This window comes from Thiothrix nivea DSM 5205, assembly GCF_000260135.1.
Lineage (GTDB): Bacteria > Pseudomonadota > Gammaproteobacteria > Thiotrichales > Thiotrichaceae > Thiothrix > Thiothrix nivea.
Window position 1 is genome coordinate 693096 of the sequence record NZ_JH651384.1, and the last position, 54812, is coordinate 747907.

A 54812-nucleotide genomic window follows, 5' to 3' on the forward strand; every position below is an offset into this window, starting at 1 on the left:
CCGCCATGGCGCAACCCTCACCACCAAGAAAGGCGGCAAGCAGGTCTATTCCGCCACCAGTATGGGCTGGAGCCAACTGGATGCGGCGCTGTCCGAACTCAAGGCCAAGGGCTTCCAGTTCAAGGCCAAGCCACGCAATGCGGAAGACTGGCGCTTGCCGCGCATTAACCTGGTCCGCCAGCTGTGGCGCTGGCTGCATGAGCATGGACAGGTGCGCAATGCCGACGATGACGCCCTGCAAGCGTTTTGCAGCCAGCACATGCAGGCCGAGCGGTTGGAGTGGGCGACCAGCCCGGAACTCAACAAGTGCGTGGAAGCCCTCAAATCCTGGAAGAGGAGAACCCAATAATGAGCAGTTACGACCACCTGCCGGAAGTCGCCCGCGAACTGATCGGGCTGATTGGTTACGACAACACCATCTTGATCATGCGGCGCTGGGGAGGGACATATCTTGACGTACCCAAAGACCCTGAACGGGCGATGGTGCTGCAAGAGGTGCTGCCCTATCCGGCGGTGGTCGCGCTCTGCGCCTATTACAACGGCGAGCGCATCAGGTACATTCCCAAGATGGATGGCGTGCTGCGCAAGATGCGCAACGACGAAATCCGCCGCGACTTCGGCAAGGTCGGGGTGCGCCACCTGGCAACACAACACCGGCTATCCTGCCGGGCCATCTACAATATTATTGCCGAGACCGAGCAGGAGCGCCAAGCCTCGCTTTTCTTGTGATTTTGCAGAGTCGAATTATAAACACTCTCAAAATCATGGAACGGCCTGCCGCTAACCTGTCGATGCTGACGGGTCACGCGGGGAGTAGGTCGTTAATGGCGATGTGCTATCCCGTGATCCGTCGTCGAGCTGGTCGTTATGCCTTTATTTTCATTTAATTCTTTTCTGCATTTAATGATAAAAACACGGTTAAATGTTATAATAAGCCGTTGTCTTTATTGCAACTACTAATATTTTCTTTTTCTGTATTTGATAGGATTTTGACATGAAAGACAGTGAAATTGAACAAGAAATCATTGAAAAAGGTTTGACCGCGCCACGGGTAACGACCCAGACAATTGATGAATTGGTTGGCTCTTTGAAATATCACTCTTGGCAAGTACCAGAAACCACCACGACACTGGTTGCTGCTGAACTGGATGATGGTTTTATCGTGGCTATCGGAAAAGCGGCAAGCGTCAGCAAGGAAAACTTTAATGCCGAAATCGGCTACAAAATCGCTCGTGATGACGCAGAACGCAAAGCACGGGATAAACTCTGGGAACTCAAGGGCTGGGAACTCAAGCAGAATTTGAAACAGGGGATGGCTGCATAACGCTATGCTATACGGAACGATTTTACATAGCCGTCCGTATAACCCTCTATCAAGCTGACAACAGAGCCTTTGCCTATTGCGCCATCACTTGACAGTGACTCCAATACGCCGCAGTATACCGAACCATAGCCGAACATCATAAAAATAACACCCACATCCTACCGGCGAACAAAACACATTCTATTGATCAAAGCCCGCCCTGTTGCGGGCTTTCCTTTGTCCGGCTGACCCGGTTCAAACGGCAGTTTGCCGGTGCAGCAACGCACAATCAGGTTTCCATAAACACATTCGCAAACTGACGGAGACATTGATGTGATCAAAGCATTCCTTCCCTGGCTGATCCGCGCCATCCCTATGGGCGGCTACCGCACTTACATCATCAGCATCCTGCTGGTGCTGGTTGGCGCTGGCATGATTGCCGCTGCGTTCGTGGGTATCCTGCCGTTTGACATTGCCGGTTCCGTTGCCGCAACCACTATCCTGCTAGGGCTGCAAGGCTTCTTCGGGCGCGCGGCTACAGCTGAGCTGGAAGACCAGCTATCCCTGGCGCTGGCGGTTATTGTGGACACCCGTGACAAGGTTAAAGCCTGGCCGGAAGTGCCGCTACCTGACCCGATCCCCGAACCCCATCTGCCAACCGAAAAACCCCCTGGCGTTGCGCATCCCGGCTTTGACGATGCAGGATGGCGCTAATGGCCAGCGTCAAGGAAGTGCAGGAAGCCCTGGCAGCACTAGGTCTTTACCTCGGGGCAATTGATGATGTATGGGGGGAGATGACGGAACAAGCCGTCATTGCCTTCCAGCGCATCAACCGCCTGACCATGAACGGCAAGATCAGCACCAAACTGCTGGATATGCTGTTTTCAGATGACATGGAAGACCGCGCCGCACCGCCTGAACGCGACGACGGCAGACCGGAAGCACCCGGCAACCCGGCGCGCTGGCCATCCGGCAACCCGGATTCACTGGAGTGTTACTTTGGCGCGGTTGGCACTGATCAGGTGCGCATCAAAACCGCCTACCCGCTGCGTCTGGCGTGGGATCTGAACACCATCATGGATGGATTCAGTTGCCACCGCCTGGTGGCCGATCCGATGGAATACATTTTCCGTGAAACGCTGGCGCATTACGGCCAGGACAAGGTTCACGACCTGCGCCTTGACCGCTTCGGCGGCTGCCTGAACGTGCGCAAGATTCGCGGTGGCAATTACTACAGCACCCATGCCTGGGGCATTGCGGTCGACATCGACCCAGCCAACAACCGGCTTGACTGGGGAAAATCTAAAGCCAGTCTCGCCAAGCCGGAGTACAACGCATGGTGGGAGATCATCGAGAGCACCGGCGCACAATCGCTGGGGCGGCGCAAAAACTACGACTGGATGCACTTCCAGTTTGCGAAGGTATAGCCATGCGTGCGCAAGACAAATGGCTATTCCAGTTCATTATGACACTGATTGCCATCATTGCCACCTTTTGGATGGGAGCGAAGCTCACCCATAATCTGATAGCAACCAGTTGCAATGAGCGTGGCCGAGCCGTCATTAATGACATTCCACATACCTGCCAACCACAACAAGGGTACAAATGGACGACCTAGACCGTGCGCAAGCCATTGAAGAAATGCAGCGCGAACAAGCATTGCAGCAAGTTCGACGCCCTGCTGAAGAGCCAGAAACGGACGCCAGCGGCAACCGCGTTTGCCTGGAGTGCGGGGACATCATCCCCGTGCTGCGCTTTTCCCTGATTAACGCCGTGCGCTGCGTGGATTGCCAGTCAGCACTGGAAAAGCACAACAAGGGGTACAACAGCCATGTCGGATGAAATGATTCGCGCTATCGGCAAGCTGGAGGGCAGGCTGGATTCCATGCATGAAACCAGCAAGGCCAATAGCGACAAGCTGGATGCCATTGATAAGCGTCTACGCGCCGTCGAAACCCGTTCAGCCACCTACGGCACGGTAGGTGGGGCGCTCGCAGGCGTCGGCATCAGCCTGCTGGTGGCGAAGCTGAAAGGCATCACCGGCACAGGCCCGTAAAGGACAGGTCATGGCATACCCGCAAGAAACCAGACTGAAGGGGCGCAATGCGTATGTGCGGGGGCGTATGTCCATGCCAGATGCCGCAGTGCACGCTGGTGTCTCCGAAGCCACCCTGAAACTGTGGAAAGCCAGGGACAAAGAGCAGGGCGACGACTGGGATCAGGCGCGGGCAGCGGCACGGCTGGCCATGGGCGGGCTGGGTGACATGACCGCAGAAGTGCTGGAAGACTTTATTCTCCAGTTTAAGCGCGCCATGCAAGACCTGAATAATGACACGTCTATCCCGGCGATTGACCGGGCTGAGGTGCTGGCAAAGCTTTCCGACAGCTATATCAAGACCATGAAGGCAGCCACCAGCAGCAACAGCAACCTGGCGCGGCTGAGTGTGGCGTTGGAAGTGCTGGAGGTATTGAGCAAGTTCATTCAGGGCCGGTTCCCGCATCATGTTCCCATCCTCGTTGAAATTCTGGATACCTTCGGCCCAGAGTTGAGCAAGCACTATGGCGCGTGACCTGACCACCAAAGCCTTCCTTGATGAGTTACTGGGCATTACCAGCCATCTGCGCAAACAGATGGAGGCATTACGCCAGGGTGTGGATGACTCCCCCGCGGCCATCCGGGATCGCCGCCGCCGCGTGCTGGTGGATAATGACTTTGCCTTTTTCGCCTGGCACTACTTCCCGCATCATGTGCGCGGGGAGAAAAGCCGGTTTCAAGACCACTTCACAGCCCGTTTCCCGCAGCTATTGAACCATACTCAAGGCTGCCGTGAATGGTGGGTTGCGCCACGCGGCGAAACAAAGTCCACCTTGCTGACCAAGATAGGCCCGGTATACATCGCCATCCGTGGTGCTTTGCAGGATGCCGGGGTACGCGCTGAACTCAATGCCGGACTGCCCGCCAAATTCCTGGACTACGTGCTGTTGCTGGGCGCAGAAACCAGCCTTCCCACCAAGTTGTTGGCAGTGGTCAAAACCGAGCTGGAGTCAAACTACCGCTTGCTGATGGATTTTCCGGAAGCTGCCGGACGTGGCCCAGTATGGAAAATGGGTGAAATCGTCACCAAGGCCAATGTCAAGATTGAGCCTTTCGGTGCTGAACAGGCCATTCGCGGTACGTTCCACGGCGCTTCCCGCCCCAAGGTGCTGTTCGGTGATGACCTGATTACCGACAAAGAAGCCAAGTCCCTGACCGAGCGCGACAACCGCTGGAACTGGGTGGAAAAGGCTATTGACTACCTTGGCGACCCCGATGGCACTGTCAAATTCCTGGCGGTCGGTACGATCCTGAATCAGGATGACCCGATTTCCCGCGCCAAAAAATCACTGGGGCATATCGTCCACCACTTCAAGGCATTGGAACGCTTCCCTGTCAACATGGATTTATGGGAGCGCTGCGAAGAGATCATGCGCAACCTTGACCGGGTGATGATTGACGAAGCCCGGCGCAACAACCTGATCCTGGATAACAGGGAACTGCCGTCCTATCAGTTTTACCTCGCCAACCAGACTGAAATGGACATGGGTGCTATGGTGTCATGGCCCAGTGTGCGCAGCCTGTATACCCTGATGCGCCAGCGCGTCACCCAGCCGTCGGCGTTCCGCACCGAAATGCAGGGCGAAGCCCGTAATGAGGATGAGCGCGTATTTGGCAATGTGCAATTTTGGGTGCAGCGCCTGCCCAACTGGCTGTTTTACGCTGCCTGCGACCCATCCATGGGCAAAAATGAGAAGTCTGACCCATCTGCATTGGTAGTGGGTGGTTATGACCCACTTAACAAACGCCTGCATGTGGTTGAAGCTGAGGTAAAACGCCGGGTGGAAAGCAAGCTGCTGGCCGACATGATCAGCCTGCAACGCGAATTCAACCCGGCTGTATGGGGATTCGAGAACAATAACGCCTACGAATTCATGCGCACCACGTTCATCCGGAACGCTATGGCGCAGCAGGTGGTGCTGAATCTGGTTGGCGTCACAGCCACTGTCGCCCCCGAAGTCCGCATTGACTCGCTAGAGCCACATATTAATGACATCCCTGCCCGCATCCTGCTCCATGCCAACCAGGTGCACCTACTGGACGAACTCGACACTTGGCCTGAAAAGCAGCCGCACCACCACTATGACGGCCTGACCGCACTGCATATCCTGTGGATGATTGCGGTGTCGCGGGCTGGTGGCATCCCACAAATCGCCACTACCACGCCAAGCTGGCGCAAGGGCAATAATGTCGCCTGGGACAACTATTAATGATCAAGCAAATCACCGCCATCGCCAAACGCGCTCTAAGAATCCCGGATGAGATCGTTACCCGCGCCAACGACCCCAACTTCTATCAGGCGCTGGACATCCTGCCAAACCCTGACCCAATCCTGGCGAAACTGGGCAAGGATACTGACGTGTACAACGCCATCCAGTACGATGCCCACGTCATGGGGGAATTACGCAGCTTGCGGGCGGGGTTACTCGGATACGACTGGCGCATTGTGCCGGGCGGCGAGGATGCAGCCAGCCAGAAGGCATTCCAGGCCATCATGCAGCGCATGGAATATTATCCTGCTTCTGGCTCACGCTGGGATGACTGGATATGGACTATCTATAAAGCGGTGCTGATGGGGCAAAGTATCCATGAAATCGGCTGGGAATACGACGGCACATTCATGTTTCCGCGTTTCATCAAGGACAGGCCAGCTCGGCGGTTTGCCTATTCCGCCGAAAATAACCTGAAAGTATTGACCCGTTCAAATCCGTTGTATGGTGAAACCATTGATGGTGATTATCGTCTGCTGACAACGCGCCACATGCCCAGCCATGACAACCCGTATGGGGTGGCGGTGCTGTCGGCCTGTTTCTGGCCGTACACGTTCAAACACGCTGGCTGGAAATGGTTCGCCAAGTTTGCCGAGAAGTACGGCATACCATGGGCTGTCGGTACGTATCCAGCAGGGAGCGACCAGAAATTTCAGCGGGAACTGGCGGAGCGCCTCGCAGCAATGATTGAGGATGCTGTGGCAGCAATCCCGGAGGGAGCGTCCGTTGAACTGAAAACGCCCAGCACTAGCGGAGACCCAATCCAGGAGCGCCTGATAAACCTCGCTAACCGCGAAATGTCGAAAGCCCTGACCAGCCAGACGCTGGCGACAGAGATTCAGGGCAACGGCAGTCGTGCGGCAGCCGATACCCATAGCAACCGGCAGGCAGGTATTGCCAGTTCCGACCGCAAAATGATCAGCGAAACCGTTTCACAACTGCTGTCATGGATTACTGAGATCAACTTCCCTGGTGCAAAAGCCTCATGGCATGAGTTCTACGAAGAGTCTGACCCCCGTGAAGGCTGGGCAAACACCCTGAATACTGCCCGCAAGTTCCTGCCAGTTTCGCGTGAATTTGCCTATGAGCGCCTACAAATCACCCCGCCCAAAGCGGGCGATGAGCTACTGGATGCAGTTGACCCAGCACCCGCAGCGGCAAACTTCCGCCATGGCGGGGATTTCGTGGATTTCACCACTACAGGTGGCAATGCCGTCGATCCTATTGCCATGATGCTGCCAGAAATCAAAAAAATACTGGGCAAGCATGACAATCTGACGGACGCACAAACAGCGCTGGATACGGCATTCCCAGGCCTGGATGACAGTGTGCTACGGGCGCAACTCGAATTGACCATGCTTTACGAGTACCTGCGGGGCATGGAGGCAGCAACCAGTGACTCCTGAAGTTCAATTCGGCAATCTGCCATCGCTGGAAGCCATCAATTTCCTGCGCAACAAGCTAGACATCACCACTGCGCACTGGGATGACATGCTGAAGGAGATTCATGTCAAGGCGTTCACGGTGGCTGGCGCTACCCGCCTGGCTTTGCTGCAAGACCTACGCGGAGCAGTCGATAAGGCGCTGGCAGATGGCGAGAGTATTGGGCAATTTCACAACCGTTTCGATGAGATTGTAAAGCAGCACGGCTGGCAGTTTCGCGGTAAGTACGCCTGGCGTACCCGTGTCATTTATGACACCAACATGCGCAGCGCCCACATGGCGGGCAAGTGGGAGCAGATTCAGCGCAGTAAAAAGACATTCCCTTACCTGCAATACCGTACTGCTGGCGATAGCCGGGTGAGGCCAGAACATGCCCGGTGGGATAATTTGATCCTGCCCGTTGATGACCCATTCTGGGATACGCACTACCCACCCAATGGCTGGGGATGCCGCTGCACAGTGCGGTCATTATCAGCAAGAGAGATGGAGCGCAAGGGGCTGAAGGTCGGTGAGCGCCCGGAAATTATCTCTCCCGATACGCCCGACAGGGTTAACACGCGCACTGGCGAGGTCTATGGGAAGGTTCCAGACGGCATTGATACCGGATGGGATTATAATGTTGGCAAGGCATGGCTTGCGCCGGAAGATGATTTTGGGCGCATCCTTGTCCAGCAGCAACCGGCCATTCGCGCCCAAATTGACAGTTACATTGACGAGGTTTCAAGGCCGTTTCAGGCCGCGTTTGAGGGATGGGCAAAGCAGGTCATTAATAAGGAGTACCCGTTCCGCAGGCATCAGGTGGTAGTTGGCTACGTCAAAAGCGCGGTCATCACCCATGCACTGGAGAAAGGCGTTAAGCTGGAGACTGCCACGATTGCAATTGATGCAAATCAGCTTCAGCACATGCGCCGGGATGCCAAGGCAGAATGGGAAAAATCCATCCCTGATGAGTTCATCCTCAATCTTCCCACTGAGATTGCCAGCCCAACAGCGATACTGTGGGAATCATCGACCAATAACATCCTTTATATCTTCGGAACCGCCCAGGATGGGCGCGACATGAAAGTATTCGTTGCGCTGAATTTTAAACGGAAGGGCGATGTAACCAACAGTATCAGGTCTGGCGGACTCATCCCGAGAATCTCACTGCAAAATGCAGGGGAGTATCAGGTGATATGGGGGAAAATTTGATATTTGCACCCCGGATGGACACCACTCCATCATGCCAGTTCACTGCTGCCAAGGCAGGACACCGGGCAGGCCGCGTTTTTCCTGTCGTCGGGGTGCGTACAAGTTATTTTATCAAAAAATGGTGCATGACTAAAGCCATTTAAAAGGAGCGACGGGGCGGCGTTACAGCGCAGCCCCGCCATCCACGCAGATGATCACTCCACTGCGTAAACCTAGGCTCCCATGCCGTGCGCATGGCATGAGGAATCTATCATTGCGCAAAATTGCTGGCATTTTTTGCCGACAAGAGGAGTGATTATGATGCATTCACCTGTTCGTAGCCCATTAGCTGGCTGGTTTGGTGGTAAGTACCAACTTTCCAGACACATTATATCCCGTATTCCAAGCCATGATTGTTATGCCGAGCCATTTGCTGGAGCAGCTTGGGTTCTGTTCCGCAAGGAGCCAAGCAAGGCTGAGATTATCAATGACATAAACAGGGAAATAGTGACATTGTACCGCTGTGTCCAGAATCATTTGGAAGAGTTCTGCCGTCATTTCCGCTATCAGTTGACCGCCAGGGATGAGTCCAGGCGCAAGCTAGATGAGAATCCTGAAACGATGACTGATATACAACGGGCAGCAAGGTTTTTCTATATACACCAGAATGCATTCGCGGGAAGAATTGGAAGAAGCCCGTCATTTGGCACAGCAACTGAGCGGGAACCCAAGCTTAACCTGTTGCGGGTAGAGGAAACATTGTCTGCGGCACATCTTCGGCTGGCGAATGTCTACATAGAAAACCTTCCCTATACTGGACTGATAAGCCGTTATGACAGGCCAAGGACATTCTTTTACATCGACCCGCCCTATTGGGATTGTGAAGATGACTACGGTAAGAACATTTTCAGCAAGGAGGATTTCGGAAAGCTTGCCGATCAACTTCACCAAGTCAAAGGTAAGTTCCTTTTGAGTCTGAATGACACAGATGGCGTGAGAAAAGCATTTACTGGATTCAACATGGAAGAGGTAACCGTGACGTACTCAAGCTCAAGGACAAGTCGGCCAAAAGCCCGTGAGCTGTTCATAACAAATTATTAAATATATAGAAATGATACTCAGATAGAGATGCTGTCTGGGTATTTTATGGGTTATTTCTGCCTAAATTAGTAAAAAATACTAACATTTAAAACGCAAATTATCGGAACAATAGTTTTATATAAGTGTATGTTTATAATGTATTTTATACAATTCTACACAAAGTTGATCTTTAACATTTCTAACATGTCCCCACAGTAAATGTGCCGGTGTCGCCTTGGATGATGGTGGCGGTGTCTTCCGGCTTTTCCAGGCGGATGAATTCGCCGATGTCGCCTAAAGCTGGCATGGCAGGCTTGCCGCCGCTGGTGGCGGTGTGGGTGGTGGTGGTCATGTTCATAGCGTTGGTTCCTTTTCGCCGCTGCTTCCCAGCAGTGACATAAGATCATTGAAATCGGAGAGTTCAAGCGGTGCGCTTGCGGGGAATTCGGGAATCATCAGGCTAACACCGGGCAAGGTTGCGCATACCTTGCGGGCTTCCAGTTCGCCGCCCCTGTATCCCTTGCTGTCGGGGTCGCGGTCATTGTCCGCGCAAAGGGTCAGGGGGATGTGTGGGAAGCGTTCCCGGTAGGCTTGCGCCACGGGCAACAGGTTGTGTTTTGCAAAACAGGACAACACGGGCAAACCGTAAACTTCATGCAGGCTGGCCGCCGTTGCGTAGCCTTCGCACAAGTACACGCCTTGCGGATGGGTCAGCGCTTGCCCTACCAGGCAGAACTTGCCGGTGGGCTGCGTGCCGGTCAGGTAGGGTTTGTTCCCGTCTGGTGCGATGAATTGCAGGCCATGCAGGACGCCATCCAGGTCACAGACGGGAACCAGCAGCATTTCACCACGCTGGCGGATGCCGTATGCCCCTACCCGCTTTTTGAGCAAGTAAGGGTGTGACGGGTCAGCCGGTGTTGAAGATCGCCATAAGTTAACGGCTTTGTTTTGGGCAGTTTCCGCCCGTGCCTGCCGTTCGGCTTTCTGTTTGGCGGCAAGTTCACGTTGCCTGCTTTCAATCCGCGCCTTCTCTTCGCGGGAAAGTTCAAAGTATTGGCTGAAACTGTTCCACTTGAACTTGGCTTCCCCAAATTGCCGCCAGTCGCCATACACGCCCACAAGCCCCCAATGCGGCGCGGTTTCGCCGGTTTGCTTGTCGGTCATCAGGATGGTGTATTCATGGCAGACGTACCAACCGGCCTTATCCTGCTTTTCCCCATTGCTGGAAAACTTTTCTATTTTCCCGCTTGCCTCTATTTCACTTGGGGCATTGCCAATATTTTCTATTATGGCTTGTCGGAAATTTGTAAAAACTTCATGGGTTGTTGGTGGCAACTTTTGCACGTTTGGCCTATAATCTGGGCTTAGATCGTTGAAATTTGCGCCTCTAATGTTTGCAGCATTAGGGGCTTTTCTTTGTCCGTTGATCATACCTTATCCTTTGCGGTCTTCCACCACAGATCAATCTCGTTTTCACTCCAGCGTTTTGTTTTGCCGCGCTTGAAGTGTGGCTCTGGCAGGAAGCCTTCCTTTTGCCATCGGTAGGTGGTGCTGATGCCTACGCCCAATTTACCGGCAAGTGTGCTACGGCTTATCAGTTTGTCTGACAGTTCCGAAGATTCAAGCCGTTGGCGGATTTTGCGTTTCATGGCTTCAAAATCAAAATTCATGATATTGGCGGTTCGTTGCATGGTTTATTCTCCATGATGATTTAAAGGTGGGCAGAGGGTTTTAATCCCCTGCCCGGTTTAATCAGGCTGCCAGCAAGTATTTAGCTTTCCGGTTGCCTTCTACAAAGTCAGGGTTCTGCATGAGTACGCTTTCAGATTCAGCACGTAAACAAAATTGATCCCACAGCGCTTTTAACTGCCGATTCTGTACACCGTCAAAATCAGCATGTTCCCGCACCAGCAGCGTGAAAGGACGTTCAGCCGGACTGATCGCGCCGCCCTTCACTGCATCACGCCAGACGATATACAAGCGGTCGATGCTGGCCTGTGTTGGCGCTGCATCACTGCCCTTTTGGTAGTCTGGAGTAGTGCCTGAAGTAGCGGACTGCTTCGCTGCATCACTGCCCTTTTGGTAGTCTGGAGTAGCGCCTGAAGTAGCGGACTGCTTCGCTGCATCACTGCCCTTTTGGTAGTCTGGAGTAGCGCCTGAAGTAGCGGACTGCTTCGCTGCATCACTGCCCTTTTGGTAGTCTGGAGTAGCGCCTGAAGTAGTGCGGACATGCGCGGCATTGATCACCAGCTTGTCAGCGATGCGTTGCAGGATGGCGTCATCCAGTGGGGCAGGGTTGGGCATGGCGGCAAACGCATTGAACACGGCTTCCCGGATCGCATCAGGTGCGGTTTCGCCGCTGGCTTTTACTGTCTGCTGGATTTGCTTCACGGTCGCCTCTACGCTCAAACGCTGCGGTTTTTCAGGCATTGCCAGGGTATTATCCGCAAGGGCAGGGCTGTTATTGTCCCGCTCCAAAACTTCCCTTATGGTTGTCCTTTCAAATGTTGGCTTCCAGTCGGCAGGGCGGGGTTTATCCAATGGGGAATCAGAATAAACCTTTTCGCCTTCGCGCAATTCAGCACGGTAGGTTTTAACATCACCAGATTGGCTATTAGCCGCTGGCTTGATTTTACCGATAACCAACCCGGTCAGCTTGTCCAGGTCTACATGCTGGGTATTCTGCCCGGTAGTTTGCTGGTGGCGTCTTAAAACATGGGCAATAACATTCCTGATATTTTCCTGCGTGGGTTCCATGCCATGGTTAACACTCGCTTGTGCTTCCATGACCAGCAGTTTTAAAAATGCCGCGTGCTTATTCAGATCGTCCTGAACTGCATCCAGCTTATCCGCTGCCTTGGAATAAACCTGCTGGCGTGATTGTTGCGCCCTGGCGTATTCGTTGGCGATAACTTCCGGGGCAGATTCAACCATGTTGCTGAATTCCTGTTTCATGGCCTGAAATGGCGTTACAGGGCTTGCCGATGGGGCAGGGGCATTGTCGGAATAGGTGCTGATGCTGCCGTCATGCTTGCGCGGTGGCTGGCGTAAACGTCGGGTAACGTCATAGCCATTCTGCATCAGGTATTCACGCGCCCGCGCATATTGGCCGCCCAGGTAGTGGAAGGCGTACTCAAAGAAGGAAATCAGCACCAGCGACAACAGGAAGCTGCCGACCGTGCCGGACGCCCCGAAGGTTTCCCGGATCAGGTTCACCAATGGGTGGTAGTTGGTTTCGTCCTTTTCCAGCCCCTTGGCTTGTGAGAGCAGGGCGCTGGCGGTGTTGGTGCTGGTGGCTGATGCGCGTTCAGCCCATGCCGCTTCCTGTTGCTGGTAGGATTCCAGCCGCCCCTTGCTGCCTTCGCAGTGCGGTTCCTTGCCCTTGGCCAGCCGTTCCATGCACTGGTTGTACTTCATCTGCGCGCTGGCAATGTCAGCCGCGTAGGGGCTTGCGCCGATGCTGGAACTGCCGGACAACCTGCCCAGCGCCGCCACAGCCGCCTTGTAGGTGGGGGATTCCTGGCTTTTGGTTTCCATGCGGATGTTGTCGCGTTCCATGCCCTGCCCGATCTCTGACAGCAGGGAAAAGCCCACGGCGACGCATACCGCAATGATGGTGGCTTTCTTGCCGCCCTCAACATTGCCCTGTGAGTACAGCACGAACTGGTAACCTGTCATCACGCCGGTAATGCCCATGGCGACAAAGGCGTTCATCCATTGGCCGGAATCCCACGTCCAGGGGTGCAGGTTGCCCGCCAGGTAGCCGATAACGAAATAGCTGGACATGGTGAAGGCCACGAACGCTGCGAGGATGTAGAAGAATTGGCGTTGTTTGAAATCGCTGTACGCCAGCCCAGCGTTGAAGGATTGTTGTTGCATTGTCATAGCCCTCAGAACCAGTAGGAAAGCAGCAGGACGCTGAAGGTGAACAGGATCGCGCGCGCCCCGTGCTGCACTTGCGCCGCCACGGTGGCGGCAAGGCATAGGGTCAAGCCCATGCCCACATACAGCCAATTGGATGCAGCCGGGAACATGCCCGCGTAATGCAGGCCGAATAGGGTGGGGATCAGCAGGAACATCGCCCACATAACCCATGCTGCGATAACTGCCAGCCACGGGATAAGCCGGTGGAGTGCCTGCCAGTCGATATTCGCAGCGGATTGGGCAGGGGAGTGTGCAGGGTGGCCTTGCATGGCTGCCTGCATGATTTCCTGCGGCCTGGTGTCGGTATTGCTCATGGTTGCACCCCCTGAACGTATGCGACACAGCCCTCGGCACGGTTGTTTGCGTCAACCTCGCCAAGTGGCAAGCCGTCGCGCAATTGCAGGACGTGTGCAGCCTCATGGCAGAGGACGTGCAGTAGCCGTGCCGGGTGGTTTTCCAACGCGCGGTTAACCATTACCCGGCTATTGTCTGTGTTGGTGCAGGCGTGTTGCTGGTAGACGCCACAAGCCTTATGCAGCCGGTCAATATCGGCCTTGATGATGTTGACACCAGCAAGGCCATAGTAGGCAGCTACAGTTCCGGCATAACCCTCAATCAGGCCAGCGTTTGCATTCGTGGCCAGCAGTAGGGCAGGGAGGATTATGTGCTTCATGACGCAATCCCCCGTGCAATGACAATCAGCCAGTAGATGGTTGCTGCGCCTACGCCAGCCATGAAGCCAGCCATAAATACGGCGATGTATTCAGCGTGGCTCAGTACGTGCTTGTTGCTCATGGCTTGACCCTCCAGGCTTGGGGTTGCACGTCCAGGATGTTGCTGTTGATCCAGCTCACCCACAGTTTGGCCAGCAGGGCGCTACGGTTGGCTGGCTTGGTGGCGCGTTGCAGTTGCGCTTCAATGGTGGCTTGTGCCATTTTCAGGCGCTGCTCGAAGGGGAGTGTGTTGGTCGTGGTAATCATGCTTCATCCTCCTGGTCCAGTTCGGCCAGCAGGGTTTGTTCCAGCTTTTTGGCGTGTTCGCTGGCTTCAAAAGCACGGTCAGCAGCCATTTGCAGCACGTTGGCCGCTGCGGAGAGTTCAGGCGCGGCGCAAAGTTTGACGGAATCAGCCGATACTTGGATCAGGCTTTCCAGTGCTTCCAGTTCCTGGCGGAGGTGCTCAATTGCCGGGAGGTGGGTTTGGTGGAATGTCTTGGTTTTCATGCTGCACCTACCTTGCCGGTTGCGCCGGTCATGTCGATGTCAGCTTGCTTGCAATATCCGCTGATGGTGTGGCGGTGGATCCCCAGCAGGCGGGCAACCTCGGAAAGGTTCCCTTGGGTTTCGATGAAAAAGGCGGGGAGAACTTCGCGGTGGAAAGCTTCCTGCAATTCAGCGTAGGCGTTGCCCTTGCCGTTGGTGGCGCGTTCCTGTTTGGCTTTGGTGAGAATTTCCAGCAGGGTGGAAGAGTGGAGCAAGCAGCGTCCGCTTGCAGGTGGGGTAGGCGTAACAGTGCCTTGATTGTTGCCTTTCATTTGGCGTTCCTCGTTCGTTTGTTTCAAGTGTTGGCAGTTATAAGGCTGCCGGGAACCTTGAAGCTTGCGAACGGGCAAGCCGCAACTTTTGCCGCTAAGCGGTGTTTTATGGGTTGCTATTCCCGGCAATTTGTTACAATCGCGCGGGCATGTAGCGGGCATAAAAAAACCGCTCATTGCAGGCGGTTGCGTATCTTGTACTTTGCCGCCGTTCGTTTGCTTCAAGTCGTGCCGGGTGTTAGTCGCATCCGGTACAGTTTCAAGCGTAGCGCCTTGTCGGTTTTTTGTAAAGGGCTGATTGTCGGTTTTTTGTGAATTGCAAAAGCTGGCCTTTCCCATGATAATGGAAACCTCTCAGATACAATAAATTTCAGTTGAACCCGCCTCGCTATGGCGGGTTTCTTATTTTTACCTGATGATTTACTGTTGGTCTGGAAGATTGCCAAACATTACCAAAGATTACCAAGAGCGTTAATCTTCTGCCTTTAGTGCCTCTCGCATTGTTTTTTCTTTACATCCTGCACGGCGCGCCGCCTCTTCTACTAACTTGCCTTTTTGGGTGGTCTTGCCAAGTTCTGAAACCACTTGTTTATAAATTTCTCTACGCTCTTCATTTTTATCATATGTAGATTGACGCTTTTCTTTATTGAGCTTGGATCTAGCCTTATCATAATAACCTAACCATAGTTTATAAGCCTCTTTGGTAAATGTTTCGTTATTACATAAAGCATTGCCAAGTTCATGTATGCTTATTGAGGCCATGACCTGATCAGTGAATGATAGGTGTTTGTATTCTTGCAACTTTTCGCGCTCATTCAGCCCTCTGTTTTCTAATGACCCCGGGAAGAAATACGGTTTCAGATTTCCTTTTCTGATTTCCGCAATGGTTCCAATGCAGAGTTGTCTGCGCATTATTGCAAGGTCAATTAGTGGGTAAGCCAACATTGCAAAGTGAATAATTTTTAATGTTGTTGGTGAATTGCGCATACAAAGCAAGGCAGCATCATTCCATAGGTCTTTTGCATCTTCTTCCATGCGAACCAATCGCGCCAAACTGGTTTTTATGGCGTATCGTGGAATATGCTTGTGCTGTAGAAAGTTCCTGTGCCAATCAGGTAATAGGCTTTCAAATAACTGGGTTTCATCTTCTGAAAGGTCAAGGCTTTCATTTCTATTTACAACCTGCATCCATCGGTTTGCCTTTTCCGATGGGATTTCAAGTTCTGTAACTGCATCCAGTAAGGTGTTGTACCTCGCCCAGATTTCTTCCATACTTATGCTTCCTGTCTCAGATCGTCAGAACATCCATACAGGGAAACGCAAAAGGGAAGCCCGCCAGCTTCCCTTTTTTTGTCCCTGACCTGGGGAAGATAGAACCAAGTCAGGGAGGGTTCAACAGATTGTTAAGGATCACGCCCGCCGCTTTGCAAGTGTGGGGCTTGGCTTATACGGCTTCCTTGCGGTTTGGTGGGTTGGGTATGGTGTAGGTGATGCCCGCGTTGATTTGGTAAAGGGGCTTGTCCTGGCTGTCCCTGACCGGCCTGTTTGCGGTGGCCTTGTCCCAGACGCTGTAGGAACTCAGCCGGTGTTTGAGCGCATCTTTCCGCGCCTCACTGCAAGCGTGCTGGTAGTCGGCTGTTTCCAGCAGCACCACGCCGTTCTTGAAAACTACAAACATTCCTGAATCCTCTGCGTGATCTTGTCAGCCTTGGGTAAGTAAAGCCGTTTCCCGCCATGTTCCGCCGCCAGCCCCGCAAACAGTTTTGAAAGGATATAACCCGCTTCCTCTGGATCGTATCCAGCCGACACCAGCGCCGCCTTGCCAACGGGCAAGAGGTCGGGAAGGCTGGCATAGCCGCCGCTGTTCTCGCCGTTGCTGGTGTTGGGTGGCTGCTGCGTGTCGTGTTCGTCCAGCTTGCGTATTACCTTTGCCGCCTTTTGTTCGGTGCAGTGGGTGATACGTTGCACAATGGCAACCCGTGCGGGGTCTGGTGGGCGTTGCTCTATGGTCATGGTTTCCTGATGCCTCACGGCATTAGTGTTGGTGGTATGAATCCGAATTAAGAAAAACGTCTATGATTCTCGTATGCACCCACACCATTCTCGAAGTCTTCCGCCGCTTTCACTTGCGCGTCATGTAATTTGGCAATCTGTGTTTGTGGTAGTGTCTTTGTAGGTGGTGGCTGTTTCTTGTTTTCAAGCAATTCAAGCCGCCCCACAAGTAAGTAAAACTTGTTATAGAGCGCCTGCAAATCGTTGTGCAATTTAACAGTTGATGCAGAAAACTTTTCTAATGCTACTAATGCGGCTTCATCATTGAACATGGTCATATTTCCCTGTTTGGGTGATTGTGTTGGGTAAAAGTAATCTTTCTTGGTGTTCATGCGGCTGTCCCCGTTGTAGTGCTTTTTTCCTTGAATGCAAGCACATCATCACGGCAATAGATGGCCTTGCCACGGTTGCGGTATTGCCGGAAAGGGATGGGGCAACGCTTCACAACACCAGCAGAAACGCCTAGCAACCGCGCTGCCTCTGCCCGGCTAATTTCATCTTTTCCAGTCATTTGCTTATCCTCTGTTTGTTTCGGTTTGCCCATCCTATGGCTTTGTATTGTTTGTGTCATTTGCGCGGCGTCTGATATTTGGGCAAATCAGAATACTGGTGTCTGGCTTTCATTGTGTCACACCATGTCACAATCATGTCACACCGCGACCACTTGCAGGATGGTGAACAACTAATGAAAACCATAATAAGAAAATGAAAACAATTCATAAACTTACTGGCTTTTTCTAAGAAATTAAATAAACCGAAACGGGGAGCGCTGGGGGGATGCCTCGCACTCCTCCTCACTTGCCGGGTTTTTTCAATTTTTTTACTTATTTCGTCGGTTTGGCACATCGCACAAGCAACGACAAGACGCACAAAGCGATATTTAAGGGGGAGCAAGGCCGCACATAAGCAGCTTGTGAAGCGTTCAAAGCCCATTCATAAAGGCGTATTTGTCGCAAAACGCCCAAACGAAGCAAAACACAAAGATAGCCGATAATTAATAAATAACGCAAACAACCGAAACATGATAATTTATTTTAAATATTTACATCGCCGCCTATTGTGGTATGCCCTGTTATATGGTTTTATTGATAGCACTAACATTTACTTTTCAGGATAAATAAACATGTTTGAAGCCATTGAAAACACCAGTGAAACAGTATCACCAGAAGCAATTGAACATATCAACAATGTGTTCCATACAGCAAAACAACTAAAAGCAGAAAGAGCCGCCTTGATAGAGGAAGAAAAGAATAAGAGGAATGGTACTAGATTAGAATCACGTTCAATAATGGGTTTTCAGGTAAAAGGGTTTGGGGAAAGCCACGACAAATACAAAGCTAACCTAAAAACGCTTGAAGTTGACAGCATTGAATCTAATGAAATGCATGTTTTTGTTATTAATGAACAAAAAACAGCACTAGAAAACCGCCTATCTGATCTTGCATCTTATAAGGAAGGGCTTGAAGTTGAATTGCAAGAGCTTAAGCAAGCTGATGCCTTGTTACAATGCAAGTCGCAAGACTACGCCGAAAAACTGGCAAGTGGTGACATTGTAGGCGCTGATTTGATTGAAAATAACCGCAAATCACAGTTACAAGAAAACAACAGCCAACAGCAAGAAATTTCAGGCAAAATCGAAGGATGTAAAAAGGCTGAAAGCCTCATTGTTGCAGATATTTCTATTTATGCTGAAATTGAAAAAATATCATGCCACAACCTGCTTTTATTGCAATACAATGCCATAAAAACACCGATTTTTGAACAACTCGAAGCAGCAAAAGAAACCTATGAAAACCTTAACACTATTGCACATAAGTTGTGGGGGGACAATTACGACAGATGGGAACATATCTGTAAATTACAAGACTTTATCAGAGATGGAAAAAATACTACGTTGAAGCGTGGATTTATTGAGTCTATAGTCTTTTCATTTTAGTCAGCTACAATAGGACGGATGATCAACTTCCCCATCCTTCATCATGCCGACTTACTACTCTAAGGATCTCCGTGAACGTGTTGTTGCTGCCTATGACAAGAGCAAACATAAATCCCACGTTTGTGGGACGTTTTCCATAGCCCGCAGCACCCTGGACAAATGGTTGGCCCTGAGGGAAGAAACCGGCAGCCTCCAACCCCGGACACATCCCCGCCCTGGGCACAGCCATAAGGTGAAAGACGTTGAAGCTTTTCGGCAATGGGTGGAGAGCGAAACCCCGTTTGAACGCATCGAGGATTTGCTGCCACGCTTTGAAGCGCATTATGGCAAGGCCATTTCTTATCGTGGCCTGCATAAATGGCTGCAACGGATCGGTTGGAGCCATAAAAAAAACGTTCTTTCTACCAGCAAGCCAAACCGCTAGACCGCTGGGTTTTCCTGTGGCTACTTGGGCATCTGGAGAAAAAATACGGTCAGGATCATATCCTGTTTGCGGACGAGGCAGGATTCTACAGTACCGAACGCTATGAGTGGGGCTGGGCAAAAAAAGGGGAGCCTTGTGACATCCCCCGCCCTGGAGGCCGGGGACATAAACGCAACTGGATCAGCGCTATCCGCGCCTCTGATCAAAGCTGGCAAATGCCGTGGGTAGTGACCGGCAACATTAACCGGATGATTGTTGAACAATGGTTGGAAGCCTTGGGAAAATCGTTGCAGCAAGGTCAGGAAAAGCCCAAACCTTATGTGCTTGTCTGGGACAATGCGAGCTTCCATTTAGGCGGTGACCTGGAGGCGATTGCCATGAAATACCAGATTCGTATCATTCAGTTACCCGCTTATTCGCCTGATCTCAACCCCATCGAGCAATGCTGGGCAACCTTGAAACATTATGCGCGTCTGGCCATGGGAAAAGGTAGCACCCTGGACGACGCGATTGATTACGCATTCAACAGACAAAGTGTAGCCGACTAAAATGAAAAGACTATAACGAAGCGAAAAAAGAACTTTATGAAAAAAATCCTAAATTCGCTAATCGGTGGAAATGAAAGTGGCTCAATATGCGTTTCAGGGTCTTATCCCAACAGCAGCGAAAGCAAGGACTGTAAGGCAGCTTGCCCCCGTTTCCTGATGTTGTGAAGAGACTCGAAGAATGCAAGGTAACACGGTAGCTTTTCTTGTGAGATCCCCCGATGAGGTCGTAACCATGAGCGTAACAGTGACCAAAAACCTTCCATCGTATTGACGTGGACTTCATGGAAACCGTCACCATCTTCGTCACGGGCATATTCGCCTGCGCCATGGTTGACGGTTTTGTGGGCATAGCCCCATTCTTCCAATCGGCTGTAAATGTTGTACTCATCGGTGTAGACCAGCGTGCCTGCTGCCACCGTTTCCACAATCAACGGCTTGATCGTCGTCTGTTTCACATTCGCCAGCATACGGATCACGACCTCCCCGGAACGCTGGATCATGCCGAAAATGGGTGGTTTGTCCTTTTCCAGTGTCCCACGCCCCGGCGCACCTTTCAGGGCGCGGCGGCGACCTTCACGCCCAGCATCCGCGACGGCTTCGGGGTTTCCCTTGTGTCCAGCCTTGACATAAACCTCATCAAATTCAACATTCCCAAACAGGTTTACTGGCGTTTTTTTTCTCGACACCACGCCGTAACTGTTCCGTCATCGCCTGAACATCATCCTTGTTCAACCCCAATTCGCGGGCGATTTGTTGGTTGGACAGGTTCAACGACATCAGGTACAGGCACAACACCCACACCTTCAGCGGCTGGTGGTGGCCTTCAAACACCGTTCCCGTCAGGTCATCAAAACGCTTTTGGCAATCCTTACACTGGTAACGCTGGCGTTCCTGCTGGGTGTCATCCTTGCCTCGACGGATAGTGTCCTGTGAACCGCAGTGCGGACAAATCACCCCATTAGGCCAACGCACGGAACGGACTTGCTCGAAACAGGCGGCATCACTGGTCAGGCTGGAAATACTGATGAGCGAGGTCATAAAGCCTCTCCTTGGCTATCGGAAATGACTAACTTTACCGCTATCCATCACGTTTGCAATGCCGGGGAAAACAAGACCCTGAAACGCATATTGAGCCATGAAAGTAATTTGCGCCCATTGTGGCAAATCAAATGCTATCAATAGCAGGCTGAACGTCATTAGAAAAGACGGTGAAATAAAAGTAACATGGCATGGAATATGCTCACATTGTGGCACTACCAGTCGTTACGAGGGTTATGGTCAGGATATTAGTGTTCTTGCCATAACACGTAAAAGAAAATGCGCTGCAAAAGTTGCCGAACGAAAGCCCGGTTTAATTCATGATTAGCAAGTTATCCAATCCCCCGGCACAAAAAAACCGCAACGTGTGCGGCCTTGGTTGTGGTGTGGTTGCATGAAAAAGCCGGAACGTGTCCGGCTGGTGGTGTGCTCGTCTGATAGCGGTTCCCGCCGTTTGTGCTTGTGCATCCTGTTACGCCGCTATCGGCTGCCCTTCGCCCTTCAAGGTGAATTCTGTCCTGATCTCGGCAAAGGGTGAAAATACCCGCCCGGTTCCGTCACGTTCCAACAGGCCAATATCCAGCAGCCTGCTTACGTCGGTGTGGACGTTTTTCACATCCCGCCCCAATTGCTTGGCAAGTTCGCGGATGCTCATTGCCGCTTTGCCTTGCAGCCTGTCCAGCAGTTCCCAACGCTTGGGGGTGATGGCCTGAAACAGGGTTGCAGGTGTTTCAAAGGTGAACACTTCCCCCTGATAGCCGCCTGTTTCCAGCGCATCTACAAACGCCGCGCCCATGTCCAGCAGGTCGGCTTCCAGGTTGGGTTCAATTCTGATGATTGCGTATCTCATGGTTTGCCCCTCACCCTATCAAGATAGAATCAGGCTGCTTTCTGGTGTTCTGCAATGTAGTTCTGCAAGGCTTCCTCCATTCTGGTTTGCCAGCCTTCACCATCCTGCTTGAAGTAATCCACCACTTCAGCGCTAAGCCGAATGGAAACGGGGATTTTTACCGGCTTTTTCTGCTTGCCGCGTTGCCCTGGCATCCGTACCTCGGCATTTTCCCAAAACGCATTGACCGCCGCTTCGTCATTGGGGTCATACGGGGTATCAGGGTCTTCCACCTTGTCGTGGGCGGCATCCACAGCCGCTGCGATTTGCTCAGGTCTAAAGCCCCAAGGCTTTGAAGTATTGTCGTGTTTCATGCTTGTTACCATAGCGGCAGGATATGAGGTGCACATCTTCGCCGCGTTCTGTCCATACCAGGAAGACAACCCGCCCACGATACCAGCAAAGGCTTTGCAGCCGCTCTTCCCCGTAGGCTTCCCGCGCATCTTCCACCGTCACCATGGGCGCATCAAACAAACACTCAAGGTCAGCAAAGTCTATGCCGTCATGCCGTTCCATGTTTTCGGTGCGTTTGTTTTCATCCCATGTATTCATGATTTAATTGTATATACAGAAAGCTGGATAAGCGAGAAGAAACATTCAGCCCTTCGGTGCTTGCCGCTTGGCGATGGTTTCCGCCGCCAGTTGCTGCTGGTAGCCGGTAATCTCCCCCTCTTCCGTGCCGTCCAGGCGGTAGCGTGCGCCGCCCTGGGTGACGGCTTGCAGGTAGCGCCCATGGTTGGCGTGCATGGCCAGCGTTTTCCTCACCACTTTTTTGCTTGCGCCGGGGAAGTGTTCCTCATTCACCAGGCGGAACACATCCTTGTCGATGCCGATAGCCAAGGGCAGGTAATCGCGCCAGACGGTGAAGGCGTTCAGGCGGTCGTTCAGTTCGCGGGCTTTCAGGTCGCTGGGTGGGGTAACGGGTGCTTTGGGTGCGGGTTTGCGGGTGGGTTTCTTCGCGGTGGGCTTGCCCTTCCCTGCCCCTGCCGGTTTGCCGGGTGGTGGGCAGGTCTTCGCGCCGGATGATGCGCTTGCCGGATCGTTTCACCTGGCCCGGTGCGGGTGCTTCGCCGCTGGCTGGCTGGCGGGTGAGGGTCAAAGTCTTTTTGGGTGTGTCGCTCATGGTTTCCTGTACCCGTTGGGTGGTTCCGGGGTTTCCCGCCTGGCGGTGTTGTATGGCTGGCAGTGTAGCACGGCAAACCAGGCATGAAAGCATATCCCCTGCCTGAATCATTGAAAAAACCAATAGTAGAATTTGCCATGATAAAAAAGGACACCACGGACACCAGCACTTTTACATGGTGTCCCGTTGGTGTCCCGAAAAAATGCCATTAGAAACAATGAAATAAACCCTTCGGGACACCAGGGACACTAGGGACACCAGAAAAGTAATGGTTCCGAAAACGAAACTTCATGTTCAGTGCACAAAAAAGCCGGGGATTCCCGGCTAAGTGTTTGTTTCCATGGTTATCTTGTGTGGTTATCGTGTCTTTGCCCGGAATGGCAGAACCTGCCCGCCTGCTTTCAGTTCGTCCAGGTAGTCCGCCCATGCCTGCATCATGCGGGTGCGTTCATCCAGGTATGCCGCCCTGATCTTGTTGGGTTCCTTGTGGGCAAGCTGCCTTTCTATCGCGTCCGGGTTCCACCCCAACTCATTCAGCAGGCTGGACGCCATGCCCCTGAAGCCGTGGGCGGTCATGGTGTCGTTGTCGTATCCCATGGTTCGCAGCGCCGCCCGTACCGCGTTTTCACTCATACAGCGGCTTGCACCCCTGGCGCTGGGGAACACGTACTGAAAGTTCCCTGTCAGTGGGCGCAGTTCCCGCAGGATCGCCACGGCCTGGCGGGATAACGGCACAATATGCTTGCTCTGGTTGGCTTGTTTGATGTGGGTTGGGGCTTTCATGCGCCTGACTTCGATTGTCCAGACGGCTGCATCCAGGTCGATTTCCTGCCATTCAGCCGCCCGCAGTTCGCCCGGCCTGAGCATCACCAGCGCCGACAGTTGCAGCGCGCATTTCACCACGAACGAACCCTGATAGTTTTCCATATTGCGCAACAGTTGCCCGACCTTTACCGGGTCTGTGATGGCTGCAAAGTTTTTACTGGCAAGCGGTTTCAGAATGATCTTGGTATCAATATCCGCCGCTGGGTTGCGGTCTGCCAGCTGCATGGTTACTGCATAGCGGAAAACCTGATTGATACATTGCTTTACCCTCCTGGCGCTATCCCCTGCCCCCCTGGCTTCTACCTTGCAGATAATCCTGATGATGTCGCTTGCTGTCACTGCCCCTATATCCATTTTCCCGATCACGGGGAAAATATCACGCCTGAACCAGCTTTCTATCCGTTCCGCGTGGCCTGCTGACCATCCCTGTTTGCTGCGGTTGAACCATTCAAGGGCTACGGTCTGGAAGGTATCCACCTTGCTTTCTGCCTGCTTTTGGTTGTTTGGCTTGATACCACGGGCAAGCTGCGCCCGTGCCTGCCGGTGATGTTCACGCGCCTGTTCCAGGCTGATTTCCGGGTAACTGCCGATAGATAGTGTTTGCCGTTTTCCTCCCATCCGGTAGGAATAACGCCAGTATCTACCCTGGGTGGTGACGTACAGAAAAAGCCCTCCCCCGTCGGTCAGGATGGCGGGTTTCCCGTCCGGTTTGGTTTTTGCGTTCTTAACCTTTGAATCCCTTAACTTTCTTTCCATTTTGGCTGCATCCTCTGGTTGTGGTTGAAAGTATGTAGACAATAATGCAGCCAATTGGGTGGGATGATATGGCAGGGTATGGGAGGGTATGACACGGAAAAGCCCCTGCAAGGCGTATTCCATAAGGGTTTGTGAGAGGTTATGGGAGGCTGTGAAAGGGATGGTTGGCAGCCCCAAGTGGAATCGAACCACTAGCTGCCCCTTAGGAGGGGGCCGTTTTATCCATTAAACTATGGGGCCAAACCGGGGAAGTGCGTATTCTAGCCTAAACTAGGCGGTTTGGCAGGTGTTTCTGCATGTTGGGTCGCCGGGGAGGCTCCATCCTTGACCAGATGCACAGTACGCTGCGGGAAAGGCACTTCGATACTATTCTGGCGAAATGCCTTGTCAATCGCCAGGTTCAGGTCGCTGGTAACGGTCAGTTTCGCTTCTACTTCGCGGATAAAACAGCGCAGCTCAAAATTCAGCGCATTGTCCCCAAAGCCCCGGAACAAGACCAGAATCTTCATATCCTGACGTTCTTTCAGCACCAGCGGGTGGCTCCCGGCGACTTCCCGCAGAATGCCCATCACCTGTTCCGTATCTGACCCGTAAGCAACACCGATGGGAATGATGAGCCTGCCGTAATTGTCATTCAGCATCATGTTGGTGACTTGCCCGGAAATGATTTCCGAATTCGGCACGATAATGTCGGAGCGGTCAAAGGTCTGGATGGTAGTGGAGCGGATGCTGATGTCACGCACGTAGCCTTCCGCCTCGCCCACCTTGATCCAGTCACCCCGGCGGATTGGCCGTTCAAACAGCAGGATCAGACCGGAAACGAAGTTGTTGACGATGTTTTGCAAGCCGAAACCAATCCCAACCGACAATGCCCCCGCGATGATGGCCAGATTCTCGAACTGGATCCCCGCCACCGCCAGCCCCAACAGAATAGCCAGCAGGATGCCGCTGTAACCAGAAATGGTGGTGATGGCTTCACGTGCCCCCCGGCTGAGGGTGGTACGGCGCAACCAGGTTTCAGAAAAATGCTTCTTGAAAACATGCGTCAGACTGACCAGCAACGCCAACACCAACAGACCGCCGATAATCCTTAGCGGCTCCAGCGTAAACCCTGCTATATCAAAACCATTGGTCAGCTTATTCAATAGCAGGGTAAAGTTCTGCTCCGGCATTCCCCACAAGCGCAACAGCAGGATAGCCAGGCCACCGCCCACGATCAGGGTATTGGTCAACCGCAACCAGATCAGCCCCGGCACAAACTGCCCTTGCTTCAGCCCCAGGCTTTGGCGCAAACGTTGTTGCCAAAACGCGCGCCCTTCATCCAGCCCATCGAAAATTTCAGCGGGGATCTTCAACAGCAGCCACGCACCCAACAGCAGGAACAAGGTGCCGAACACGCCGCTGAACAGGAAAATGGCCAAATTCCGGTAGCCTAACCACAGGCTGGCAACAGCCACCAGCATCCCCAGACTGACCCACAAACGCAGCCGAGTGCGTTGCATGAACAGGAAATGCCGCGACATCAACCACACCAGCCGAGCCAGGGCGAAACCGACCAAAGTGCCAATCACCGTGCGGATCAAGCCAACCAGACTACTGGGTTCCGCAGATTCAGGCGTGGCGGAATCCAGCAGCGGTGAATGCAACACCACGCCTATCATGCAAGCGAACAGCAGAAGACGCGCCCATAGACGCAACTTCCTGCCGGTCGTCTGCTCAACCACCGGAATAATGCCCTCAACCTTGCTGGTCGCGCGCAACAAGGAATGCAGGACGCCGTAACTAAGGCTAAACAGCAACAAAGCCAGCATGAATTGCAAAATGGGAGGCGCACCAGCGGGCGAAAAATACAGCGATAGAGCGGCCAACCCAGCAAACAAAGCATAAGGCATAACCCTAAGCAGGCTACGCCAGACCGCTGCCAGGGTTGGGCTGGTATGGTGGATGCCGGGCGCTTGCTGGCGATATTGGCGGCGCTTGTAAACACTCCAGAACATCCCCACAACCAAACCCGTCACCCCATAGGCAAACGCAACCAGCAAGCGGTGCCAATCAACCAGCGGGGTGAGCAGCGTATTAACCAACGCCCCCGTTTCTGTTTTCCAGCGCCCTGGCTCCAACAGCACGCCGTACAGGTTATCCAGCAGCGAACGGCCAGGAGCTGACAGCTGCTGCTTGAGGATAGACTGCCGCGCCTGCCTGGCCTCATCCAGCAAGGTCATGGCGCGCAGGCTAAGCAGTCGGCATTGTGAAAGGGTTTTATCGGTCTGTTGGGTTTGCGTTGCCAGTTCCTGACGCTTGCGTTTGACTTCACTGTCTTCATCAGGGCGCGCCTCACCCAGGCTGGTCACAGCTTGCTGGATTTGCTGCTGCTTTTGTTCAAGCTGGCTGACGCAATCCTGGGCGCGCTGTTCCCATCCCAGGGCAGTAGTCGTCAGGGTATCCAGACGCCCCAGGTCTTCGCCAGCCCGTTGCAGGCCAGCTTCCGCCTCATCCAGCTGTTTGGCGACGGCATCCAGCGCTGTGGTGGAAAATGCCTCCTCTTCCCCATGCGCAGGCATTGCCCACAACACCAGCAACAGGATGCACCTTACCCAGGAAAAAACAGCCCCGCCCATGCACTACATCCGGGTAGCCGACAATGTGAAATCGTCCAGATACAACAGCATATCGCGGCTAGGTGCCCATTCCGGGCCAGTGCCACCGAAAAACACCGAAAACAGGAAACGCTCAATCTTGAGGTCAGACCCCAAGCGGAAGCGCAGGCCGTGCTTGTTCAGCACCTCCTTGCCATCCAGCCAGGTTGTAATGATACCGTCACGCTTGCCGGGGGTATTCAGGCGGACGAAGGTTTTGACCTGATGCCACTTGCCTTTTTCCAGGGGCGGGGCGTCCCACTCGAAAAAATCACCGAAATACCCGGGTTGATCCATGTGGTAGACATACTGCCCCGCTTTGCCATCTTTCACCCACATTGCGCGCACACTCCAGCCATCGCGCCCAGTGGGTTTGCCCCCACCGGCGCGGGCATCAAGGTTGCCGATACCGGGCAACTTGCCCCCCAGCACAAAATCGAAATTGTCCGGAAATTTGAACCAGTAGGAATAATACATGCTGTCGAGTTGCGCGCCGATATGCGGCTTCCAGTTGGCACACGCTTCATCGTGGCAGCCGGATGAACCTTTGGGAAGCTGGATGCGTAGCGCCTGCCCCTGCCCGTTGCGGGCTTCCCGACCATTGACAATGGTGACGTTATCCAGACCCATGCCCCAACCGGGGCAGTTCCAGTCGCGGAAATAGTCCTTCTCGACGTATTGGCCCAACCTGTCCTTATCAAAGCTGATGTAAACCGGTTTTCCGGAAGTCAACGGAGTATTCCCCTCACAGTAAGCATTGAGGTGAAACGGCTTGTAGTAGAGGTTTTCGCCTTCCTTGACAGGGGCACGCTGCGGAGCTTGCAGGTCACCCAGATATGCCCATACCGGGTGGTTGGGCGGTGGGCTGGGGTTGCCGTTGTAAACAACCAGCACCTTGTCCCACTGCTGGTCATGCGGGTTCCACTGCATTTTGGCCGCCATTTCAAAAGGCTGCTCGGGATTGTTCATGGCAATGGTGCGGACGTCTGGCTGTCCCGCCAATACTGCACTTGACAGCAAAAAAAGCCAGCAGGAAAAGTATATTTTCTCCATAAGGAACAGTGGATAACCCCGGGTGGTAAATTTTCGCTATGGGCGATTGTAACATGAACCAGCTAGCAGCTGGCTTATATCCTCGCTGAAGGCAATGGATGCGCGCAAGCTATAAAATTTGCAGAAGCTCACCAAGGCTATCAATTGTGTAGTCCGGCTTAAAGGCACAGGTATCCAGCTCGCGCTGGTAATGGATGGTCGTAATGCCAAAACGGCTGGCGGCCTGGAGGTTTTCCAGCTTGTCGTCAATGAAGGCGACCTGCCTACCCTCAAGCCCACTGGCCCGCAGCAAAATGTCGTAAATATGCGGTTCCGGTTTTTGGCATTTGACCTCGCCGCTGATGATGCGCGGTGCAAACCTGTCCGCAAACCGGAAACGCTTTTCCAGCCTTTCACCCCATTCAGCACCAAGGTTGGACAGGATGCCAAGCCGGTAGCGCATCGCCAGTGCCCGGGTGACCTGCTCCAGCTCGCCATCCAGCTCAAACACGCCGAGAAAGCGCTCCCGAACCCCGGTATCGGCGGTCAGGCCAAGCCCTTCCCAAAACGCACTTTCCGGAATCTGCCCGCGCGTATAGGCGTTATACCAAGGCTTGATGTCTGCCTTGGTCAGTGTGGCAGGCAAGAATGGCAACAAGCCGTTCGTAACTAGATGCCCATCGGTAATGATGACCCCGAACAGGTCAAAAGCAATGAGTTTGATTGCGTCATCCATCAATGAAGCTGTTCCCTGTTGACCCAGCCGGGCGGATAACCGGGTATCCGCCCGCTTGTTTGGGGCAATTATTCCAGTTCGACTACCAGATCGCCCTGCTCGACCAGTTCGCCTTCATGCAGATGCACCTTTTTGACCACGCCAGCCTCGGGTGCGGTGATGGTGGTTTCCATCTTCATGGCTTCAATGACGAATAGCGGCGTATTCTGCTCCACTTCATCGCCCGCCTTGACCAGCACGGCGGAAAGTTTGCCTTGCAGCGAAGTACCGATTTCATTCGGCTCCACCGCCTTGCGGTTGACCGCCTTGGTCGGCTTGACGGAAAGGTCACGGATTTGCACCGCACGGGTTTGCCCGTTGAAGTCGAAAGCGACGGTACACATACCGTTTTCATCAGCTGGCGAACGGTACAGCAGGCGGATGATCAGCATCTTGCCCTTGCCGAGTTCCACATCCACCTCTTCGTTCAGCTTGAGACCGTAGAAGAACAGCGGGGTCGGCAAGTGGCTAACATCGCCGTATTCCTGCTGGTGCTTGTAGAACTCGCGGAACACCGCCGGGTACATCTTGAACGACAGGAAATCAAGGAAGGTTTGTTCCGGGTCGAACTCCTGTTGGAAGGCGGCGAATTCGGCATCCATATCAACCGGCTTGAGGTGGTCATTCGGGCGACCCGTGTAAGGCTTTTCACCCTTGAGGATGATGTTGCTCAGCTCCTTGGGAAAGCCGCCCGGCACTTGCCCCAGCCCACCCTTGAACAAGTCGATCACGGAATCGGGGAAAGCCAGCGTCTTGCCCCGTTCCATCACATCCGCTTCGGTCAAGCCGTTGGAGGTCATGTAAATCGCCATATCGCCCACAACTTTGGAAGATGGCGTCACTTTCACGATGTCGCCAAACATGCGGTTGACGACAGCGTAATTTTCCTTCACTTCCTCAAATTTGTGTTCCAGACCCAGTGCGATGGCTTGTGGGCGCAGGTTGGAATATTGCCCACCCGGAATTTCGTGGTTGTAGACTTCCGCCGTACCCGCTTTGAGGCCGGACTCGAACGGGTAGTACATTTCGCGCACGTCTTCCCAATAGTTGGCATAGTCGTTCAGCGACTTGAGGTCGAAAGGCTGTTCGCGTGGCTGGCCTTCCATCGCGGCAATCACCGAGTTCAGGTTGGCTTGCGAAGTCAGGCCGGACATGGAACTGAGCGCACCATCGACCACATCCACGCCACTTTCGATGGCTTTCAACAAGGTCGCAGCCTGAATGCCTGCCGTATCATGCGTATGCAGGTGGATCGGGATGCTGATCGCTTCTTTCAGCGCCGAAATCAGTTCCGTCGCCGCGTAGGGCTTCAGTAAGCCTGCCATATCCTTGACCGCCAACATGTGCGAACCGGCGTCTTCCAGTTGTTTCGCCAGATCCAGGTAGTATTGCAGGTTGAATTTGTTGGAGGGGTCTTTGTTCAGCACATTGCCGGTGTAGCAAATCGTGCCTTCGGCGATACCGCCAGTACGTTCGCGCACCACTTGGATGGACTTGCGCATCCCTTCAATCCAGTTGAGGGAGTCGAAAATGCGGAACACGTCGATGCCGTTTTCCCACGACTTTTCGATGAAAGCTTGCACCACATTGTCAGGATAGGCGGTGTAGCCAACCGCATTGGAGCCACGGAACAGCATTTGGAACAGGATGTTGGGAATAGCTTCGCGCAGCAGTTTCAAACGATCCCACGGGCATTCGTGCAGGAAGCGCATGGCCACGTCAAAAGTCGCCCCGCCCCACAGTTCCAGCGAGAACATTTGCGCATGGTTTTTGGCGAAACCTTCCGCCACTTTCATCATGTCATCGGTACGCACGCGCGTAGCCAGCAGCGATTGGTGGGCATCGCGCATGGTGGTGTCGGTGTACATGATATGCGGCTGGTCTTTCACCCACTGACAGAACTTTTCCGCGCCCATGTCATCCAGCAGGTTTTTGCTGCCCTTGGGGTATGCCCCGGTCTTGTCAAAATCGGGGATGAGCGGCTTGCGGAAATGCTTGTTCGGGTCGACGTATTTCACGTCCGGGTTGCCGTTGACAATCGTCCTGCCGATGAATTTCAGCGTTCTGGTACCCCGGTCGAAACGCTTCGGCGTGTGGAACAATTCCGGATGGTTGTCGATGAAGGTAACCGTGCATTTGCCGTCAGTGAAAACCGGGTGTTGCAGCACGTTTTCGAGGAAGCCGATATTGGTCTTCACCCCCCGGATGCGGAATTCACGCAAGGCGCGCAGGTTGCGGTTGGCCGCACCTTCCAGCGAACGCCCCCAGGTGGTGACCTTGACCAGCATGGAATCGAAGAATGGCGACACTTTCGCGCCGGGGTAAGCCGCGCCCGCATCCAGGCGCACACCCAAGCCGCCACTGCTGCGGTAGGCGATGATAGTGCCATAATCGGGCTTGAATCCGTTTTCCGGGTCTTCCGTGGTAATGCGGCACTGCACGGCGTAACCGCTGCATTCCACCGACTCCTGATTGGGGATGCCGATTTCAGGGTCGTCCAGCCGCGCGCCGCCAGCAATGAGGATCTGGCTGCGCACGATGTCGATACCAGTGACTTCCTCGGTGATGGTGTGCTCAACCTGTACGCGCGGGTTGACCTCAATGAAGTAAATGTTTTCCTGGTTGTCGACCAGAAACTCGACTGTACCAGCACAGGAATAGTCGACGTGACGGGTGATAGCGAGGGCGTATTTGTAGAGGTTTTCGCGGGTTTCGTCCTTCAGGCCGGTGCTGGGGGCAACTTCAACCACTTTCTGGAAACGGCGCTGTACGGAACAGTCGCGCTCAAACAGATGCACCAGATTGCCGTGCGTGTCACCCAGAATCTGGATTTCGATGTGCTTGGGTGAGTCGATATATTTTTCGAGGAAAACAGTGTTGTCGCCGAACGCTTTCAGGGCTTCGTTGCGGGCGTCGTTGTAGGCTTGCTCCAGTTGTGACGGCTCGCGCAACACGCGCATCCCACGGCCGCCGCCACCAGCAGCGGCTTTCAGCATCAACGGGTAGCCGATACGGTCGGCTTCGCGGCGGGCAATTTCCAGCGTATCCAGCGGTTCCTTGCTGTCTTCGATGATCGGCAAACCAGCGGCAATGGCGTTTTCCTTGGCGGCTACCTTGTCGCCGAGTTTCTGCATCGCTTCCGGGGTCGGGCCGACGAAAATGATGCCTTCCTCGCGGCAACGGCGGGCAAAGTTGACGTTTTCCGACAGGAAACCATAACCGGGGTGGATGGCGTCGACATGGTTGCGCTTGGCGACCTTGATGATGGCTTCGATGTCGAGGTAGGGCTTGAGCGGCTCGTCGTCCTTGCCGATCTGATAGGCTTCATCAGCCTTGTAACGGTGTGGCGAGAAACGGTCTTCGTAAGTGTAGACGGAAACCGTACACAGTTTGAGTTCGGCTGCTGCCCGCAGGATACGGACGGCAATTTCGCCACGGTTGGCGACCAAAAGTTTCTTGATTTGCCGGGTCATTGCACTACCTTCTTGGTGGTTGGGTCGGTTGGCTGCTGGCTGTGGACGGGTGCGCAGATACGGGCCGCGCTATTATTATTCCTTCCGGATAGTTTGCGTGAGTGGCTGGTTCCAGTCAAACCGCTACTGGTGCTTTTATGTGCGGGTGGTGCTCATAGCCCACCAGCTCGAAATCTTCGTAGGTAAAATCAAACAGCTTGGTCACTGCCGGGTTCAGTTTCATCTGCGGCAGCGGGTACGGTTCGCGGCTGAGTTGCCGTTCCACCTGTTCCATATGGTTGGAATACAGGTGCGCATCCCCCAGTGTGTGGATAAATTCGCCCGCTTGCAACCCCGTCACCTGCGCCACCATCATGGTCAGCAAAGCGTAGGAGGCGATATTGAAGGGCACACCAAGGAAAATATCCGCGCTGCGCTGGTATAACTGGCAGGAGAGTTTGTCCTCCGCCACATAGAACTGGAAAAACGCATGGCAGGGCGGCAAGGCCATGTTGTCCACATCCGCCACGTTCCAGGCGCTGACGATGAGGCGGCGCGAATCCGGGTTGTGTTTCAGTTGCTCGATAACCTGGGAAATCTGGTCGATGTGGCGACCATCCGGGGTCGGCCAGTTGCGCCACTGGTAGCCGTAGACCGGGCCGAGGTCACCGTTTGCATCCGCCCATTCATCCCAGATGCTGACGCCGTTTTCCTTCAGGTAACGGATGTTGGTGTCGCCTTGCAGAAACCACAGCAGCTCATGGATGATGGAACGCAAATGCAACTTCTTGGTGGTGACAACCGGGAAACCTTCTGCCAGATCGAAGCGCATCTGGTAGCCGAACACGGAAACTGTACCCGTCCCGGTGCGGTCATCCTTCCTGACGCCGTGGTCACGCACATGGCGCATCAGATCCAGATACTGTTTCATCGTTTGGCCGCCTTGTATGCCCACCACATAAACAACAGGCCGAGGAATACCATCGGCAAGCTCAGCACCTGCCCCTGCGTGACCCAGCCCCAGGCGACGTAACCTAGTTGTTTGTCAGGCTCGCGCACAAATTCCACCAAGATACGGGCAATGCCGTAGCCCACCAGGAACAAGCCGGAAATGGCTCCGGTTGGCGGCGAACGCTTCCTGAACCAGTTCAGCACCAGGAACAGCACCAGCCCTTCCAGAAATGCCTGATACAGCTGGGATGGATGGCGCGCCAGACCATCCTGTGCTTGCGGGAACACCATACCCCAGGGCACATCCGTCGCCCTGCCCCACAGTTCGCCGTTGATGAAATTACCGATGCGCCCTGCCCCCAAACCGATCGGCACCAGCGGCGCAACAAAATCACTGAGCTGGAAAAAAGTCAGCCCCCAGCGCCGCGCCAGCATGATCATCGCCAAGATGACGCCCAGCAAACCGCCATGGAAACTCATGCCGCCATCCCATACCTGAAAAATGGAAAGCGGGTCAGCGAGGAAATTCTGCAGGTTATAAAACAGCATGTAGCCGATACGACCACCGGCCACTACGCCGATAGCACCCCAAAACATCATGTCATCCACCCGGTCGGGATTCATGATGTTATTGGGCTCTTTCGAGCGCATTTTGCCAATGATCAGGAAGCCAAGGAACCCGACCACGTACATCAGCCCGTACCAGTGGATTTTCAACGGGCCAATCGAAAGCGCAATCGGGTCAATGTCTGGATGCACCAACATGGGTTAACCACTCGCTTGCTGGAAAAACAGTTTTTTCAGTTCCGTGCCGGGATCTGAAGCGCGCATGAAAGCTTCCCCGACCAGGAAAGCATGGACGCCATGTTCCCTCATCAACTGGACATCGGCCTGGGCGTGGATACCACTTTCCGTCACCAGCAGTACGTCTGGCGGGACTTGCGGCAGCAGGTCGAGGGTGGTTTGCAGGCTGGTGGCGAAGGTGCGCAGGTTGCGGTTGTTGACGCCGATCAGTGGGGCATTGAGACGCAAGGCACGCGCCAGTTCATCCTGATCATGCACTTCGATCAGTGCGTCCATGCCTAATTCCGTTGTCAGTGCGTACAGTTCCGTCATTTGCACGTCTGTCAATGCCGCCACGATCAGCAGGATGCAGTCTGCCCCGATCGCGCGCGCCTCGTACACCTGATACGGGTCAACGATGAAATCCTTGCGGATAACCGGCAGGTTGCAAGCCGCGCGCGCCGCTTGCAGGTAGCTTTCATGCCCCTGGAAGTATTGCGCATCCGTCAGCACCGACAGGCAGGCCGCCCCACCCTGTTCGTAGCTTTGCGCGATCGCCGCCGGGTCGAAATCTGCGCGGATCAGTCCCTTGCTAGGGGAGGCTTTCTTGGCCTCGGCTATGATCGCCGGGTCGCCAGCCGCCAGCCGCTCGCGCATGGATTGCAGGAAGCCGCGCACCGGTGAAGCGGCGTCCACCTCGGTTTTCAGTTGCGCCAACGGGCGCTGTGCCGAACGGGCAGCGATTTCTTCCTGCTTGGTTTGCAGGATTTTTTGCAGTATGTCTGGGTTGCTCATCAGGCTTTGAAGCTGTTGGTCAGGTCAGTCAGTTGTTGCAGACGGGTCGCCGCAGCGCCGGAGTCAATGGCTTGCTGGGCTTGGGCAACACCAGCGGCGTGGCTGTCGGCCAGCCCAGCAACGTAAATGGCCGCGCCAGCGTTCAGGCACACAATGTCACGCGCAACACCCGGCGTACCGGCCAGCACTTGCCGGATCAGGCTTAAACTCGCGTCTGGTACATCCACCTTGATGCTGTCGAGGCTGGCTCGGGTCAGACCGAAATCTTCCGGCTGGATGGTATATTCCTTCACTACCCCGTCTTTGAGTTCGGCGACATGGGTGGGTGCGGCGATGCTGATTTCATCCAGCCCGTCTTCGGCATGTACCACCATAACGTGGCGGCTGCCGAGGGTTTGCAACACTTCCGCCATGGGGCGTACCCATTGTTCAGCGAACACGCCCAGCACCTGGTTGGGGGCGCTGGCCGGGTTGGTCAATGGCCCCAGCAAATTGAAAATGGTGCGCACACCCAATTCACGGCGGGGGCCGATGGCAAACTTCATGGCGCTGTGGTGCAATTGTGCGAACAGGAAACCTACCCCCAGTTCGTTGATGCACTGCGCGACCTGTTCCGGGGAAATGTTGAGGTTCACCCCGGCAGCTTCCAGCACATCGGCGCTGCCGGACTTGCTGGAGACAGAACGGTTGCCGTGTTTGGCCACCCGCCCACCTGCTGCAGCCACCACTAATGCACTGGCGGTGGAAATGTTGAAGGTGCCGGAGGAATCGCCTCCCGTTCCACAAGTATCCACCAGATGCTCGGCAGAAACCTGTACTTTGGCGGAAAGCTCGCGCATCACGCTGGCAGCAGCGCTGATTTCGGTGACAGTTTCGCCCCGCATCCGCAAACCAATAAGGAAACCGCCAATCTGGGCGGCGGTCGCCTGCCCGGTCATGATGGCGCGCATGGTATTGGTCATTTCTTCATCAGAAAGTGAGCCATTTTCAGTAATTTTGCGTATAACAGTTTGCAATTCCATGAATTCTGCTTGGGTCTTGCTAATATTTCAGGGTATGGATGCTACCATGAATTTGTGTTTTTGTGTTCACTACTGAAACGAGGTGTCTTATGGAAAAGAACGTTGGCGGCATGGACAGGAATATCCGTCTGGGTGCAGGCGCTGTCTTGATAGTGTTGAGCCTGTTGAAAATCATTAGCCCCATCTGGTTGTTCCTGATCATCGGCATTGTGCTGGTAGCAACGGGCTACATGAACTTCTGCCCAGCCTACAAACTGATTGGCATGAACACCAATAAATAACCCCCCATCCCCAGCCCTTCCCCCGCAAGGGGTGAGGGGAGCAAGAATGCAAAAGGAAGCACCTCTTGTTCCTTCCCTGATAAGGGGAGGGTAGGAGGGGTTTCTTCACAAAAGGAAACCGCATGATCATCCAGCCCAGTGAACATCCCGGCGCTCACGAACGTCACCTGCTGCGCAAGACAGCCAACCCTTTGTTTACCGTAAATTCTGAACTGGACGACGATACCTTGCTGGACGCGCAACGGCTGGATCATGAAGCCCTGACAGCATTCCATAATGAGTTCCGCCAAGCCCTGGAAACGACCACCTCACTGAGTGGCAATGTCGAAAGCGATGTCATCCTGCAACTGAAAAGCCGTCTGGATCAAGCTTACGAAATGGCTGCCAGCGTCGGCGGTGAGCAAGAGAAACCCAAAGACGCCATCCGCAAGCTGATCCGCCATATCATGGTGGCCGTGCGGCGGGGTGCAGGCGCTGATGTGCAAGCCCAAATGGAACTGGATCAGGAAGAAGCCGCGCGCGAAGCGCATTTCGCCCTGCTGGAATCATCTTTGGCAGCCGACCTGCTGAACCCTGACTCACCGGTGCAGCCGGATGAACTCGTCCCTACCCTGCTGTCTTCCAGTAAAGACGACCTGCAACTGGCCTTGCAAATTCTGGATGAAGTGCAATTGATGGCCGTGTTAACCAATGGCGCGGAACTGCTGGAACGCCTGCAAGCCCGTGGTGTGGATGTGGGCAAGGCAGAAGAAAACCTCGCCTTCATCCAAGGCTACGCAGAATTTATCAAGGATATGGATCAGGGCTGAACCGGTTCCATCTGCATCCGCCCGGCGTCACTTTCCACTGCCACGATGATGCCGCGCAGGGAATTGGGTAGTGCCTGCGTAATCCGCAAATCCACAAACCTGCCGATCAGGCGCGGGTGACCGTCGAAATTCACCACCCGGTTGTTTTCGGTGCGGCCTGCCATTTGCGCGGGGTCTTTCTTGGAAGGACGCTCCACCAACACACGCTGCACGCTCCCCACCATTACATGGCTAATGGCGTTGGCCTGTTCGAGGATACGGGCTTGCAGGTGTTGCAGGCGGGCTTTCTTGGTTTCCAGCGTCACTTCATCCGGCAGGCTGGCGGCAGGCGTGCCGGGGCGGGCGCTGTAGACGAAGCTGAAGCTGTGGTCGAAGCTAATCTCGTCGATCAGTTTCATGGTGTCGGCAAAATCCTGCTCGGTTTCGCCGGGGAAGCCGACAATGAAATCGGATGACAGGCTGATGTTGGGGCGAATCTTGCGTAACTTGCGGATTTTGGCCTTGTACTCGATCGCCATGTGATTGCGCTTCATGGCCGCCAGAATGCGGTCGGAACCGCTTTGCACCGGCAAGTGCAGGTGGTTGACCAGTTCCGGCACATCCGCATAGACCTGGATCAGGCTATCGCTGAATTCGTTCGGGTGCGAGGTGGTATAACGGATACGGTCAATGCCATCCACCGCCGCCACATAGGTGATCAGCGTGGCCAAATCGGCAATGGAGCCGTCATGCATCCTGCCCCGGTAGGCGTTGACGTTCTGCCCCAGCAGATTGACCTCGCGCACACCTTGCGCGGCCAACTGCACCACTTCGGCAATCACGTCGTCGAAGGGGCGGGAAATTTCCTCGCCACGAGTGTAAGGCACCACGCAGAACGTGCAGTATTTACTACACCCTTCCATCACGGAAACAAATGCGGTCGGCCCTTCGGCGCGCGGCTCCGGCAGGTTGTCGAACTTTTCTATTTCCGGGAAAGAGATGTCCACTACCGGTGTATGTTCCGTCCGCACCTGGCGGATCATATCGGGCAGGCGATGCAGGGTTTGCGGGCCGAATACTACATCCACCACCGGGGCGCGTTCGCGCAGGGCTTCGCCTTCCTGACTGGCTACGCAACCACCAACGCCGATGACGATATTGGGCTTGCGTTGCTTGATTTCTTTCCATCGCCCCAGTTGGGAGAACACCTTTTCTTGCGCCTTTTCGCGGATTGAGCAGGTATTCAACAACAACACATCGGCTTCTTCGGGGTCGTTGGTCAATTCCATCCCCTGCGCGTGATGCAGCACATCCAGCATCTTGGCTGAATCGTACTCGTTCATCTGGCAGCCATGGGTTTCAATAAAGATTTTGCCTGTCATCGTATCCGCCGTTCTGTCGCGCTTGCGTCATCAAACCGGGTATTATCCGCGCTCTCCCGGGTGCAGACAACCGGCAAATATTGGGGATATTGGCGCTAGCCTGTGCATTTACATGCCGACTTTTTGGGAAAACAGACTAAAATCCAGTGTGTACTGTTCACTACACGTGATAAAAGAGACTGGAAACAGGAGATTTACCATGAGAAAAGCTTCCGGCGTCATGGCCACCGCCATGGCGGTCGTTTTGTTGGCGTCTGCCGCTACCCTGAGCAATATACAAGCCGCAGAACCTGAAGTGTTTGTCGTGACTGGCGTCAAAGCGGGCGATTTCCTCAACATGCGATCCGGCCCCGGTGTCAGCAACGCCATTGTTGGCAGGATTCCCGCCAACGGACAAGGCGTGGTGGCAACGGGTGAAGAAAAGAAAGTCGGCAGCACTAACTGGGCGAAAGTTTACTGGGTAAGCGTGGGCGGTTGGGTCAGCAAGGCGTATTTGTTGCCAGAAGGCCAGGCGCGCAAGACACCACCAGCAGCAGCCGCGCCAGAGAGCACGGTTCCCCCCACCCCCGAACCTCCCGACTCAACGATTGTGGTTCCTCCCCCCAAAACCCCACCGGCCACAAAGAACCAGCCTGAACTGGTGCTTAGCTGTGTGGGAACCGAGCCATTTTGGCGGATCGATATTACCAATAGCCGCATGAGCGTCAACATGAATGATGGCCCGAGGTACAACGTACCAGTCACTTTCCGGCAGACCTCGGAAAACAACACCAGTATCGCGGTCATCGCCGGGGAAGATGCCGCCAACAAAACCCAGGCATACATGCAAAAAGTTGAAAGTTGTAGCGACAGCATGTCGAACCTCAGCTACCCGTATGCGATTACGGCGCTATTGAACAACCGTCAAGTGATTTCGGGGTGTTGCAAGGTGCAGTAAGATTCCGGTTTTTACTGCTATACCGGAAACCATATGCCGCGAGAACCTGACACCTCCCTGCTGGAAAAACCGCTGTTACGCTACTGGCTGGCGACCCGTCCCTGTTTCCTGCTAGCCAGTGTCGTACCGGTTTTACTGGGCACGGCAGCAGCAGCCTACCGGGGAAACCCGGTCAACATCTTGCCATTTCTGGCCAGTATTCTGGCGATTGCCTTGGTACACGCGGGCATCAATGTGCTGAACGATTATTACGACCACGAAAACGGCACTGACCCGCGCAATGTGCAGCGTATTTTTCCCTTTACCGGCGGCAGCCGCTTTATCCAGAATGGCGTGCTGACAACGGGCGAAACCTTTGTGTATGGCTCCATGCTACTGGTCGCCGCCATTCTGCTGGGGCTGGGGCTGGCATGGGTCAGCGGAACCGGTTTGCTGGGGATCGGCATGGCGGGCGTATTGCTTGGTTGGGGCTATTCCGCCCCGCCGTTGCAGCTCAATAGCCGTGGTTTCGGGGAACTGGCCGTTGCACTGGGGTTTGGCGTGCTGACGCCGTTGGGCGCGTGGTTTGTGCAAACCGGCGAAATGGCTATTTTCCCAATCTTGACCGGTCTGCCAATTGCCCTGCTGGTAATGAATATCCTGGTCATCAACCAATTTCCTGACCGTGAAGCTGACGCCGCCAGTGGCAAACACCATTTGGTTGTACGCCTTGGGGTAGACAAGGCTCCCTGGCTTTACCTTGCAGCAGTTTTAGCAGCCGCGCTTATCCTGCTGGCTTTGGTAATCGTGGGTAGCTTGCCGGTTGGGACATTGCTTGGGTTGTTGCCGCTGGGTATCGCCTTCAAAGCCGGCCTGTTCCTGAAACAACACGCCCATCAGCCGCACAGGCTGGAACCCGCCATCAAGATGACCATCGGCAGTGCCATACTCTATGGCGTCATCATCAGCCTAGTGTTGTGGCTGGCATAGATCCGTGCGGTTAACCCGCCGCCATCAGCCTCAGGGCTTTTTGGCGTGCGCTGGGCGAAATGCTTTGCATTGTTCCGGGTCAGATTCCAGCCAGGCGGCTTCGACCAAATCCAGGCAGTAAGGGATGGCGGGAAAAACTGCATTCAGGCAATCGTCAATCGCAGAGGGTTTCCCCGGCAGGTTGACGATCAGGCTGCGACCACGGATGCCAGCGGTCTGGCGTGACAGGATAGCGGTCGGCACGAATTTCAGCGAAGCGGTGCGCATGAGTTCACCAAACCCTGGCATCATCTTGCTGCATACCGCTTCAGTAGCTTCCGGCGTCACATCGCGTAAAGCAGGGCCAGTACCACCGGTAGTGACAATCAGGCCACACCCTTCCACATCCGCCAATTCACACAGGGCGGCTTCGATCAGGGCTTGCTCGTCAGGGATAACCTTCGCTACCGCTTCCCACGGGCTGGTTAGCACGCGGCTGAACCATGCCTGGATGGCAGGGCCGCCCTTGTCTTCGTATTCGCCCCGGCTGGCGCGGTCGGAAACGGTTAAAATGCCAATGCGGGCAACTGCCTGTGCCATATCGTCCTTCCTGTCTGATTAACGCTATTCAATCTACAAAACAACCGGGATGTTACACCCGGCCTCCCCCCAAAGCGAACAAAGGGCTGCCCTGACAGACAATTCCCCCATTTCACTACTCTTCATATCGGAGTTATCGATATAAACCAGCAGAAAAATTCGTTATGTAAGGATTTAAGCAGCTTGCTAACCTTGCCACTACCCATACGGCAAGGAGAAATACCATGCAAGCACAAGCAGCTTACCAACGTGACACCGAAGGCTATCTCGTCCATCCTGAAGACTGGGATGCCGACATTGCGGCCGAACTGGCCGCCGAGGAAAACATTGAGCTGGGCGATGAGCACTGGTCAATTCTGGAGTTTGTGCGCGACTACTGGGAAGAGCACAAGATAATCCCCGACATTCGCCATGTCGCCAGCCACACAGCACAGGAACAAGGCATCGACAAGAAAACCGCCAAGCAACAACTGTTCCGCTTGTTCCCCTACGGCTATGTGAAACAGACCTGCAAGATTGCCGGGATGCAGCGCCCACGCGCCTGGAGCACCGGCTAAGGAGCGGTCATTTCCGCCACAACCTCCCGCAGGATGTCCACTGCCTGTTGATACGCGCCACTCTCGGCATTGCTGGAGTAGATGACGTAAGCAGGCAGGCGGAACTGCGGGCTGTCGGGAACCCTGCCCAGCCTGCCGGTGGCGGTGACTTCATCCGCCATACGTTTGGGCAGGAAACAGGAACCACCATTTTCCAGCACCAGTTGGATCGCCAGCCAGCCGATATTCGCCAGCAGCGCCGGGCGCTCCAGTTCCGGGAAACTGTTGCTGTGTTCCGCATAGAAACCTGGCCCCCAGTCCACGTACACATAGTTCTCGTCCGGCCAGGGCTTGTGCGGGTCGGATGACACCAGCACCAGGTTTTCGTCGAACAGGTGTTCCACCTGCAAACCGTGGCTATGCTGTGGGGTATACATCAAGCCAATGTCCAGTGTGCCTTCGATCAGGCGGCGCATCAGGTCTTCCTCGAAACCGATTTCACTGCGGATGGAAACATCCGGCATCTGCGCGCGCATCCTGCCGACCCAACGCGGCAACAAGGCTGCATCCCACAGCGCAATCCTTGCCCCCACCGTCAAGGTGGCGCGGTAACGCCCCGGCAAACCCACATCATGCCGCGCCTGTTCCATCGTCAGCAGCAAGGTCTTGGCATGGCGCAGGAAACGCTTGCCCGCAGGCGTCAGGGTCGCGCCAGAGCGGTTACGTACAAACAGCTTGGTGCGCAGGTAGGCTTCCAGATTCTGGATGCGCGCGCTGACGGTCGATTGGGTGACATAGAGGCGGGAAGCCGCTTCCAGGAAGCTGCCATTGGCGGCGACGGCCAGAAAAGTACGAACCTGATCAATATCCATAGGCCGGATTATACGTCAGGCCGGGCGTTTGAATGCAGCAGGATAACGCCGCCAGTGAAATGGGTAGTTAAACAGGACAGCAATCAGCAAGATGGTCACAGCATTCAACATGACCGGCGTCAGCAAATACTGGTAGCCTAACTGGTGCACCGCTTCCCCGCCGATGACCGCGCTCAGGGCGGTTGCACCACCGGGTGGGTGGATGCAGTTCAGGTAATGCATAGCACCAATCGCCAGCGCCACTGCCAACCCGGCAGCCAATATCGGGTCATGGATGAGGTTGGCGCAAGTGATGCCAATAAGCGCCGAAATACCGTGCCCACCCAGCACCGGCCACGGTTGCGACAACGGCCCATGCGGAACCGCGAACAACAACACCGCCGACGCCCCCATAGAGGCAACCAGGGTGGATGCGCCTTCCACGCCCAGACCGGCATGACTGATCAACAAAATACCGATCAGGCTAACCAGCCCACCGAGCGCTGAAATCCACTTTTCCAGATGGTCATTACGCTCCAGCGCCAGCAACGACAAGAATTCCCGTTTTATCGACATTTAACAAAACGCCTCAATACTTTGACCTTTTTCAATGCATAAGCCTTATTGCAGTGCATGTGGTGCATTCTATTGGTGCGGAAATTCTCCGTATAACGATTTTTATCGCTAGTTGCTATCGAAGTTTTCGATAGCTGATGGGTATTACCTAGGCTGAAGCCGTGACAACCCTCACGCCTACCCTTGCCGCCAATTCCACAAAACCGGGGAAAGAGGTGTTGACGTTGGCGCAGTCGTTGATGGTGATTGGCGCTTTGGCGCACAAAGCCGCCATGGCAAACGACATGGCAATACGGTGGTCGCCGTGGCTGTCAACCGTGCCACCAGTAAAGTTGCCGGGGTTGATAATGATGCCATCCGGGGTGGGTTGCGCATCCACGCCGCAGGCCAGCAGGCCATCCGCCATCACCTGGATACGGTCGCTTTCCTTGACGCGCAATTCCTCCGCACCCGTCAGGACGGTCTGACCCTCGGCAAATGCAGCAGCAACAAACAGCGCCGGGAATTCGTCAATCGCCAACGGAACCAGTGCCTCCGGAATCTGGATGCCCTTCAGCTGGGTGGAACGCACACGGATGTCGGCGACCGGTTCCCCCCCTACTTCGCGCTCATTGAGGATGTCGAGGTTTGCGCCCATCAGCTTGAGGATGTCGATGATACCGGTGCGGGTAGGGTTGATACCGACATGTTCCAGCAATAAATCGGAACCTTGCGCAATGCTTGCACCAACCATGAAGAAGGCGGCAGAAGAAATATCGGCAGGCACGTCAATGTCGGTCGCAATCAATTTGCCGCCACCTTGCAAACTGATGTGGTTGCCATCGGTTTTTACCGCATAGCCGAAACCACGCAGCATACGCTCGGTATGGTCGCGGGTTGGCGCTGGCTCGGTGACGGAAGTTGTACCCTCTGCGTACAAACCGGCCAATAGCACGGAGGATTTCACCTGCGCGCTAGCCACCGGCATGTCGTAGTGGATGCCTTGCAGCTTGCGACCACCGTGCACCAACAGCGGCGGCGTGCCAGTTTCAGTCGCGTCGATTGCCGCGCCCATGCTGGCCAGCGGCACAGTCACACGCTTCATCGGGCGTTTGGAAAGCGAAGCATCACCCGTCATGCGCACATCAAACGCCTGCCCGCTCATCAGACCGGACATCAGGCGCATGGAGGTGCCGGAATTGCCCATATCCAGATCACCCACAGGCGTTTTCAAGCCGTGCAAACCCACGCCCTGGATAGTGACTTTGCCGTCATCCGTCGGGCCGTCGATGTCCACGCCCATGCTGCGGAAGGCTTTCAGGGTGCACAGGCAGTCTTCGCCTTGCAGGAAACCACTGACGTGGGTAGTGCCTTCTGCCAGTGAACCCAACATGATGGAACGGTGCGAAATGGATTTGTCGCCGGGAACGCGCACGTTACCGTGCAAACTGCCGCCGGGCTGGACGATAAACTGTAGGTTGGTGCTGGAATGGCTCACGCAGGATTCCTTGAGTATGCTTTAAAATTCAGGCTGGCATTCAACCATACCTGACAGGGTTTGCCAATGTTGCCGCAGCACGCCCTATTTCGCCGCCGCCGGATAAATCCAGCCGGAAATCAAACCACCCGCCGGATTACTGGTTTTATCACTAGCCACATCTTCGAGATGGTAACGCCCGCCAACGTCAAACAACCGCAATTGCCGCGCATACTGGTTTGGCTTTGCCCATGGTAGATTGTTGTAATTCTGCTCAGCCACATCCACCCAGCCGTGTTGCAGATCGACCCCCACTACTACTGCCACATGCCCATGACGCCATTTGGGGTCAGCTGGATTCGGGTAATAGATCAGCAAGTCACCGCGTTTGGGCGGGCGGTTTGCTGTCCCATTGACCGAACGTGCCAGCGGAAATGGGGTATTGGTCTGGATATTCTCGCCTTCGGTCAGGTAAAGGATTTCATGTGCGCTGTCGACATCACCAAACGTAATGCCGAGGTTGGTCATCCACCAGCGGCGCGCATATTCCACGCATTGATAAGTCAAACCCACGTAATGCAATTGTTTGTCAGCCGGTGGTTTCTCATGCAGGGAAATCGCTTTATTGCGTAAGTCCATGAAAGAAAACTCAGGGCGCACACAGGTAGACTGGCAGTTAGAATACCCCGGAACATGATCAGCCACGCCCAACAGCTTGCCCGCCGGGGTAACACAACCCGTATCACAGGATTGCTTGGCTTGCCCGTAAGCCTGCTTAAGAAGCGTGACCGGCATCGGGGCAGGTTTTGCCAACAACCCATAGCCATCCGTATTAGGTAGGGGGGCAGCCAAACCGGATGGATGGGTACTTGCACAGCCACCGGCCAGCAACAAGCTACTGAGTAGCAGCGCTTTAAACAATGACGATAGCTTATTGACCATGAAGCATTTCTCACTTATCTGTTTTGCCATTTTCGAGATAGGTAATATAACTGTCGCGGGCCTGCTTGGCGCGGGACATGCGCGTATGCAAACCTTCGCCATCCTGCTGTTCAATCAAGGCGGCAAATTCACTTAAATCTGCCTGCAATTTGCTGATCATCTCCAGAATCGCGGTTTTATTCGTCAGGCAAATGTCACGCCACATCACCGGGTCACTGGAGGCAATGCGCGTAAAGTCGCGGAAACCACCGGCTGCATAGCGGAAAATAGCTTCGCGCATCGGCAGGTTCAGTAAGGTATCCACCAGGGAAAAAGCCAGCACATGCGGCAAATGGCTGGTAGCCGCCAGCACCTGGTCGTGCAGCTCCACCGGCATGGATTCCAGCACTGCGCCCGTGACTTTCCACATGGTTTCGACCGCTACCACCGCATCAGGGTCGGTGTAAGGCAGTGGCGTGAGGATGACACGGCGGTTGGCGTAAAGGTCAGGGATAGCCGCTTCCACACCACTCATTTCCCGCCCGGCAATTGGATGACCGGGGACGAAACGGGCGAAATCCTTGCCAAATACCCGCTCAACTTCGGCCACTACGCTGCCTTTGGTACTGCCCGCATCGGTAAGGATGGCATCAGCAGGCATGGCTTGTTTGATCTGGGGTAACAACTTGCCCATTGCCCCCATCGGCACGGCCAACAGGATCATGTCGGCATCCTGCACCGCTTCCTGTGGGTTGAGGGTAAAACCGTCGATGACGCCGAGATCAACGGCTTTTTGCAGATGGGCTGCATTACGGCTGCAACCGACAATGGTCTGGCAATAACCAGCTTCACGCAGCGCCAATGCCAGTGAGCCGCCAATCAGGCCAACCCCAAAAATGACAAGTTTCTTTATCACGCGACAAGAACCTTTTTCAACGCATTGATACAGCGAGTATTTTGCACTTCAGTGCCGATGGTGATGCGCAGGTGCTGCGGCAAACCATAACCACCGATGGGACGCACAATCACACCTTCACGCAAGAGCGCCTCATACAGTGGTGCAGCAGGCTGCTTGCAGTCAACCGTGATGAAGTTGCCGACTGTCGGGATGTATTCCCAACCATTTTCCGCGCACGCATCAAACCACTGTTTGAGGCCAGCAGTATTGGTCATGACGCTTTGCCCCAGGAATGCATCATCACCCAGCGCGGCTTGTGCACCCGCCAGCGCCAGCGAATTGACATTGAACGGTTGGCGCACCCGGTTGAGGATGTCGGCAATCGCCGGGCTGGATACCGCATACCCGACCCGCAACCCCGCCAGGCCATAGATTTTGGAAAAGGTGCGGGTCACGACCAGGTTGGGGAATTCATCCAGCCATGCCAGCGCATTCGGAAAATCCGCTTGCTGCACGTATTCGGTGTAAGCTTCGTCGATAACCACGATGACATGTACCGGAACACGCTGCATGAAAGCGTACAGGTCACCCTTGGTCAGCCAGGTACCGGTCGGGTTATTAGGGTTGGCAATGAAGACCACTCGGGTTTTATCGTCAATTTTCGCCGTGATATTCGCCAGATTATGGCCATAAGGCATGGCATGATGATCCGGCGGATTGGCCTTGGCAATACGCAATTCCGCCCCGACCGCCTGCGTCACAATCGGATAAACCGCAAAGGCGTATTCCGAACACACGGCGGCACGACTGTTATCCAGATAGGCGCGGGCAATAATGTCCAGCACATCGTTGGAACCGTTACCCAGGGTAATTTGCGGGCTTTGCAGGCCAAATTTCTGCGCAATCGCAGCTTTGAGCTGATAGCCACTACCATCCGGATACAGCCCGAGCGTTTGCAGCGGGTTTGCCAACGCCGCCAGCGCCTTGGGGCTTACACCCAACGGGTTTTCATTGGAAGCCAGCTTGAGAATATCGGTAATCCCCAGTTCACGTTCCAGTTCCTCAATCGGCTTGCCAGGCTGGTAGGGTTGCAGCGCCTGTACACCGGAAACGGCAAGCTGCCTGTAATCAATGCTTGATTGCATGGTGAACCTTGCAAATAAAAATCAAGCGGGCATTCAATCACAGACCGGCAGTCCTGCCAAGGGTAGACATGCGTAATACGCCCAGCGTTATTTCATCCCCATTTTTCGGGGGTGAGTTGAGTACAGCCCCCCTGAATCTGTTATGCTTCGCGTTGAAATTTAATCTGAGAACCCCACTCTCGCGATAAATAGAACATTTAGGAGCTTAAACTATGCCCTGGAACGAACCGGGTGGAAATCAACAAGACCCATGGACGGGAAAAAACCGCAGCCCGGGAGGTAACGATCCCGAAGAACTGATCCGCAAGCTTAACCAGAAACTGGCCAGGCTATTTGGCCGCTCAGGCGGCGGCGATGGCTCCGGCAACAGTGGCAAAGGCATTTTGCTACTGGCGGGTTTGCTAATCATCGGTTGGATGTTATCCGGATTTTACACCATTGATGCCCGCCAGAAAGGTTTGGTACTGCGTTTCGGTGCTTATCAGGAAACCACTAACGCTGGCTTGCACTGGCGGCTCCCCTACCCAATCGAAACGGTTGAAGTCATCGACGTGGAACAAAACCGCAGCGCCCAGGATCGCAGCACCATGCTGACCAAGGATGAAAACATCGTCGACATCGCGGTTTCCGTCCAGTACAAGGTGAGCGATGCGGAAGCTTATGCTTTCAATATCCTTAATCCCGACCTCGTGGCAGACCAGACCCAGGGTACCTTGTACCAGGTATTGCGTGGTTCCATCCGCGACATTATCGGGCGCAACAACATGGACTTCATTTTGCAGGAAGGCCGTGAACAAATCGCCATCGACGCCCAAAACCTGATGCAACAAGTGCTGGACGACTATAAAGCCGGTTTGAAAATCATCAAGGTCAACCTGACTTACGCCGAAGCGCCCACCGAAGTCAAAGACGCCTTCGACGAAGCCAACCGCGCCCGTGAAGACAAGAACCGTTTCCAGAACGAAGCGGAAACCTACTCCAAGAAAGTTATCCCCGAAGCCGGTGGTCAGGCAGCACGCCTAAAGGCTGATGCCGAAGCCTACCGTCAGGAAGCCGTCAACCGCGCCATAGGTGACGCTGCCCGCTTCAGCCAGTTGGTGACCGAATACCAAAAGTCCCCCGCTGTGACCCGTGAGCGCCTGTACCTGGATGCGATGGAATCGGTCATGGCAGGCAGCCGCAAGGTTATGGTTGACACCGGCAGCAACAACATGCTGTATTTGCCGCTCGACCAACTGGGGGGGCAAGCCTCCGGTAATGCCGCCAGCGCCGCTGCCGCCAGTGCCATGCAAATAAATTCCACCAGCAACCAGCCAGAAGCCTCGGCAGCTAACAACAGTGGCGCGACGCGCCAGCAATCCCGGGAAACCAGTGTCAGGGAGGGCCGTTAATCATGGACATAAAAAATACCATCGTAGCGGCCATCGGCCTGCTGTTGTTCCTGCTTTCCAGTTCACTTTACATGGTTGACCAGCGCCAGCGTGCCATCCTGTTCAAGTTCCGGGAAATCGTGAACGATGACATTGGCCCTGGGTTGCATTTCCGGCTGCCATTCGTCAATACAGTCAGCAAGTTCCCGTCCCAGATCCTGACACTGAACTCCGAGTCCGAACGCTTCCTGACCGGTGAGAAGAAGTACGTGCAAGTGGATTTCTTCGTCAAATGGCGCATCAAGGATTTCGCCTCGTTCTACCGCTCCACCGGTGGTGGCAGTGTTGACAGCGCCATCCAGAACGCCCAGAACCGTCTGGAACAGTTGATGAAAGATGGGCTGCGTAACGAATTCAGCCGCCGCACCATTGAAGAAGCCCTTTCCGCTGAACGTGGCAACATCATGCAGGGGCTGGAAAACAAGTCCAATGAGGTTGCCAAGCAGCTGGGTATCGAGGTTGTGGATGTGCGCGTCAGCAAGATCGACTTCCCCGAAACCGTCAGCAACTCGGTGTTTGAGCGGATGCGTTCCGAACGCCAGCGGGTAGCAGAAGACTTCCGTTCACGTGGTAAGGAAGAGGCGGAAAAAATCAAGGCTGATGCCGACCGTCAGGCCACCATCATCCGCGCGGAAGCCTACAAGGATGCGGAAAAAATCCGTGGTGAAGGCGACGCCAAGGCAGCAGAAATCTACGCAGCTGCTTACCAGCGCGACCCGGAATTCTACGCCTTCTACCGCAGTATCAACGCCTACAAGAACACCTTGGGTAAAGGCGATGATGTCATGGTGCTGGAGCCGGATTCCGAGTTCTTCCGCTACTTCAAACAGCAGTCAGGCCAGTAACCCATCTGTGGATTTGCGCTGGAACGATCTGCTTAATGCTGTCGCCCTCCTGCTGATCATGGAGGGGCTTATGCCATTTTTAAGCCCCTCCCGCCTCAAGCAAGCCTACGCCCAATTGCTGGAATTGCCGGACAAAACCTTACGAAGCATTGGTCTGGTGAGTGTAATTGCTGGTATCCTACTGCTCTTTTTGACTGATTAGCCGAAACATGCCGAATACTGACCAATACTGGGCGCTCCCCGATGGCATCAGCGAAGCCCTGCCCGACGAAGCCGAGCGTCTGGAACAACTGCGCCGCAACCTGCTGGATTTATTTTCCGCCTGGGGTTACCGTCTGGTCATGCCCCCCCTGGTGGAATTCATGGAATCCCTGCGCACTGGCCACGGTAGCCATCTGGACGTGCAAACCTTCAAGCTGACCGATCAGTTGAGCGGGCGCATGATGGGTGTGCGTGCTGACATGACCCCGCAAGTGGCGCGTATCGACGCCCACAAGCTCAAGGGCAACCAAGCCAACCGCCTGTGCTACATCGGCAGCGTATTACGCACCCGCAGTTTCCACCGTGACGGTTCGCGCTCACCCTTGCAGGTTGGCGCAGAACTGTTTGGCCATGCGGGGCTGGATAGCGATTTCGAGGTCATTTCCCTGCTGTTGGAAACCCTGACCCATTGCCATGTCCCCAACCTGGTGGTGGACATCGGCCACGTCGGTATTTTCCGCTCACTGGCGCGTGCCGCCGGGTTGAATGCGCGGCAGGAAAGCACTTTTTACGACATGCTGGAGCGCAAATCCTTGCCCGAGATTGATGAATGGCTAGCGCAAGCCAAGCTGCCCACCGACATCAGTGGCTGGCTGCGCCAATTGCCGCGCCTGAACGGTTCGCAGGCAGTGCTCGATCAGGCAGCAGAACTGTTCGCCGGGGCGCATCCGGATATTCAGGAAGCGCTTGCCTACCTGCGCACCTTGGTTGGACGGCTGGCCGCCAGTTTCCCGGATTGCCGCATTCATGTTGATCTGGCCGAATTGAGTGGTTATGACTACCATACCGGCATTGTATATGGCATTTATACACCCGGCTTAGGGCGTGAGGTGGCGCGTGGCGGGCGTTATGACGGGATTGGCGAAGCCTTCGGGCGGGTACGCCCGGCCACCGGTTTTAGCACCGACCTGCGCACCTTGGCGGGCTTTGCCCTGCCCCACATGCAGGCATCCGGCAACGCGGCGATTTTTGCCCCGGACACCCAGGATGCAGCACTGGAGCAACTGATACGCGACCTGCGCAACCAGGGCAAGCGCGTGGTGCGCGCACTGGACGGGCAAGCCGCAACACCAGCGGCACTGGGTTGCAATCAGCAGATTACACAGCAAAATGGCCAGTGGGCCGTGGTAGCCGTTTGATATTTAACGTTACTTTGAAGCATTGAGAGCGAGACTGACATGGGAAAATTCGTCGTTGTATTGGGCACGCAGTGGGGTGATGAAGGCAAGGGCAAAATCGTTGACCTGCTAACCGAAAACGCCTCCGCCGTAGTACGTTTTCAGGGCGGCCATAATGCCGGGCATACGTTGGTCATTAACGGTGAAAAAACCGTGCTGCACCTGGTGCCTTCCGGCATCTTGCGTGCTGGCGTCGAGTGTATGATCGGCAACGGCGTGGTGCTTGCCCCTGATGCCCTGCTCAAGGAAGTCGAGATGCTGGAAGCACGTGGCGTGCCTGCCCGTGAACGCCTGAAAATTTCCGAAGCCTGCCAGCTGATCCTGCCTTACCACGTGGCACTGGATGCGGCGCGTGAAAAAGCCCGCGGAAAGAAAGCCATCGGCACCACCGGTCGTGGCATCGGCCCGGCTTACGAAGACAAGATTTCCCGCCGTGGCCTGCGCGTTGGCGACCTGCTTAACCCTGAGCAGTTTGAAACCAAGCTGCGCAACATCATGGAATACCACAACTTCGCACTGGTCAATTACTTCAAGTGTGACCCGGTTGACCCGGATATGGTGCTGGCTGAAGCCATGCGCATGGCCGAAATCATCAAGCCGATGATTGCCGACATCCCATACCGCCTCTCCGAAATGCGCAAGGCAGGTCAGGATGTGATGCTGGAAGGTGCACAAGGTACCCTGCTGGACATCGACCATGGCACTTACCCGTATGTCACCTCTTCCAGCACCACCGCTGGCGGTGCTTGCACCGGTTCCGGCGTTGGCCCGCGCAGCATTGACTACATCCTCGGCATCACCAAAGCCTACACCACCCGGGTTGGCGCAGGCCCATTTCCGACCGAGTTGTTTGACGATGTAGGCGCGCACATTGCCAAAGCAGGTAATGAATTCGGCTCCACCACTGGCCGCCCACGCCGTTGCGGCTGGTACGACGCCGTTTCCCTGCGCCGCGCCATGCACATCAACTCCATTAGCGGCCTGTGCATCACCAAGCTGGACGTACTCGACGGGCTGGAAACGGTCAGCATCTGTACCGGCTACGATCTGGATGGCAAGGTCATCGACGTGCCGCCAGTAGACACCGACGCATTCGAGCGCTGCAAGCCGGTTTACGAAGACATGCCGGGCTGGAAGGAATCCACTTTTGGCGCAACCAGTTACGACGCACTGCCAGCCAACGCCAAGGCATACCTGAAGCGTCTGGAAGAAGTGGTTGAAACCCCGATCGACATTATTTCTACCGGGCCTGACCGCGACCAGACCATTATCCTGCGCGACCCTTACGCTGCGTAATGGATGAAATGGATGTAAGCCGCCGCTTTGGTGGCATCATCCGCATTTACGGTGAAGCGGCATTCGCCCGCTTCACCACTTCCCACATTTGCATCATCGGTGTCGGTGGCGTTGGTTCCTGGGTGGTGGAAGCGCTTGCCCGTAGTGGTATCGGCAAACTCACCCTGATCGACCTCGACAACGTGGCGGAATCCAACATCAACCGCCAGCTTCCTGCACTTGGTAGCACAGTAGGCCGTGCCAAAGTCGATGTACTGAAAGAGCGCTGCCTCGACATCAACCCCGCCTGCCAAATCCATACCATTGAAGATTTCCTTGAAAAAGAAAATCTTGCCGAACTTGTTTCATCCGAATTCGATTACGTGCTGGACTGCATCGACAACTTCCGCATTAAAGCCGCGCTGGCCACACACTGCCGCCGCAACAAAATCCGCCTGGTCATGCTGGGCGGCGCAGGTGGGCAGAAAGACCCGACCAAAATCCGCCTGTCAGACCTGGGCAAAACCCAGCAAGATCGTTTGCTGGCGAGGGTGCGCAAGGAACTGCGCCAAAACTACGGTTTCAGCGCCAACCCCCAGCGCCGTTTCGAGATACCGGCGGTGTGGTCTGAGGAAGCCATGATCCTGTCGGAAAGCGGCCCAGCCTGTGACCTGAGCTGCGCCGGGGGGATTGGTTCCATCATGACCGTGACAGCCAGCTTCGCCATGGTCGCCGTTAGCCATGTCCTGACAAAACTGGCTGCAAGGGAAACAGCAAACGCCTGATTTCTGGTGTACTCTTAATACACACCAGAGGAGGAACCCGCCATGTCGCCAACAGAAGAAACCCGTAATAACGATCAAGCACCGGAAATCGGGGAAAACACCCGCACGCGCCCGTTTGTCGCCCCCTGCCGCCAGCTTGCCCCAACCGCGCCGCTACGCTGGCTGAAACAGGGCTTGCAGGATTTCAAGCAAGCTCCGTTACTCAGCATGATATACGGTTCGCTGTTCATGTTGGCCAGTTGGTTAATCGCGTTGTGGTCGTGGCAGGTGGGCAGCTTCACCATGCTGATTGTCCTGTTCGCGGCCTTCGTTTTTCTTGGCCCAGCGCTGGCCATGGGCTTGTATTCCGTCAGTTGCCAGCTTGACCGGGGCATGAAACCACGCATTGGCTTTTGTTTAAGCCAGGGCAGGAAACGCCTCGGCAACCAGATGGTGTTTGCATTCGCGCTGTTGGTGATCTTTTTGGTTTGGGCGCGCGCCGCCGCCATCGTCAACATTTTCCTGCCGATGGCGCGGGAACCAAATTTCAACGAAATGCTGACTTTCCTGATCATCGGCTCCGTAGTCGGTTTGCTGTTTTCAGTGGTAGTGTACTGCGCTAGTGTATTTTCCCTGCCCATGATCATGGATCGGGAAGTTGACGCGATTACCGCCGTGCTGACCAGCGTCAATGCCGTCCTGAGGAACAAGACCGCCATGCTGCTGTGGGCGCTGATCATTCTAGGGTCGGTTGTGTTGGGGTTCCTGACGTTGTTCCTCGCCTTTGTCGTCACATTGCCCGTGATTGGGTATGCAAGCTGGCGAGGCTATCGGGAAACCATTATTGGCGATGAATGGCCGCAAGACCCGGATACAGCCGCCTGATCCGGATCGGACACATCAGGTTTTGGGCAGGGTAACGCCCTTCTGCCCCTGATATTTGCCGCCACGATCCTTGTAGGATGTGTCGCAAACTTCATCGGACTCGAAGAACAGCATCTGCGCCACACCCTCGTTGGCGTAGATCTTTGCCGGTAGTGGCGTGGTGTTGGAAAATTCCAGCGTCACATGCCCTTCCCACTCAGGTTCCAGAGGCGTGACATTGACGATGATCCCGCAGCGCGCATAAGTGGACTTGCCAAGGCAAACCGTCAGTACGCTACGTGGGATGCGGAAATATTCCACTGTCCGCGCCAGTGCAAACGAATTAGGCGGGATGATGCATACATCACCGGTGAAATCGACGAAACTCTTTTCGTCAAATGCCTTCGGGTCGACAATGGTGCTGTTGATGTTGGTAAAAATCTTGAATTCATTGGCGCAACGCACATCATAACCGTAGCTGGAAGTACCGTAAGACACGATTTTTTCACCATTAACGGAACGCACCTGCCCCGGCTCAAAGGGTTCGATCATGCCCCCGTTTGCCGCCATACGCCGAATCCAGTGGTCGGATTTGATACTCATTGCTGCACTCCTATACCGCCCTGACGCTGGAAGGGAACGCTAATCAAAGGCAGCTTCACTGCACCCGTCAAATCGTATTGCAACCTGCGTTCACGCCAGGCAACCGGAGCCAGCCGCGCCAGTTCGACGAAATCCAGCGTGATAGGAATGTTGACCGGCACTTCCTGCCTTGCCCCGATCATTTGCTCTTCCGTCCGGTCACCGCTAGCGACTGGCCGCCCGTTGAGGCTTAAACCGTACTGGATGCCCTTGACCGGAATCGGGAACGCATTCGGGTTACTGACATTCAGGGTAATAAGCGCCGTTCCCCGCGTCAGGGAAATATCCTGCAAACCGATGTTCTGGACAGAAATCTTGGGTTGCTCGATAACACCGGGGACGCTGGTGCAGGCGCTTAGCAGCAGAGGGGCAAAGATGA

The 54812-nt window shown here is 54.7% G+C and carries 67 protein-coding genes, 1 tRNA gene and 1 pseudogene (2 of these 69 cut by a window edge); 28 read left to right on the forward strand and 41 right to left on the reverse strand.

The genetic code is table 11. The annotated features are described in order from the left end of the window. The 12 genes from THINI_RS03585 to THINI_RS03645 all read left to right on the forward strand — a co-directional run. Positions 1-349 carry the 3' portion of a regulatory protein GemA gene (locus THINI_RS03585; RefSeq protein WP_002707299.1) on the forward strand. The gene continues 86 nt to the left of window position 1, outside the view, so 349 of the gene's 435 nt are visible here — the last part of the coding sequence; the start codon falls outside the window, past its left edge; the stop codon is at positions 347-349. Beyond that, positions 349-729, forward strand: coding sequence for a Mor transcription activator family protein (locus tag THINI_RS03590; RefSeq protein ID WP_002707300.1), 381 nt, complete (start codon positions 349-351; stop codon positions 727-729). Before THINI_RS03585 ends, THINI_RS03590 begins: the two co-directional genes overlap by 1 nt. Before the next feature lie 265 nt (positions 730-994). Then, positions 995-1324: a Gp49 family protein gene (locus THINI_RS03595; RefSeq protein ID WP_002707301.1), complete on the forward strand. Its 330-nt coding sequence runs from the start codon at positions 995-997 to the stop codon at positions 1322-1324. Between the two features lie 312 nt (positions 1325-1636). Further along, complete coding sequence (locus tag THINI_RS03600; RefSeq protein ID WP_002707302.1) at positions 1637-2017, forward strand: hypothetical protein; 381 nt, start codon at positions 1637-1639, stop codon at positions 2015-2017. Continuing rightward, a complete protein-coding gene (locus THINI_RS23135) occupies positions 2017-2730 on the forward strand; it encodes a M15 family metallopeptidase (protein WP_002707303.1) in 714 nt (237 codons plus the stop codon). The genes THINI_RS03600 and THINI_RS23135 overlap by 1 nt, the downstream gene beginning before the upstream one ends. 178 nt (positions 2731-2908) lie before the next feature. Next, positions 2909-3145, forward strand: a complete 237-nt coding sequence (locus tag THINI_RS03615; RefSeq protein ID WP_002707305.1) for a TraR/DksA C4-type zinc finger protein — start codon at positions 2909-2911, stop codon at positions 3143-3145. After that, on the forward strand, positions 3135-3359 hold the full coding sequence (locus tag THINI_RS03620) for a hypothetical protein (RefSeq protein WP_002707306.1): 225 nt from the start codon (positions 3135-3137) through the stop codon (positions 3357-3359). The genes THINI_RS03615 and THINI_RS03620 overlap by 11 nt, the downstream gene beginning before the upstream one ends. Before the next feature lie 10 nt (positions 3360-3369). After that, complete coding sequence (locus tag THINI_RS03625; protein ID WP_002707307.1) at positions 3370-3873, forward strand: DUF1804 family protein; 504 nt, start codon at positions 3370-3372, stop codon at positions 3871-3873. Then, on the forward strand, positions 3863-5608 hold the full coding sequence (locus tag THINI_RS03630) for a hypothetical protein (protein WP_002707308.1): 1746 nt from the start codon (positions 3863-3865) through the stop codon (positions 5606-5608). Before THINI_RS03625 ends, THINI_RS03630 begins: the two co-directional genes overlap by 11 nt. Beyond that, positions 5608-7074, forward strand: coding sequence for a phage portal protein family protein (locus THINI_RS03635; RefSeq protein WP_002707309.1), 1467 nt, complete (start codon positions 5608-5610; stop codon positions 7072-7074). Before THINI_RS03630 ends, THINI_RS03635 begins: the two co-directional genes overlap by 1 nt. Further along, positions 7064-8302, forward strand: a complete 1239-nt coding sequence (locus THINI_RS23140; protein ID WP_002707310.1) for a phage minor head protein — start codon at positions 7064-7066, stop codon at positions 8300-8302. Before THINI_RS03635 ends, THINI_RS23140 begins: the two co-directional genes overlap by 11 nt. Before the next feature lie 297 nt (positions 8303-8599). After that, positions 8600-9382, forward strand: coding sequence for a DNA adenine methylase (locus THINI_RS03645; protein ID WP_002707311.1), 783 nt, complete (start codon positions 8600-8602; stop codon positions 9380-9382). Positions 9383-9560: 178 nt separating this feature from the next. Here THINI_RS03645 and THINI_RS24955 read toward each other — a convergent pair whose 3' ends face one another. Next, positions 9561-9719: a hypothetical protein gene (locus THINI_RS24955; RefSeq protein WP_002707312.1), complete on the reverse strand. Its 159-nt coding sequence runs from the start codon at positions 9717-9719 to the stop codon at positions 9561-9563. Further along, positions 9716-10525 (reverse strand): primase/helicase family protein, encoded by an 810-nt coding sequence (locus THINI_RS23145; RefSeq protein ID WP_154724336.1) that lies wholly within the window; start codon positions 10523-10525, stop codon positions 9716-9718. Before THINI_RS23145 ends, THINI_RS24955 begins: the two co-directional genes overlap by 4 nt. Positions 10526-10540: 15 nt before the next feature. Between THINI_RS23145 and THINI_RS24960 the strand changes: the two genes are divergently transcribed. Beyond that, positions 10541-10729, forward strand: a complete 189-nt coding sequence (locus THINI_RS24960; RefSeq protein ID WP_154724337.1) for a hypothetical protein — start codon at positions 10541-10543, stop codon at positions 10727-10729. A gap of 59 nt (positions 10730-10788) precedes the next feature. Here the strand turns inward: THINI_RS24960 and THINI_RS03655 are convergent, their stop codons facing one another. The 13 genes from THINI_RS03655 to THINI_RS03710 form a co-directional block, all read right to left on the reverse strand. After that, positions 10789-11052, reverse strand: coding sequence for a helix-turn-helix transcriptional regulator (locus tag THINI_RS03655; RefSeq protein WP_002707314.1), 264 nt, complete (start codon positions 11050-11052; stop codon positions 10789-10791). Positions 11053-11113: 61 nt separating this feature from the next. Next, positions 11114-13240 (reverse strand): hypothetical protein, encoded by a 2127-nt coding sequence (locus THINI_RS25905; RefSeq protein WP_002707315.1) that lies wholly within the window; start codon positions 13238-13240, stop codon positions 11114-11116. An 11-nt stretch (positions 13241-13251) separates the two neighbouring features. Next, positions 13252-13599, reverse strand: coding sequence for a hypothetical protein (locus THINI_RS03665; protein ID WP_002707316.1), 348 nt, complete (start codon positions 13597-13599; stop codon positions 13252-13254). Next, a complete protein-coding gene (locus tag THINI_RS03670) occupies positions 13596-13958 on the reverse strand; it encodes a hypothetical protein (protein WP_002707317.1) in 363 nt (120 codons plus the stop codon). The genes THINI_RS03665 and THINI_RS03670 overlap by 4 nt, the downstream gene beginning before the upstream one ends. Further along, complete coding sequence (locus THINI_RS26960) at positions 13955-14080, reverse strand: hypothetical protein (RefSeq protein WP_002707318.1); 126 nt, start codon at positions 14078-14080, stop codon at positions 13955-13957. Before THINI_RS26960 ends, THINI_RS03670 begins: the two co-directional genes overlap by 4 nt. Continuing rightward, entirely contained in the window at positions 14077-14265 is a 189-nt protein-coding gene (locus THINI_RS03675) for a hypothetical protein (protein ID WP_002707319.1), read from the reverse strand. Before THINI_RS03675 ends, THINI_RS26960 begins: the two co-directional genes overlap by 4 nt. Further along, complete coding sequence (locus THINI_RS03680; protein WP_002707320.1) at positions 14262-14507, reverse strand: hypothetical protein; 246 nt, start codon at positions 14505-14507, stop codon at positions 14262-14264. Before THINI_RS03680 ends, THINI_RS03675 begins: the two co-directional genes overlap by 4 nt. Further along, the gene (locus tag THINI_RS24975) at positions 14504-14818 is read right to left on the reverse strand and encodes a helix-turn-helix domain-containing protein (protein ID WP_002707321.1); all 315 of its coding nucleotides are present in this window, start codon (positions 14816-14818) and stop codon (positions 14504-14506) included. The genes THINI_RS03680 and THINI_RS24975 overlap by 4 nt, the downstream gene beginning before the upstream one ends. Positions 14819-15289: 471 nt before the next feature. Next, the gene (locus THINI_RS03690; RefSeq protein ID WP_002707322.1) at positions 15290-16090 is read right to left on the reverse strand and encodes a hypothetical protein; all 801 of its coding nucleotides are present in this window, start codon (positions 16088-16090) and stop codon (positions 15290-15292) included. Between the two features lie 172 nt (positions 16091-16262). Next, positions 16263-16496: a hypothetical protein gene (locus tag THINI_RS03695; RefSeq protein WP_002707323.1), complete on the reverse strand. Its 234-nt coding sequence runs from the start codon at positions 16494-16496 to the stop codon at positions 16263-16265. After that, on the reverse strand, positions 16487-16831 hold the full coding sequence (locus tag THINI_RS03700) for a hypothetical protein (protein WP_002707324.1): 345 nt from the start codon (positions 16829-16831) through the stop codon (positions 16487-16489). Before THINI_RS03700 ends, THINI_RS03695 begins: the two co-directional genes overlap by 10 nt. Before the next feature lie 47 nt (positions 16832-16878). Further along, on the reverse strand, positions 16879-17202 hold the full coding sequence (locus tag THINI_RS03705; RefSeq protein WP_002707325.1) for a hypothetical protein: 324 nt from the start codon (positions 17200-17202) through the stop codon (positions 16879-16881). Further along, on the reverse strand, positions 17199-17381 hold the full coding sequence (locus THINI_RS03710) for a hypothetical protein (RefSeq protein ID WP_002707326.1): 183 nt from the start codon (positions 17379-17381) through the stop codon (positions 17199-17201). Before THINI_RS03710 ends, THINI_RS03705 begins: the two co-directional genes overlap by 4 nt. A gap of 612 nt (positions 17382-17993) precedes the next feature. Here THINI_RS03710 and THINI_RS03715 point away from each other — a divergent pair. From THINI_RS03715 to THINI_RS26245, 3 genes are all read left to right on the forward strand, one after another. After that, the gene (locus THINI_RS03715; protein WP_002707328.1) at positions 17994-18806 is read left to right on the forward strand and encodes a hypothetical protein; all 813 of its coding nucleotides are present in this window, start codon (positions 17994-17996) and stop codon (positions 18804-18806) included. Positions 18807-18849: 43 nt separating this feature from the next. Then, positions 18850-19230: a helix-turn-helix domain-containing protein gene (locus tag THINI_RS26240; RefSeq protein WP_040838909.1), complete on the forward strand. Its 381-nt coding sequence runs from the start codon at positions 18850-18852 to the stop codon at positions 19228-19230. A 62-nt stretch (positions 19231-19292) separates the two neighbouring features. After that, positions 19293-19778 carry a transposase gene (locus THINI_RS26245; protein ID WP_245536675.1) on the forward strand — a complete coding sequence of 162 codons (486 nt, stop codon included), beginning with the start codon at positions 19293-19295 and terminating at the stop codon, positions 19776-19778. A gap of 101 nt (positions 19779-19879) precedes the next feature. Here the strand turns inward: THINI_RS26245 and THINI_RS27150 are convergent. The 16 genes and pseudogenes from THINI_RS27150 to trpD all read right to left on the reverse strand — a co-directional run bounded on the left by THINI_RS27150 (position 19880) and on the right by trpD (position 35855). Further along, positions 19880-20816: pseudogene (locus THINI_RS27150) on the reverse strand (IS1595 family transposase). A 472-nt stretch (positions 20817-21288) separates the two neighbouring features. Next, complete coding sequence (locus THINI_RS03740) at positions 21289-21666, reverse strand: HVO_A0114 family putative DNA-binding protein (protein WP_002707329.1); 378 nt, start codon at positions 21664-21666, stop codon at positions 21289-21291. A gap of 29 nt (positions 21667-21695) precedes the next feature. Beyond that, positions 21696-22019: a BrnA antitoxin family protein gene (locus THINI_RS03745; protein ID WP_002707330.1), complete on the reverse strand. Its 324-nt coding sequence runs from the start codon at positions 22017-22019 to the stop codon at positions 21696-21698. Continuing rightward, positions 21982-22257 (reverse strand): BrnT family toxin, encoded by a 276-nt coding sequence (locus THINI_RS03750; protein WP_002707331.1) that lies wholly within the window; start codon positions 22255-22257, stop codon positions 21982-21984. The genes THINI_RS03745 and THINI_RS03750 overlap by 38 nt, the downstream gene beginning before the upstream one ends. A gap of 45 nt (positions 22258-22302) precedes the next feature. Then, positions 22303-22521 (reverse strand): ProQ/FINO family protein, encoded by a 219-nt coding sequence (locus THINI_RS03755; RefSeq protein ID WP_245536678.1) that lies wholly within the window; start codon positions 22519-22521, stop codon positions 22303-22305. Continuing rightward, complete coding sequence (locus tag THINI_RS24980) at positions 22502-22921, reverse strand: hypothetical protein (RefSeq protein ID WP_154724339.1); 420 nt, start codon at positions 22919-22921, stop codon at positions 22502-22504. Before THINI_RS24980 ends, THINI_RS03755 begins: the two co-directional genes overlap by 20 nt. A gap of 264 nt (positions 22922-23185) precedes the next feature. Beyond that, positions 23186-24409 (reverse strand): tyrosine-type recombinase/integrase, encoded by a 1224-nt coding sequence (locus THINI_RS03765; protein ID WP_002707332.1) that lies wholly within the window; start codon positions 24407-24409, stop codon positions 23186-23188. Between the two features lie 165 nt (positions 24410-24574). Continuing rightward, positions 24575-24649: transfer RNA gene (locus THINI_RS03770), tRNA-Arg, on the reverse strand. A 20-nt stretch (positions 24650-24669) separates the two neighbouring features. Beyond that, entirely contained in the window at positions 24670-27027 is a 2358-nt protein-coding gene (locus THINI_RS23150; protein WP_002707333.1) for a mechanosensitive ion channel family protein, read from the reverse strand. A gap of 3 nt (positions 27028-27030) precedes the next feature. Next, entirely contained in the window at positions 27031-28014 is a 984-nt protein-coding gene (locus tag THINI_RS03780) for a polysaccharide lyase (protein ID WP_040839987.1), read from the reverse strand. A gap of 193 nt (positions 28015-28207) precedes the next feature. After that, a complete protein-coding gene (locus THINI_RS23155) occupies positions 28208-28813 on the reverse strand; it encodes an HAD family hydrolase (protein WP_002707335.1) in 606 nt (201 codons plus the stop codon). Between the two features lie 68 nt (positions 28814-28881). Further along, positions 28882-32325 carry a pyruvate carboxylase gene (locus THINI_RS03790; protein WP_002707336.1) on the reverse strand — a complete coding sequence of 1148 codons (3444 nt, stop codon included), beginning with the start codon at positions 32323-32325 and terminating at the stop codon, positions 28882-28884. A 115-nt stretch (positions 32326-32440) separates the two neighbouring features. Beyond that, on the reverse strand, positions 32441-33235 hold the full coding sequence (locus THINI_RS03795; RefSeq protein ID WP_002707337.1) for a thymidylate synthase: 795 nt from the start codon (positions 33233-33235) through the stop codon (positions 32441-32443). Beyond that, on the reverse strand, positions 33232-34020 hold the full coding sequence (gene lgt, locus THINI_RS03800) for a prolipoprotein diacylglyceryl transferase (RefSeq protein WP_002707338.1): 789 nt from the start codon (positions 34018-34020) through the stop codon (positions 33232-33234). Before lgt ends, THINI_RS03795 begins: the two co-directional genes overlap by 4 nt. 3 nt (positions 34021-34023) lie before the next feature. Continuing rightward, complete coding sequence (gene trpC, locus THINI_RS03805) at positions 34024-34833, reverse strand: indole-3-glycerol phosphate synthase TrpC (RefSeq protein ID WP_002707339.1); 810 nt, start codon at positions 34831-34833, stop codon at positions 34024-34026. Beyond that, the gene (gene trpD / locus THINI_RS03810; RefSeq protein ID WP_002707340.1) at positions 34833-35855 is read right to left on the reverse strand and encodes an anthranilate phosphoribosyltransferase; all 1023 of its coding nucleotides are present in this window, start codon (positions 35853-35855) and stop codon (positions 34833-34835) included. The genes trpC and trpD overlap by 1 nt, the downstream gene beginning before the upstream one ends. Before the next feature lie 89 nt (positions 35856-35944). Here trpD and THINI_RS03815 point away from each other — a divergent pair, with 89 nt between their 5' ends. Then, on the forward strand, positions 35945-36136 hold the full coding sequence (locus THINI_RS03815) for a YgaP family membrane protein (RefSeq protein WP_002707341.1): 192 nt from the start codon (positions 35945-35947) through the stop codon (positions 36134-36136). Positions 36137-36258: 122 nt separating this feature from the next. Further along, complete coding sequence (locus tag THINI_RS03820) at positions 36259-36945, forward strand: hypothetical protein (protein ID WP_002707342.1); 687 nt, start codon at positions 36259-36261, stop codon at positions 36943-36945. On the opposite strand, the gene miaB is transcribed toward THINI_RS03820, so the two are convergent. Then, the gene (miaB, locus tag THINI_RS03825) at positions 36936-38306 is read right to left on the reverse strand and encodes a tRNA (N6-isopentenyl adenosine(37)-C2)-methylthiotransferase MiaB (RefSeq protein WP_002707343.1); all 1371 of its coding nucleotides are present in this window, start codon (positions 38304-38306) and stop codon (positions 36936-36938) included. The two genes, THINI_RS03820 and miaB, sit on opposite strands and share 10 nt — an antisense overlap. Before the next feature lie 199 nt (positions 38307-38505). Between miaB and THINI_RS23160 the strand changes: the two genes are divergently transcribed. Beyond that, complete coding sequence (locus THINI_RS23160) at positions 38506-39243, forward strand: SH3 domain-containing protein (RefSeq protein WP_002707344.1); 738 nt, start codon at positions 38506-38508, stop codon at positions 39241-39243. A 33-nt stretch (positions 39244-39276) separates the two neighbouring features. Continuing rightward, complete coding sequence (menA, locus tag THINI_RS03835; RefSeq protein WP_002707345.1) at positions 39277-40212, forward strand: 1,4-dihydroxy-2-naphthoate octaprenyltransferase; 936 nt, start codon at positions 39277-39279, stop codon at positions 40210-40212. Positions 40213-40242: 30 nt separating this feature from the next. Here the strand turns inward: menA and mog are convergent, their stop codons facing one another. Then, positions 40243-40791 carry a molybdopterin adenylyltransferase gene (gene mog, locus THINI_RS03840; protein ID WP_002707346.1) on the reverse strand — a complete coding sequence of 183 codons (549 nt, stop codon included), beginning with the start codon at positions 40789-40791 and terminating at the stop codon, positions 40243-40245. Between the two features lie 224 nt (positions 40792-41015). Here mog and THINI_RS03845 point away from each other — a divergent pair, with 224 nt between their 5' ends. Further along, positions 41016-41348, forward strand: a complete 333-nt coding sequence (locus tag THINI_RS03845; protein ID WP_002707347.1) for a TusE/DsrC/DsvC family sulfur relay protein — start codon at positions 41016-41018, stop codon at positions 41346-41348. On the opposite strand, the gene THINI_RS03850 is transcribed toward THINI_RS03845, so the two are convergent. The 6 genes from THINI_RS03850 to hisC all read right to left on the reverse strand — a co-directional run bounded on the left by THINI_RS03850 (position 41345) and on the right by hisC (position 47174). Further along, on the reverse strand, positions 41345-42199 hold the full coding sequence (locus THINI_RS03850; protein ID WP_002707348.1) for a LysR family transcriptional regulator: 855 nt from the start codon (positions 42197-42199) through the stop codon (positions 41345-41347). The genes THINI_RS03845 and THINI_RS03850 overlap by 4 nt on opposite strands. A 15-nt stretch (positions 42200-42214) precedes the next feature. Then, complete coding sequence (locus THINI_RS03855; protein ID WP_002707349.1) at positions 42215-42754, reverse strand: HPP family protein; 540 nt, start codon at positions 42752-42754, stop codon at positions 42215-42217. A 148-nt stretch (positions 42755-42902) separates the two neighbouring features. Further along, positions 42903-44231, reverse strand: a complete 1329-nt coding sequence (gene aroA / locus THINI_RS03860; RefSeq protein WP_002707350.1) for a 3-phosphoshikimate 1-carboxyvinyltransferase — start codon at positions 44229-44231, stop codon at positions 42903-42905. A gap of 84 nt (positions 44232-44315) precedes the next feature. Beyond that, positions 44316-45152, reverse strand: a complete 837-nt coding sequence (locus THINI_RS03865) for a CHAP domain-containing protein (protein WP_002707351.1) — start codon at positions 45150-45152, stop codon at positions 44316-44318. Positions 45153-45162: 10 nt separating this feature from the next. Beyond that, positions 45163-46047: a prephenate dehydrogenase gene (locus THINI_RS03870; protein ID WP_002707352.1), complete on the reverse strand. Its 885-nt coding sequence runs from the start codon at positions 46045-46047 to the stop codon at positions 45163-45165. Next, positions 46044-47174: a histidinol-phosphate transaminase gene (hisC, locus tag THINI_RS03875; RefSeq protein WP_002707353.1), complete on the reverse strand. Its 1131-nt coding sequence runs from the start codon at positions 47172-47174 to the stop codon at positions 46044-46046. Before hisC ends, THINI_RS03870 begins: the two co-directional genes overlap by 4 nt. A 212-nt stretch (positions 47175-47386) precedes the next feature. Here hisC and hflK point away from each other — a divergent pair, with 212 nt between their 5' ends. The 7 genes from hflK to THINI_RS03910 are packed head-to-tail and all read left to right on the forward strand — an operon-like array spanning position 47387 to position 53812. After that, positions 47387-48565 carry an FtsH protease activity modulator HflK gene (hflK, locus tag THINI_RS03880; RefSeq protein WP_002707354.1) on the forward strand — a complete coding sequence of 393 codons (1179 nt, stop codon included), beginning with the start codon at positions 47387-47389 and terminating at the stop codon, positions 48563-48565. Positions 48566-48567: 2 nt separating this feature from the next. Beyond that, positions 48568-49449: a protease modulator HflC gene (hflC, locus tag THINI_RS03885; protein WP_002707355.1), complete on the forward strand. Its 882-nt coding sequence runs from the start codon at positions 48568-48570 to the stop codon at positions 49447-49449. Further along, positions 49385-49651: a DUF2065 domain-containing protein gene (locus THINI_RS26965; protein ID WP_281054688.1), complete on the forward strand. Its 267-nt coding sequence runs from the start codon at positions 49385-49387 to the stop codon at positions 49649-49651. The genes hflC and THINI_RS26965 overlap by 65 nt, the downstream gene beginning before the upstream one ends. 7 nt (positions 49652-49658) lie before the next feature. Next, entirely contained in the window at positions 49659-50849 is a 1191-nt protein-coding gene (locus tag THINI_RS03895) for an ATP phosphoribosyltransferase regulatory subunit (RefSeq protein WP_002707357.1), read from the forward strand. Between the two features lie 39 nt (positions 50850-50888). Then, a complete protein-coding gene (locus THINI_RS03900) occupies positions 50889-52184 on the forward strand; it encodes an adenylosuccinate synthase (protein WP_002707358.1) in 1296 nt (431 codons plus the stop codon). Then, positions 52184-52948: a tRNA threonylcarbamoyladenosine dehydratase gene (locus THINI_RS03905; protein WP_002707359.1), complete on the forward strand. Its 765-nt coding sequence runs from the start codon at positions 52184-52186 to the stop codon at positions 52946-52948. The genes THINI_RS03900 and THINI_RS03905 overlap by 1 nt, the downstream gene beginning before the upstream one ends. A 42-nt stretch (positions 52949-52990) precedes the next feature. Further along, positions 52991-53812 (forward strand): DUF2189 domain-containing protein, encoded by an 822-nt coding sequence (locus THINI_RS03910; protein WP_002707360.1) that lies wholly within the window; start codon positions 52991-52993, stop codon positions 53810-53812. A 15-nt stretch (positions 53813-53827) separates the two neighbouring features. Here THINI_RS03910 and dcd read toward each other — a convergent pair whose 3' ends face one another. Together dcd and THINI_RS03920 are read right to left on the reverse strand one after the other, a co-directional pair. Continuing rightward, entirely contained in the window at positions 53828-54394 is a 567-nt protein-coding gene (gene dcd / locus THINI_RS03915; protein WP_002707361.1) for a dCTP deaminase, read from the reverse strand. Continuing rightward, a protein-coding gene (locus THINI_RS03920; protein WP_002707362.1) for an LEA/WHy family protein crosses the window boundary here: on the reverse strand, positions 54391-54812 show its 3' portion. 22 nt of this gene lie beyond the right edge of the window; 422 of the gene's 444 nt are visible here — the last part of the coding sequence; the start codon falls outside the window, past its right edge — the gene reads right to left on this strand; its stop codon occupies positions 54391-54393. The genes dcd and THINI_RS03920 overlap by 4 nt, the downstream gene beginning before the upstream one ends.

Coding starts and splice junctions, on each gene's coding strand:
- THINI_RS03590 (WP_002707300.1), top strand. CDS start 349: ATGAGCAGTTACGACCACCTGCCGGAAGTCGCCCGCGAACTGATCGGG.
- THINI_RS03595 (WP_002707301.1), top strand. CDS start 995: ATGAAAGACAGTGAAATTGAACAAGAAATCATTGAAAAAGGTTTGACC.
- THINI_RS23135 (WP_002707303.1), top strand. CDS start 2,017: ATGGCCAGCGTCAAGGAAGTGCAGGAAGCCCTGGCAGCACTAGGTCTT.
- THINI_RS03615 (WP_002707305.1), top strand. CDS start 2,909: ATGGACGACCTAGACCGTGCGCAAGCCATTGAAGAAATGCAGCGCGAA.
- THINI_RS03620 (WP_002707306.1), top strand. CDS start 3,135: ATGTCGGATGAAATGATTCGCGCTATCGGCAAGCTGGAGGGCAGGCTG.
- THINI_RS03625 (WP_002707307.1), top strand. CDS start 3,370: ATGGCATACCCGCAAGAAACCAGACTGAAGGGGCGCAATGCGTATGTG.
- THINI_RS03630 (WP_002707308.1), top strand. CDS start 3,863: ATGGCGCGTGACCTGACCACCAAAGCCTTCCTTGATGAGTTACTGGGC.
- THINI_RS03635 (WP_002707309.1), top strand. CDS start 5,608: ATGATCAAGCAAATCACCGCCATCGCCAAACGCGCTCTAAGAATCCCG.
- THINI_RS03645 (WP_002707311.1), top strand. CDS start 8,600: ATGATGCATTCACCTGTTCGTAGCCCATTAGCTGGCTGGTTTGGTGGT.
- THINI_RS24955 (WP_002707312.1), bottom strand. CDS start 9,719: ATGAACATGACCACCACCACCCACACCGCCACCAGCGGCGGCAAGCCT.
- THINI_RS23145 (WP_154724336.1), bottom strand. CDS start 10,525: ATGACCGACAAGCAAACCGGCGAAACCGCGCCGCATTGGGGGCTTGTG.
- THINI_RS24960 (WP_154724337.1), top strand. CDS start 10,541: ATGGCAGACGTACCAACCGGCCTTATCCTGCTTTTCCCCATTGCTGGA.
- THINI_RS03655 (WP_002707314.1), bottom strand. CDS start 11,052: ATGCAACGAACCGCCAATATCATGAATTTTGATTTTGAAGCCATGAAA.
- THINI_RS25905 (WP_002707315.1), bottom strand. CDS start 13,240: ATGCAACAACAATCCTTCAACGCTGGGCTGGCGTACAGCGATTTCAAA.
- THINI_RS03665 (WP_002707316.1), bottom strand. CDS start 13,599: ATGAGCAATACCGACACCAGGCCGCAGGAAATCATGCAGGCAGCCATG.
- THINI_RS03670 (WP_002707317.1), bottom strand. CDS start 13,958: ATGAAGCACATAATCCTCCCTGCCCTACTGCTGGCCACGAATGCAAAC.
- THINI_RS26960 (WP_002707318.1), bottom strand. CDS start 14,080: ATGAGCAACAAGCACGTACTGAGCCACGCTGAATACATCGCCGTATTT.
- THINI_RS03675 (WP_002707319.1), bottom strand. CDS start 14,265: ATGATTACCACGACCAACACACTCCCCTTCGAGCAGCGCCTGAAAATG.
- THINI_RS03680 (WP_002707320.1), bottom strand. CDS start 14,507: ATGAAAACCAAGACATTCCACCAAACCCACCTCCCGGCAATTGAGCAC.
- THINI_RS24975 (WP_002707321.1), bottom strand. CDS start 14,818: ATGAAAGGCAACAATCAAGGCACTGTTACGCCTACCCCACCTGCAAGC.
- THINI_RS03690 (WP_002707322.1), bottom strand. CDS start 16,090: ATGGAAGAAATCTGGGCGAGGTACAACACCTTACTGGATGCAGTTACA.
- THINI_RS03695 (WP_002707323.1), bottom strand. CDS start 16,496: ATGTTTGTAGTTTTCAAGAACGGCGTGGTGCTGCTGGAAACAGCCGAC.
- THINI_RS03700 (WP_002707324.1), bottom strand. CDS start 16,831: ATGACCATAGAGCAACGCCCACCAGACCCCGCACGGGTTGCCATTGTG.
- THINI_RS03705 (WP_002707325.1), bottom strand. CDS start 17,202: ATGAACACCAAGAAAGATTACTTTTACCCAACACAATCACCCAAACAG.
- THINI_RS03710 (WP_002707326.1), bottom strand. CDS start 17,381: ATGACTGGAAAAGATGAAATTAGCCGGGCAGAGGCAGCGCGGTTGCTA.
- THINI_RS03715 (WP_002707328.1), top strand. CDS start 17,994: ATGTTTGAAGCCATTGAAAACACCAGTGAAACAGTATCACCAGAAGCA.
- THINI_RS26240 (WP_040838909.1), top strand. CDS start 18,850: ATGCCGACTTACTACTCTAAGGATCTCCGTGAACGTGTTGTTGCTGCC.
- THINI_RS03740 (WP_002707329.1), bottom strand. CDS start 21,666: ATGAGATACGCAATCATCAGAATTGAACCCAACCTGGAAGCCGACCTG.
- THINI_RS03745 (WP_002707330.1), bottom strand. CDS start 22,019: ATGAAACACGACAATACTTCAAAGCCTTGGGGCTTTAGACCTGAGCAA.
- THINI_RS03750 (WP_002707331.1), bottom strand. CDS start 22,257: ATGAATACATGGGATGAAAACAAACGCACCGAAAACATGGAACGGCAT.
- THINI_RS24980 (WP_154724339.1), bottom strand. CDS start 22,921: ATGCTTTCATGCCTGGTTTGCCGTGCTACACTGCCAGCCATACAACAC.
- THINI_RS03765 (WP_002707332.1), bottom strand. CDS start 24,409: ATGGAAAGAAAGTTAAGGGATTCAAAGGTTAAGAACGCAAAAACCAAA.
- THINI_RS23150 (WP_002707333.1), bottom strand. CDS start 27,027: ATGGGCGGGGCTGTTTTTTCCTGGGTAAGGTGCATCCTGTTGCTGGTG.
- THINI_RS03780 (WP_040839987.1), bottom strand. CDS start 28,014: ATGAACAATCCCGAGCAGCCTTTTGAAATGGCGGCCAAAATGCAGTGG.
- THINI_RS23155 (WP_002707335.1), bottom strand. CDS start 28,813: ATGGATGACGCAATCAAACTCATTGCTTTTGACCTGTTCGGGGTCATC.
- THINI_RS03790 (WP_002707336.1), bottom strand. CDS start 32,325: ATGACCCGGCAAATCAAGAAACTTTTGGTCGCCAACCGTGGCGAAATT.
- THINI_RS03795 (WP_002707337.1), bottom strand. CDS start 33,235: ATGAAACAGTATCTGGATCTGATGCGCCATGTGCGTGACCACGGCGTC.
- lgt (WP_002707338.1), bottom strand. CDS start 34,020: ATGTTGGTGCATCCAGACATTGACCCGATTGCGCTTTCGATTGGCCCG.
- trpC (WP_002707339.1), bottom strand. CDS start 34,833: ATGAGCAACCCAGACATACTGCAAAAAATCCTGCAAACCAAGCAGGAA.
- trpD (WP_002707340.1), bottom strand. CDS start 35,855: ATGGAATTGCAAACTGTTATACGCAAAATTACTGAAAATGGCTCACTT.
- THINI_RS03815 (WP_002707341.1), top strand. CDS start 35,945: ATGGAAAAGAACGTTGGCGGCATGGACAGGAATATCCGTCTGGGTGCA.
- THINI_RS03820 (WP_002707342.1), top strand. CDS start 36,259: ATGATCATCCAGCCCAGTGAACATCCCGGCGCTCACGAACGTCACCTG.
- miaB (WP_002707343.1), bottom strand. CDS start 38,306: ATGACAGGCAAAATCTTTATTGAAACCCATGGCTGCCAGATGAACGAG.
- THINI_RS23160 (WP_002707344.1), top strand. CDS start 38,506: ATGAGAAAAGCTTCCGGCGTCATGGCCACCGCCATGGCGGTCGTTTTG.
- menA (WP_002707345.1), top strand. CDS start 39,277: ATGCCGCGAGAACCTGACACCTCCCTGCTGGAAAAACCGCTGTTACGC.
- mog (WP_002707346.1), bottom strand. CDS start 40,791: ATGGCACAGGCAGTTGCCCGCATTGGCATTTTAACCGTTTCCGACCGC.
- THINI_RS03845 (WP_002707347.1), top strand. CDS start 41,016: ATGCAAGCACAAGCAGCTTACCAACGTGACACCGAAGGCTATCTCGTC.
- THINI_RS03850 (WP_002707348.1), bottom strand. CDS start 42,199: ATGGATATTGATCAGGTTCGTACTTTTCTGGCCGTCGCCGCCAATGGC.
- THINI_RS03855 (WP_002707349.1), bottom strand. CDS start 42,754: ATGTCGATAAAACGGGAATTCTTGTCGTTGCTGGCGCTGGAGCGTAAT.
- THINI_RS03865 (WP_002707351.1), bottom strand. CDS start 45,152: ATGGTCAATAAGCTATCGTCATTGTTTAAAGCGCTGCTACTCAGTAGC.
- hisC (WP_002707353.1), bottom strand. CDS start 47,174: ATGCAATCAAGCATTGATTACAGGCAGCTTGCCGTTTCCGGTGTACAG.
- hflK (WP_002707354.1), top strand. CDS start 47,387: ATGCCCTGGAACGAACCGGGTGGAAATCAACAAGACCCATGGACGGGA.
- hflC (WP_002707355.1), top strand. CDS start 48,568: ATGGACATAAAAAATACCATCGTAGCGGCCATCGGCCTGCTGTTGTTC.
- THINI_RS26965 (WP_281054688.1), top strand. CDS start 49,385: ATGTCATGGTGCTGGAGCCGGATTCCGAGTTCTTCCGCTACTTCAAAC.
- THINI_RS03895 (WP_002707357.1), top strand. CDS start 49,659: ATGCCGAATACTGACCAATACTGGGCGCTCCCCGATGGCATCAGCGAA.
- THINI_RS03900 (WP_002707358.1), top strand. CDS start 50,889: ATGGGAAAATTCGTCGTTGTATTGGGCACGCAGTGGGGTGATGAAGGC.
- THINI_RS03905 (WP_002707359.1), top strand. CDS start 52,184: ATGGATGAAATGGATGTAAGCCGCCGCTTTGGTGGCATCATCCGCATT.
- THINI_RS03910 (WP_002707360.1), top strand. CDS start 52,991: ATGTCGCCAACAGAAGAAACCCGTAATAACGATCAAGCACCGGAAATC.
- dcd (WP_002707361.1), bottom strand. CDS start 54,394: ATGAGTATCAAATCCGACCACTGGATTCGGCGTATGGCGGCAAACGGG.